At 39.7% G+C, this 57,671-nt stretch carries 51 protein-coding genes, 1 tRNA gene and 2 pseudogenes (1 of these 54 running past the window's edge); 6 read left to right on the plus strand and 48 right to left on the minus strand.

From position 1 onward, the window contains the following. Positions 1–620: 620 nt before the first annotated feature. Together DW019_RS09980 and DW019_RS09985 are read right to left on the minus strand one after the other, a co-directional pair. Positions 621–1,736, minus strand: a complete 1,116-nt coding sequence (locus tag DW019_RS09980) for a 5-methyltetrahydropteroyltriglutamate--homocysteine S-methyltransferase (RefSeq protein ID WP_118443260.1) — start codon at positions 1,734–1,736, stop codon at positions 621–623. Between the two features lie 90 nt (positions 1,737–1,826). After that, the gene (locus tag DW019_RS09985; RefSeq protein WP_118443303.1) at positions 1,827–2,732 is read right to left on the minus strand and encodes a LysR family transcriptional regulator; all 906 of its coding nucleotides are present in this window, start codon (positions 2,730–2,732) and stop codon (positions 1,827–1,829) included. 200 nt (positions 2,733–2,932) lie between these two features. On the opposite strand from DW019_RS09985, the gene DW019_RS09990 reads away from it, so the two are divergent. Together DW019_RS09990 and DW019_RS09995 are read left to right on the plus strand one after the other, a co-directional pair. Continuing rightward, positions 2,933–3,637, plus strand: coding sequence for a TetR/AcrR family transcriptional regulator (locus tag DW019_RS09990; RefSeq protein ID WP_118443261.1), 705 nt, complete (start codon positions 2,933–2,935; stop codon positions 3,635–3,637). Positions 3,638–3,645: 8 nt separating this feature from the next. Then, on the plus strand, positions 3,646–6,432 hold the full coding sequence (locus DW019_RS09995) for an Ig-like domain-containing protein (RefSeq protein WP_182431093.1): 2,787 nt from the start codon (positions 3,646–3,648) through the stop codon (positions 6,430–6,432). A 30-nt stretch (positions 6,433–6,462) separates the two neighbouring features. Here the strand turns inward: DW019_RS09995 and DW019_RS10000 are convergent, their stop codons facing one another. From DW019_RS10000 to DW019_RS10150, 34 genes and pseudogenes are all read right to left on the minus strand, one after another. After that, the gene (locus DW019_RS10000) at positions 6,463–7,599 is read right to left on the minus strand and encodes a type II toxin-antitoxin system HipA family toxin (RefSeq protein WP_118443263.1); all 1,137 of its coding nucleotides are present in this window, start codon (positions 7,597–7,599) and stop codon (positions 6,463–6,465) included. Next, the gene (locus DW019_RS10005) at positions 7,586–7,864 is read right to left on the minus strand and encodes a helix-turn-helix domain-containing protein (protein WP_117479994.1); all 279 of its coding nucleotides are present in this window, start codon (positions 7,862–7,864) and stop codon (positions 7,586–7,588) included. Before DW019_RS10005 ends, DW019_RS10000 begins: the two co-directional genes overlap by 14 nt. Before the next feature lie 379 nt (positions 7,865–8,243). Then, positions 8,244–10,601: an endo-1,4-beta-xylanase gene (locus DW019_RS10010; RefSeq protein WP_118443264.1), complete on the minus strand. Its 2,358-nt coding sequence runs from the start codon at positions 10,599–10,601 to the stop codon at positions 8,244–8,246. 139 nt (positions 10,602–10,740) lie between these two features. Continuing rightward, positions 10,741–12,057 (minus strand): GNAT family N-acetyltransferase, encoded by a 1,317-nt coding sequence (locus DW019_RS15750; RefSeq protein ID WP_118443265.1) that lies wholly within the window; start codon positions 12,055–12,057, stop codon positions 10,741–10,743. A gap of 13 nt (positions 12,058–12,070) precedes the next feature. Next, positions 12,071–12,523 carry an 8-oxo-dGTP diphosphatase gene (locus DW019_RS10020; protein WP_118443266.1) on the minus strand — a complete coding sequence of 151 codons (453 nt, stop codon included), beginning with the start codon at positions 12,521–12,523 and terminating at the stop codon, positions 12,071–12,073. A 24-nt stretch (positions 12,524–12,547) separates the two neighbouring features. Beyond that, entirely contained in the window at positions 12,548–13,186 is a 639-nt protein-coding gene (locus DW019_RS10025) for a hypothetical protein (RefSeq protein WP_118443267.1), read from the minus strand. 121 nt (positions 13,187–13,307) lie between these two features. Beyond that, on the minus strand, positions 13,308–14,072 hold the full coding sequence (locus DW019_RS10030; RefSeq protein WP_118443304.1) for an NERD domain-containing protein: 765 nt from the start codon (positions 14,070–14,072) through the stop codon (positions 13,308–13,310). A gap of 25 nt (positions 14,073–14,097) precedes the next feature. After that, positions 14,098–14,448, minus strand: coding sequence for an arsenate reductase family protein (locus DW019_RS10035; RefSeq protein WP_118443268.1), 351 nt, complete (start codon positions 14,446–14,448; stop codon positions 14,098–14,100). 240 nt (positions 14,449–14,688) lie between these two features. Further along, on the minus strand, positions 14,689–15,990 hold the full coding sequence (gene eno / locus DW019_RS10040; protein WP_118443269.1) for a phosphopyruvate hydratase: 1,302 nt from the start codon (positions 15,988–15,990) through the stop codon (positions 14,689–14,691). A gap of 341 nt (positions 15,991–16,331) precedes the next feature. After that, positions 16,332–16,466, minus strand: a complete 135-nt coding sequence (locus DW019_RS15665) for a hypothetical protein (RefSeq protein ID WP_279217647.1) — start codon at positions 16,464–16,466, stop codon at positions 16,332–16,334. 39 nt (positions 16,467–16,505) lie between these two features. After that, a complete protein-coding gene (locus tag DW019_RS10045) occupies positions 16,506–16,895 on the minus strand; it encodes a PDDEXK nuclease domain-containing protein (RefSeq protein WP_207663927.1) in 390 nt (129 codons plus the stop codon). Next, on the minus strand, positions 16,892–17,116 hold the full coding sequence (locus tag DW019_RS15075) for a hypothetical protein (protein WP_207663928.1): 225 nt from the start codon (positions 17,114–17,116) through the stop codon (positions 16,892–16,894). The genes DW019_RS10045 and DW019_RS15075 overlap by 4 nt, the downstream gene beginning before the upstream one ends. Positions 17,117–17,147: 31 nt before the next feature. Further along, on the minus strand, positions 17,148–18,224 hold the full coding sequence (locus DW019_RS10050; protein WP_118443270.1) for a HigA family addiction module antitoxin: 1,077 nt from the start codon (positions 18,222–18,224) through the stop codon (positions 17,148–17,150). Then, positions 18,217–18,588 carry a type II toxin-antitoxin system RelE/ParE family toxin gene (locus DW019_RS10055; protein ID WP_117478438.1) on the minus strand — a complete coding sequence of 124 codons (372 nt, stop codon included), beginning with the start codon at positions 18,586–18,588 and terminating at the stop codon, positions 18,217–18,219. Before DW019_RS10055 ends, DW019_RS10050 begins: the two co-directional genes overlap by 8 nt. 169 nt (positions 18,589–18,757) lie before the next feature. Continuing rightward, positions 18,758–21,727 (minus strand): DEAD/DEAH box helicase family protein, encoded by a 2,970-nt coding sequence (locus DW019_RS10060; protein WP_118443305.1) that lies wholly within the window; start codon positions 21,725–21,727, stop codon positions 18,758–18,760. 39 nt (positions 21,728–21,766) lie between these two features. After that, positions 21,767–22,081 carry a multidrug transporter gene (locus DW019_RS10065; protein ID WP_118443271.1) on the minus strand — a complete coding sequence of 105 codons (315 nt, stop codon included), beginning with the start codon at positions 22,079–22,081 and terminating at the stop codon, positions 21,767–21,769. Between the two features lie 101 nt (positions 22,082–22,182). Next, positions 22,183–22,542 (minus strand): annotated as a pseudogene (rhuM, locus tag DW019_RS10070) (RhuM family protein); the annotation flags it as partial. 80 nt (positions 22,543–22,622) lie between these two features. Continuing rightward, the gene (locus DW019_RS10075; RefSeq protein WP_117478436.1) at positions 22,623–22,910 is read right to left on the minus strand and encodes a helix-turn-helix transcriptional regulator; all 288 of its coding nucleotides are present in this window, start codon (positions 22,908–22,910) and stop codon (positions 22,623–22,625) included. After that, entirely contained in the window at positions 22,897–23,262 is a 366-nt protein-coding gene (locus DW019_RS10080; protein WP_118443272.1) for a type II toxin-antitoxin system RelE/ParE family toxin, read from the minus strand. The genes DW019_RS10075 and DW019_RS10080 overlap by 14 nt, the downstream gene beginning before the upstream one ends. 96 nt (positions 23,263–23,358) lie before the next feature. Continuing rightward, a pseudogene (gene rhuM, locus DW019_RS10085) lies at positions 23,359–23,640 on the minus strand (RhuM family protein); the annotation flags it as partial. After that, positions 23,641–23,769, minus strand: coding sequence for a hypothetical protein (locus DW019_RS15670; RefSeq protein WP_279217648.1), 129 nt, complete (start codon positions 23,767–23,769; stop codon positions 23,641–23,643). Positions 23,770–23,840: 71 nt separating this feature from the next. Continuing rightward, positions 23,841–23,999, minus strand: a complete 159-nt coding sequence (locus DW019_RS15290; protein WP_207663929.1) for a hypothetical protein — start codon at positions 23,997–23,999, stop codon at positions 23,841–23,843. 3 nt (positions 24,000–24,002) lie between these two features. Further along, entirely contained in the window at positions 24,003–24,185 is a 183-nt protein-coding gene (locus DW019_RS15295) for a hypothetical protein (protein ID WP_118443273.1), read from the minus strand. After that, the gene (locus DW019_RS10100; protein ID WP_118443274.1) at positions 24,166–24,648 is read right to left on the minus strand and encodes a hypothetical protein; all 483 of its coding nucleotides are present in this window, start codon (positions 24,646–24,648) and stop codon (positions 24,166–24,168) included. The genes DW019_RS15295 and DW019_RS10100 overlap by 20 nt, the downstream gene beginning before the upstream one ends. 787 nt (positions 24,649–25,435) lie before the next feature. Continuing rightward, positions 25,436–28,957: a hypothetical protein gene (locus DW019_RS10110; RefSeq protein ID WP_118443275.1), complete on the minus strand. Its 3,522-nt coding sequence runs from the start codon at positions 28,955–28,957 to the stop codon at positions 25,436–25,438. Between the two features lie 575 nt (positions 28,958–29,532). Beyond that, positions 29,533–29,958 (minus strand): hypothetical protein, encoded by a 426-nt coding sequence (locus tag DW019_RS10115; protein ID WP_118443276.1) that lies wholly within the window; start codon positions 29,956–29,958, stop codon positions 29,533–29,535. Positions 29,959–30,009: 51 nt separating this feature from the next. Next, positions 30,010–32,787 (minus strand): N-6 DNA methylase, encoded by a 2,778-nt coding sequence (locus tag DW019_RS10120; protein WP_118443277.1) that lies wholly within the window; start codon positions 32,785–32,787, stop codon positions 30,010–30,012. A gap of 414 nt (positions 32,788–33,201) precedes the next feature. Then, positions 33,202–34,884 carry a DUF2971 domain-containing protein gene (locus DW019_RS10125; RefSeq protein WP_118443278.1) on the minus strand — a complete coding sequence of 561 codons (1,683 nt, stop codon included), beginning with the start codon at positions 34,882–34,884 and terminating at the stop codon, positions 33,202–33,204. Between the two features lie 190 nt (positions 34,885–35,074). Continuing rightward, positions 35,075–35,806, minus strand: a complete 732-nt coding sequence (locus tag DW019_RS10130) for a class I SAM-dependent methyltransferase (RefSeq protein WP_118443279.1) — start codon at positions 35,804–35,806, stop codon at positions 35,075–35,077. Positions 35,807–35,962: 156 nt separating this feature from the next. Beyond that, positions 35,963–37,396, minus strand: coding sequence for a 23S rRNA (uracil(1939)-C(5))-methyltransferase RlmD (rlmD, locus tag DW019_RS10135; RefSeq protein ID WP_243024144.1), 1,434 nt, complete (start codon positions 37,394–37,396; stop codon positions 35,963–35,965). Positions 37,397–37,401: 5 nt separating this feature from the next. Further along, complete coding sequence (locus DW019_RS10140; RefSeq protein WP_118443280.1) at positions 37,402–38,346, minus strand: HD domain-containing protein; 945 nt, start codon at positions 38,344–38,346, stop codon at positions 37,402–37,404. 20 nt (positions 38,347–38,366) lie between these two features. Next, positions 38,367–39,089 (minus strand): hypothetical protein, encoded by a 723-nt coding sequence (locus DW019_RS10145; protein ID WP_118443281.1) that lies wholly within the window; start codon positions 39,087–39,089, stop codon positions 38,367–38,369. A 138-nt stretch (positions 39,090–39,227) separates the two neighbouring features. Next, positions 39,228–39,377 carry a hypothetical protein gene (locus tag DW019_RS15080; protein ID WP_181974953.1) on the minus strand — a complete coding sequence of 50 codons (150 nt, stop codon included), beginning with the start codon at positions 39,375–39,377 and terminating at the stop codon, positions 39,228–39,230. A 119-nt stretch (positions 39,378–39,496) separates the two neighbouring features. Further along, the gene (locus DW019_RS10150) at positions 39,497–39,886 is read right to left on the minus strand and encodes a hypothetical protein (RefSeq protein WP_118443282.1); all 390 of its coding nucleotides are present in this window, start codon (positions 39,884–39,886) and stop codon (positions 39,497–39,499) included. An 843-nt stretch (positions 39,887–40,729) separates the two neighbouring features. Here DW019_RS10150 and DW019_RS10155 point away from each other — a divergent pair. Genes DW019_RS10155 through DW019_RS10165 form a run of 3 tightly spaced genes read left to right on the plus strand, consistent with a single transcriptional unit; the run spans position 40,730 to position 45,266 of the window. Next, entirely contained in the window at positions 40,730–43,093 is a 2,364-nt protein-coding gene (locus tag DW019_RS10155; RefSeq protein ID WP_118443283.1) for an endonuclease MutS2, read from the plus strand. A 42-nt stretch (positions 43,094–43,135) separates the two neighbouring features. Continuing rightward, positions 43,136–43,846, plus strand: coding sequence for a response regulator transcription factor (locus DW019_RS10160; protein WP_118443284.1), 711 nt, complete (start codon positions 43,136–43,138; stop codon positions 43,844–43,846). Between the two features lie 10 nt (positions 43,847–43,856). Continuing rightward, positions 43,857–45,266: a HAMP domain-containing sensor histidine kinase gene (locus tag DW019_RS10165; protein ID WP_117478465.1), complete on the plus strand. Its 1,410-nt coding sequence runs from the start codon at positions 43,857–43,859 to the stop codon at positions 45,264–45,266. Positions 45,267–45,276: 10 nt separating this feature from the next. On the opposite strand, the gene DW019_RS10170 is transcribed toward DW019_RS10165, so the two are convergent. From DW019_RS10170 to DW019_RS10205, 8 genes are all read right to left on the minus strand, one after another. After that, positions 45,277–46,947 carry a hypothetical protein gene (locus DW019_RS10170; protein ID WP_118443285.1) on the minus strand — a complete coding sequence of 557 codons (1,671 nt, stop codon included), beginning with the start codon at positions 46,945–46,947 and terminating at the stop codon, positions 45,277–45,279. Further along, entirely contained in the window at positions 46,931–47,458 is a 528-nt protein-coding gene (locus DW019_RS10175) for a sigma-70 family RNA polymerase sigma factor (protein ID WP_117478467.1), read from the minus strand. Before DW019_RS10175 ends, DW019_RS10170 begins: the two co-directional genes overlap by 17 nt. Positions 47,459–47,550: 92 nt before the next feature. Further along, positions 47,551–48,057, minus strand: a complete 507-nt coding sequence (locus DW019_RS10180) for a tRNA (cytidine(34)-2'-O)-methyltransferase (RefSeq protein WP_118443286.1) — start codon at positions 48,055–48,057, stop codon at positions 47,551–47,553. Position 48,058: 1 nt separating this feature from the next. Further along, positions 48,059–48,535 carry a chemotaxis protein CheX gene (locus DW019_RS10185; protein ID WP_022377000.1) on the minus strand — a complete coding sequence of 159 codons (477 nt, stop codon included), beginning with the start codon at positions 48,533–48,535 and terminating at the stop codon, positions 48,059–48,061. Between the two features lie 42 nt (positions 48,536–48,577). Beyond that, a complete protein-coding gene (locus DW019_RS10190) occupies positions 48,578–49,735 on the minus strand; it encodes an aminotransferase class I/II-fold pyridoxal phosphate-dependent enzyme (protein ID WP_118443287.1) in 1,158 nt (385 codons plus the stop codon). Next, complete coding sequence (locus tag DW019_RS10195; protein WP_118443307.1) at positions 49,732–50,220, minus strand: Lrp/AsnC family transcriptional regulator; 489 nt, start codon at positions 50,218–50,220, stop codon at positions 49,732–49,734. Before DW019_RS10195 ends, DW019_RS10190 begins: the two co-directional genes overlap by 4 nt. A 32-nt stretch (positions 50,221–50,252) precedes the next feature. Beyond that, positions 50,253–51,236: an AIR synthase family protein gene (locus DW019_RS10200; RefSeq protein WP_118443288.1), complete on the minus strand. Its 984-nt coding sequence runs from the start codon at positions 51,234–51,236 to the stop codon at positions 50,253–50,255. Positions 51,237–51,265: 29 nt separating this feature from the next. Beyond that, on the minus strand, positions 51,266–52,783 hold the full coding sequence (locus DW019_RS10205; RefSeq protein WP_118443289.1) for a VanW family protein: 1,518 nt from the start codon (positions 52,781–52,783) through the stop codon (positions 51,266–51,268). Between the two features lie 195 nt (positions 52,784–52,978). On the opposite strand from DW019_RS10205, the gene DW019_RS10210 reads away from it, so the two are divergent. Next, positions 52,979–53,599, plus strand: coding sequence for a hypothetical protein (locus DW019_RS10210; RefSeq protein WP_118443290.1), 621 nt, complete (start codon positions 52,979–52,981; stop codon positions 53,597–53,599). Here DW019_RS10210 and DW019_RS10215 read toward each other — a convergent pair. From DW019_RS10215 to DW019_RS10230, 4 genes are all read right to left on the minus strand, one after another. Then, positions 53,583–55,346, minus strand: a complete 1,764-nt coding sequence (locus DW019_RS10215; protein ID WP_118443291.1) for a B12-binding domain-containing radical SAM protein — start codon at positions 55,344–55,346, stop codon at positions 53,583–53,585. The genes DW019_RS10210 and DW019_RS10215 overlap by 17 nt on opposite strands. Positions 55,347–55,415: 69 nt before the next feature. Beyond that, positions 55,416–55,486, minus strand: a tRNA-Gly gene (locus DW019_RS10220). Positions 55,487–55,820: 334 nt separating this feature from the next. Then, positions 55,821–56,687: a cation diffusion facilitator family transporter gene (locus tag DW019_RS10225; protein WP_118443292.1), complete on the minus strand. Its 867-nt coding sequence runs from the start codon at positions 56,685–56,687 to the stop codon at positions 55,821–55,823. 11 nt (positions 56,688–56,698) lie between these two features. Further along, on the minus strand, positions 56,699–57,671 hold the final stretch of the coding sequence (locus DW019_RS10230) for a glycoside hydrolase family 13 protein (protein WP_118443293.1). Its footprint extends 1,079 nt past the window's final position; 973 of the gene's 2,052 nt are visible here — the last part of the coding sequence; its start codon lies off the right edge, out of view; it ends in the stop codon at positions 56,699–56,701.

Below are 57,671 nucleotides of genomic sequence, written 5' to 3' on the forward strand. Positions count from 1 at the left end.
CCTTCTTCCCTTTTTAATTACTTATTTTTGCCAATGAAAATTATACACTAACTATCATGTAAATTACACATCTTCTTTCCTTTGTTCGCTAACTTTTATTATACAACGAATAGAGGGAGAGGACAAGAATTGGGAATGGAGAATTTATTTCAAGTAGGGGAGACACCGTTTTTAGTTTCCGCAGTTACAAGCCTCCCTTAGTGGTTCGTGCACCGCTGCCGCTTGACAAACCTCTGCGAGGTTTGTAGTGCCCTCACCACTAAGGGAGTCTTGTAGCTGCTGGAAAGCTGAAAAGTTGTGTCGCCACTTTTATCGCAAATGCTGGACAATGGATTTTAGGGATGGCAACTTGCATAATGCAACGTTATTTTGCTCCAACGCCCAAAAGAGTTGCAACATAACGAAATCATTCTTGCTTCAATGCAACGCTCTATGGCAAATTGTGCCTTAAACGTTGTTTTTTCAATGTGATTTGTCGCGAAACGACTTGTTGAAAGCGGAAAACGAGGAAAAATTACAACTCTTTATGTCAATTCCCTAAAATAGCGTTGCATTGCTTCCCCTCCTTTCGCCACCATCGCAAAATAAAACCATTTTTTCCAATGGTTTTATTTTATATTTTATCCCCACACTTCTTCTGCAATCTCTTTTACGAGTTTCAATTTTGCCCACTGCTGCTCCTCAGTCAATTTATTACCGATTTCACAGGAAGCAAATCCACACTGTGGACTTAAGCACAAGCGTTCAAGTGGAATATATTTCGCTGCTTCATGAATTCTTTCAATAACTTCTTTTTTATCTTCAAGCTCCGGTGTTTTGGTTGTAATCAGTCCAAGTACTACTTTTTTGTCCGGTGAAACTTTAGCAAGTGGTGCAAAACCGCCGGAACGCTCGTCGTCATACTCTAAGAACAAAGCGTCTACATTTTCTTTGGCAAATACATAATCAGCCACACTGTCATAAGGACCGCTGGTAAAATATGTCGAATGATAATTGCCGCGGCAGATATGTGAAGTAATTACCATATCCTCCGGCTTTCCTTCCAATGCCAGATTATTCACAGCCAGCAAACTCTGTTTCACTTCTTCTAAGTCAATACCAAGGCTTTTGTAACGCTGTTTTGCGGCATCACCCACAACGGCACCCCATGTACAGTCATCCAACTGCAAATTGCGGCAGCCTGCCTCATAAAACTGGCGGATAACATCCTGATATGCCACTCCAATATCATGAATCAGTTCTTCATCTGTCGCATAAAATTTTCTTGTTGATTCCACATTCTGCGGAACAATAAACTGCTGGAACATCTGTGCCGGTGCTGGAATTGTATATTTTGCAACTGTATTTTCATCTTCCAAAGTTTTCAAAAACTTAAAGTATTCAACAAATGGATGTGCTTTCGCTTTAATTTTTCCAACTACATAAGTATCTTCCAGAGAAGCGAGCTCGCCTGCAAACTGTACGCCGCCTCCGGTTACCTCATGTGCTACTCCCTCAAATCCCCACATAAAATCCAAATGCCAGTAAGTTCTACGGAACTCACCATCAGTAATCACATGGAATCCCAAGTCCTTCTGTTTGGCAACAACTTCACGAATTGCCTCATTGATTGTCTCGTCTAATTCTTCTTTTTCAATTTTCCCATCCTCATACAGCGCCTTCGCCTTCTTTACCTTTTCCGGGCGTAAAAAACTTCCTACATAATCATATCGAAATGGTTCCTGCAATGCTGTCATCTTCAAATCCTCCGTTTTTCTTTGATGAGGATAGTGTAGCATTGTTTATTTCTTTTGTGAAATACATATAACCATGCCTTCACTATAGCTTCAAACTATAGACAGATAATTTTTTATTGCTTCCTGATAATATAAAGCGTAGCGGCTTAACATCGTATTTTTCTTACGAATCATGCCGATCCGCATATCACAATCCGACACAAGGGGCTTTGCAATAATATTTTCACCATTTAACTTCTGGTCGATGACACCGGAGCAAACCGTAAATCCATTTAACCCAATCACAAGGTTAAACAGCGTTGCACGGTCGCGCACCTGAATATTTTTCGGAAAATCCAGCATACTCAAAAACTCCTCAGCAAAATAAAAAGAGTTCCGTTCTCCCTGCTCATATACCAGATACGGATATGGCTGCAAATCATCCAGTGTAATTTCTTTCTTATTTGCCAGCGGGTGCTCACGGCAGATAAACACGTGCGGTTCTGCCACAAACAATTCTTCAAATACAAGTCCGTTTTTCTTCATAAGTTTCGTCAGAACTTCCTCGTTGTGCGCCGACAAATATAAAATTCCAACCTCACTTTTCCCCTGCGCCACGTCATCAATAATCTCTCCGGTCTGTGTCTCGCGCAAAATGAAATTGTACTGGCTGGCATCGTACTGTTTCACCAAATCCACAAACGCATTGACCGCAAAAGAATAATGCTGGCACGACACTGAAAATTTCGGCGTCCGGTTTTTATCCTTGCCAAAATGCTCCTGCATAATGTCCGCCTGTTCCAAAAGCATCCGTGAATAAGCAAGCAGCTCCTCACCTTCTCTTGTTATCACAACGCCCTTGCTGGAGCGTGAAAAAGCAGTCACGCCCATTTCCTTTTCCAAATTTTGAATTGCCGCACTAAGACTTGGCTGCGAAATAAAAAGTTTCTGTGCTGCCTCCGAAATGCTCCCACACTCCGCAACTGTCACCAAATATTTTAACTGTTGTAATGTCATACCTTTTCCCCTTATTGTATATAAATCCCTTTCATTATAGGATTTCCGGCAAATTCTGTCCATAGACAATTCTTTCATTGACACAATAATTTCCCTCATGTTATAATTGGGTTGCAACTCAAACAGCAATTCATTTCTGTTTCGAGACACACGAAGGGATTTTACATAAAATAAAAAAAGGAAGGAGGAATGCAAAGTACATGGCAAGAAAATACGACAGTGAAGAAACGAAGCAGAAAATTCTGTCATCCAGTGTCCGCTTGTTTATAGAAAAGGGATATCACGAGACAACGATGACGGAAATTCTTCATGATGCAGGCGTATCCGGCAGCAGTTTTCACTCCATTTTTCACACAAAAGATGGCGTTCTTGCAGAACTGACAGAATTCATGTTTGAAAATCAGTTTGGTGTAGCAGAAAATATTATCGGAACCGGGAAAAATCCGGTGCTTCTCTACGCCGTTGAAACCTGTATTCAGTTGACGCTTACCGAGATGAATGAACATCTGCGCGATATTTACATGGAAGCCTACACGCAGCCGGCATTGATGGATTATATTCACAAGCATACAGCAAAAAAAATCGCGATGATTTTCAGGCAGTATAATAAAGACTTTCAGGAAAGTGATTTTTACGAAATGGAAATTGGGACAGCCGGATGTATGCGTGCCTATATTTCAAAAAAATGTGATATGTATTTTACTTTGGAAAAGAAACTTGAGCGGTTTCTAAGAGTAACGCTTGGCGCATATCATGTACCGGATGACATACAGCGTGAAACCATCGCTTATATTGGAAAATTAAAAATCCGGGAAATCACCGGTCAGGTCATGAATAAATTGTTTATGGCTCTGGCAATGAAATATGATTTTACATTTCATGAGGCAAACACAAAAAAGAAATGAGGGATATTATGACAAGGAAAGAATTTCACAAGAGACTTTTGATTACGTCTCTTCTTCTGGGGCTGGTACTCCCCTTGGCAAATGTACCGGTAACATCATCATTAAACCAGACCAAAAAAGCGGCGGCAGCAGAGCCGGCCGTAATGACTTTTGCCGAGGGCGAGGGTACCGGAGAAGAATTTAAGGAAGAATCCTGGGTGATGGACTCTAATGCGGCTGGAGAGCCACACAAAGGTTCACTGGCTATTGAAAGCTACCAACCCAGCTCAGACACTTATGGTATTAAAAAAAATCCATATTCAAAAAAGGAAACCCCGGAAAAAGTAATCCGGCTGTTTGACGTGGCAAAACCGTATTCTGCACCCGAATCCGCCGCCGAGGAAGATCCGAATAAAAGTACCTCTGATTACCGTTCCACAATAATCACACTAAATCAACTGGTTCCGCTAAATAGCAGATCACAGTTTTCCACAAAATTTACCTTTTCACTCCCGGACGCCTGCGTCAACACCAAACAGGCAGGAGGGAAAGAATTCGCCAGAGAAGTCGGCGGCGACGGCCTTGCCTTTTTCATGGAAGATTACATATCCGATCCGGAAGATTTAGCGTATACGTATTCCGGTGGTGACACCTATACATTCGGCATGCAATGTGACGAAAAAAGACTCATGGTCGAAATGGATTCCCAATATAATGGTGCCTATTGTAACATGAATAGAACGGGCGACGTATATCCATATGATGAAAATCGCCCATTTTCCTATGAAAGCTGGGATTATGATAACCAATTATACTTTCACAAAGACCAAACCTATACCGGGAAAAATGACTACGAAAAAAACTTTAATCCTTATGAGGGCACGGACGGCAGAGAGTACGCCGCTTACCGCAATTACAAGTATGCCGAGCGCTTTGACCATATCGGCATCACGCTAAACAGCGACCATGCCCGTCACGACGCCATTTATTACCTAAACGGTCTTGACCCAACCAAAACGGTTGAAAAAACAAAAGATGGAAAAAACTATACGGCGTACGAAAATCTTGCTTATTTTGATGCCTGTGCAGGTGGCGTTCTGGATGACACAGATAAGTTAGAGGCTGCCTATCAGGACACCTCGAAAAAGAGCAACAAGGTCAGTGATTCTTCCACCTGTGCCACCCGTTTTGCAGACGCAGGGGTAAATGACAGACTTTTTACCGTATGGATTGACTACGATGGCGAAAAAATGTATGTCCGCTATGCCAATGGCGATTTTGCCAATGCGAAAAGACCATCCAAACCGCAGATTGAAAAAGAAATTGACCTTCACTCCCGTTTTGACAACAAAAAGGCTTTGATTGGTTTTTCTTCATCAATCAATGCCTCCAAGGCGAATACAACTTTGCACGCCTTCCAGTTTACCAATAAGTATAAACCAATTGACGAAGAGGCATCATATCAAATCAATTACTGGAAGTTAAATCCGAACACAGAATATTATGTAAAGGCAGAATCTTCCGAGGTTATGACAGGTGCCGTTGGCGACACTGTCACTGTGGCTGAAGCAGATCCCAGCTATGCGACAAAATATAGTAATGATTACTATCACATAAGCACAATCACACCGCAGGATTCCTCTGTCACACTCGAAAACGCGGATACACATTACCAAATGAATTTGTATTATGAACCGGAGAAAACAACCTATAAGGTACTCTACTATCAGGAAACAGAAGATGGTAACTATAAACTGCTGAACGAATACGTAAGCCCCCCAACCTACATTGGGAAGACCGTTTATGCAGAAATTAAGGAGCCCGATGGATATATGCAGGGTGGAGATGATACTACTACATTTGGAATTGTTAAGCCAAACAATGCCACGATACTTAAGGTTTATTACGATAAATACATACCCCTGCCGGAACCAACTGAGGTGGGACAGACACCATCACCATCACCAAGCCCGACTCCAACTGCTACACCGACTGCTACACCAACCACTACGCCGACTGCTACACCAACCACTACGCCGACTGTCACACCAACCACTACGCCGACTGTCACTCCAACGCAGCGGGCAACAGCGACTCCGACGATGGCACCAACCATAGCACCGACTACTGTTCCAACTCAGGTTCCAACCGTTGCACCAACCGTTGCACCAACCGTTGCACCAACCGTTGCACCAACCGCTGCACCGACAAAAAAAACAGTCAAAGTTTCCGTAAGCAAAAAGCTGATTCAACCGGTAAAAGCGAGCAAAAACGCTAACCAACTTTTCTGGAATCCGGTAAAAAATGCGGACGGATATTTCATTTACGCCTCTGCCTGCAATGAAAACGGAAAAGAGCGTAAAGTAAAGAAAATTGCCGACATTAAAAACCGAACAACCACTTCTTACACCCACAAAAACTGTGAAAAAGATACGTGGTATAAATACCGTATTACGGCTTACCGCATTATCGGGAAGAAAAAAACTGCAATCAGTAAATCACTGGAATTACATTCGCTGACGAAAGGAAGTAAAACTTACGAAAATCCTTCGCGCGTAAAAATCCGCAGTGGTAAAAAACTTTCTTTAAAGGCCGGAAGCACTAAGAAAATACGAGCACAAGTAATTGTACCAAAAGGGAAAAAAACCTGCTGGCACATTCAAAAAATCCGCTACCTTGTGAGCGATTCCTCTGTACTGACCGTATCAAAAAAAGGTAAAATCAGAGCAAAAAAAGCAGGGCATGCGACAATTTATGCCGTTGCCCAAAATGGTGTAACCGCTAAAATTAAAGTCAGCGTAATAGCTGCAAAATGATAAAGAAAAAAGTGCCGGAAATTCGCATTTTTATGGATTCAAATATTCTGAAAGCATATCAGAAACACAATTTTTGATTTCCACTGCGATGCTCCGGCACTTTTCTTTTGATAAGCCGGCCTGTGTTCCTACAAAAATTAATTCTTTGCTTCCCGGATTTTTCCCATTCCCAGCCACAGTTGTCGTGTGCTCTCCATAATATGTCGTACTATATGTCAAATCATACGCCGGACTCAGCCGCCAGCACTTTTTCTCCTCTTCATAAAGAAAAGAGAAGTTTTTTGCATGGTCGTCTCGATTGTGAGCATACACATTAAAACACATACGGCGGTACATATTCTCCAAATCCTCCGGTGAATTATTGGTTATTATTTTCGTAAGTTTCATCAAATCCTGATAATCAAGAACAGGCTGCTCAAAATCCAACTCCAAAAGTGCCGCCACTGTCAACATATGCACTCTTTCCATTTCTCCATGCTGATTTTTCCGGTCAAAGCGTTTCGTACCAAAATAGCCGCTGCATTTACCTGACGGAAACAAATTACATTCACTCATCGTAATTCCACACTGCTCGGCACACAGATAATAATCGTATTCCATTTTTCCAATATCCGCACGGTCCACATGCGCCGGAAATTTAATAATCCATGGCTCCCCATCTATTTCCATCATAACTTTAGGTCTGGCTCCGCCACTGGTTCCGCCCAAACGATACAATTCATCCAGTTTTTCTGTCTCCTCTGTATTCAAAATGCGCTGACATTCTTCTGCCAGTTCATCCAGATTATCCACGTCCTGACCATAGGACAGATTTCTTTCGGGTCGATAAATAAGTGCTCCCATCCCTTGAGTTCCTACTACTGCCAAACGGTCAATAATTGAAAATTCATCTCTATTTATCCCATGTTTTTTTAACATTCTATCTAACAATAACTGCCCCCACGCATCCGGCAGGCTGTCTGCAAACACGCCGAATAAACCTCGAAAATAATCTTTTGTGGGAACAAAAACCCGTTTTTCCAATGGAAGTGAAAAAGGGCTGATAGAAAAACCGTCCGCCAGCCATTCATCAGCATATTCAAATGCTGCTTTTTTTGATTCCGTAAGTGCCATCGTCCCTACAAGCCGCTCCCCGTAATAAACATGCAACACTTTATTTTCCCTCATTGATAACCTCCTGAATACTTCGATACGGAACATCCGTAAATAAATTCCGTATCTCATCCACCTCATTCAGAGCAAATGCCAGCTTCGTTAAAGAGAGTAGTGAAATCTGCCCTGTCGTCTCGAAACGCTTAATTGAGCCGTAACTTACACCGCTCATTTCCGATAATTTTTTCTGGGAAATCGAACGCCTTTTGCGAATCCCTCGTATTCTGCCCGCCAGCTTCATATCGATTTCCTCTGCTGTCTCCCATATTAATTTCTCCATTTTATGTCACCTTTATGTGTTGTTTTTACAGATAATATATTATCTAATTTGTGGTATTTTTATGTGTTTTGTATAATATATTATCTATTTATATATTATCATAAGGGTATTGAAAACACAAGAAAAAATCGGTGTTTTATATTTTTCATAAACCACAAGGGCATCTTTTCGTTTTCCGTAATTCAACAGAAAAGCTTTGTGCCTCGTGGGTTTTGAGTACGTCGGTATGCGGCACTGGTGGTATCAGTGCCCATACCGCTACGTACTCAACAAACGGGAGTGCCCACGAGTCGCAAAGCTTTTCTGCTGAATTACTCGAATACCAAATACACTGGCATCAACTATTCTTCACAAACTGTACTAAGATTTCGTTTATATTTTACTCTGCCGCCAATACCTCATAAACTTCCTTAAAGGATTGTTTCGGCTGATACAATTCCGTAAACAGACCACAGTATGGTCCGTTCATTTTGTAGCTGTAATCTGCCGTTGACAGATATGGTGCGTCAAACAAGCCCCAAATGGAAAGGCTCGTAATCGGTCCGGTCTTTCCTGCTGCCTGTGCCGCTTTGTTAATATCCACATATGTCTGCACGAGTTTCTTGTAAAAGGCTGCATGCTCCGGCTCTGCATCATTATCGTAATTGCGGACGGCAAGTTCTGTTACGTGAACTTCAACATTATTTTCTGCAAATTTCTCAATCGCATTTTTCACTAAGGTAATGTCATTGTCGTTCATACATCCACTCTGCTGTCCATAGCCACCGATGTAACTCTGCATACCAATGCCATCGCAGAGCTTCAGGTAACCGCCATTTCCATCGGATGCAAAACTGTTGACGCTCTTTACCAGTTGAATAATGGCATCTCTCTTATTTGCGCCGTAGGTTGCAAACGTGTTGTAATCATTGTAGAACAGTTTAATGTTTGTCTTACTGTTTGCCGCCTGTAATTTTGCTCTTGACTCATATGCATACCGGAACGCAAGTTCCACATAATCACTGCCAATATAATCGTAGAAAAGATTCGTCTTGCCACCACGAACCTGTCGTACATGACGCACATCATCATCCGCAAATTCACCCGCATTGTCGGCAACCGCTTCATTAACAACATCCCAGCAGTAAATCGCGCCCGGATATTTTTCTTCAAAATGCGTCATTACTTCATCAATATACATCTTCAGACGATTTTTCATGACGTCTGCGCTGACATAAGCACCATCCGTCTTATAGCCTTCGCGGAAAAACCAATCGCACATATCGGCATCCCAGGTCAGCACATGACCGCGAATGGATAATCCGTTTTCAACCGCATACGCAACCATCGAATCTGCCTTTGTAAAGTTCATAACTGCCGGTGAATTTTCATCCACATATGCATTTTGTGAAGCAGACTGGCTCAAAAGCGAATACGCCTTCATTTCATTACTGAACGTCGTACTGTTAAAATGATACTTAATGAGTTTGGTAAGCTCAGTATTTTTCAGTGCCGCCTCATTGATATTTGTTCCAAATTTGAAACCATATTTCTCACCGAGAGACGCAAGCGATTGATACGATCCAATTGCCTCCGTCGCATCTTTTTTCCCTTTGTTCTCCATAACAACAGATGTAATCTGAATGTATTTCACTGCCTCTGTAGAATTCTGAACAACCAAATAAAGTGCCGTCTGTCCGCTCGGGTAAGCATCTAACTGTAAGCCCTGCTCCTTACCGCTCTGCATACCATTGGCATCAACAAAACCAGCCCAGTCGCTGTTTTTAACTGACAACTTAATCGATGCGCCACCTGTATTTTCAATAATATTTTTGTTAGCATCCAAAAGGTTGATTGTAACATTTACCTGTGTAAAATCCGATACTTTGTGTCCGGATGCCGTAATCAGTGGAAGCAGGTTATAAACCGTTCCATTCCACACACTCGAATACGCAGAAGAATTAATAAACGTATTGTCAATTGCAAGCGTCACTTTCTCCGTCGCCGGCTTCTGGGTCGGTGCAGCCGTTGGTGTCTGAGTCGGTACCGTTGTTGGTGCCGTAGTCGGGGTCGCAGTCGGCTTCTGCGTTGGCACCGCAGTCGGGGTCGCAGTCGGCTTCTGCGTTGGTGCCGTAGTCGGAGTTGCCGTTGGGTTCTTTGTCGGCTCTGTAGTCGGAGTCGCTGTCGGCTTCTGCGTTGGCACCGCAGTCGGGGTCGCTGTCGGCTTTTGCGTTGGCACCGCAGTCGGGGTCGCCGTTGGACTTGCAGTTGCTGTCACTGCCGGCTTCCTTGTTGGCTCTTCTGTCGGCTCTTTCACAGGCTCCGCAGTTTTTACCACAGAGGAAGAATCCCCCGGATTTACTACCGCAGGTTCTTGTGTATTCACCGGTGGAACAACGGTAGTTCCTGTCTTTTTCTTAACCGTAACTTTGCACGAAAGTTTATACATTTTCCATCCTGCTTTTACCTTCGCTGTCACCGTAGCTTTCCCCGCTTTTTTGGCAACTAACTGAACTGACTTTTTCGTCTTTTTCTTCAGGATAACAACCGATTTTTTGCTACTTTTCCACACCACTTTTTTTACTGCTTTTGCATTTTTAATCGTTACTTTTTTCTTAGTCCCAGCCCACATGGTAATACGCTTCTTGCTTAACTTTGGTTTCGCTGATTTAGCACTTGCAGGCATTGTAAAAACACTCGAAATACTAAGTGCTGTTACCGTGAGAAGTGCCATCGCCTTTTGACTTTTTCTCTTCATAGAATGACTCCTTTCATTCCTCTCAAAACTCTCTAACTTCATTCTAATACTTTGTGGGAATTATACAACGAACATTCTATAAAATTACTATTAGTTTTTAGTATCTTTTGTGTGTTATTTTTTATGTGATTCCTTCTAATCAATGCGTATTGTCTGCATACCACTCAATATGATTGACAATTTGCAAAATCTTTTTAGCGCTCTCAATTGATTTTGTAATACGCTCTACATCATTTTTGTGAATCAAGCCCTTTTTCGCAGAGTCCGGCACAGACTCCGTCAATTCCTGCAGCGATTGATTTACGCGTTCCACCATCTGACTTACATCTTCAATCAACTTCTCTACCTGTTTTGGAAGTGAAACTCTCTGCGCTTCTCTCTGCATTCTATTACACAACTGATTCATGGAAATTTTCAAAAAATAAGTATCTGTCAGCTGGTCAGCAACAACCGAAAGAATCTCCTCAATAATTCCGGCGTCCACATTTCCCATCGAAATCATAACTTGAAAGCGTTCACAACACTCATCAATTTTCTCCTGACTATAACAAATTCGCTCAACAAGCCGAATCAGCAAATCTACTTCTTCCTCGTCATTAATTTTAAAATCCGCATCCTTTAACTGCACTCTTTCCTGTTCTGCCTGCGGTATCAATTGATAACAATCAATTTGCTTTTCTTTGCAAAGATTCCAGAGCACTCGCTTGCAAACAGCATCCGTTTTTCCACCAAAGGTAAGCGACTTCACACATGGAAATCCGGCATACGCAGACTGCAAATCATATTCCACACAAATACCATCAAATGTATTTTTTGCAGACGTTATCTGAAAAGGCAGGTTTCCCTGTCGAAGATTTTCAATTTGTTCAATCGCCATTTTTTCTTTTTGACATGGAAAATACTGATAAAGAGGCGCCCCTTTTTCCTGCCTCATTTTATACTTTTCAAGCCATGTTTTTTTCGAGAGGGCAAACACTATCGTTTTTTCTTTTTCCGCATCCACAAATTCATCAACCCGTTGACATCCATACGCCTGCGCCGTCTGCATCGATGGGAGATTTGTGCTTTTCATATAAGAATAAATCGTCTGAAACGGTGTATGTGTAAAAGCCCAGTCTCTTACGGCAATTGCTGCTTCTTTCGCATATCCTTTTCTCTGATATGTTTTTTGAATATGGTAACCAATTTCCGGCTTAATCGTATTTCCAATTGGTTGCAGTGTGAGCCCGCAGTCACCAATCATTTTTCCATTTTCTTTTAGGCACACAGCCCACAATCCGAAACCAAAAATCTGGTACCGTTCCTGATTTTTTTCAATCCATCCACGGACTCTTTTTTCATCAAAAGTATACGGATAATGCTGCATAATATCCGAATCCGCAAGCACACAATATAAGTCATCAAAATCTTCTTCGTTCATCTCACGAAGAATTAAACGCTCCGTCTCAATTTGCATAATACACCCTCCATTATTTCAGCGCATATTTCCAGACACCATCTTCTCTGCGGTAATGAAATTCATTGATATCTTCTTCCAAAAATACGCGAAGCATATCGTCCATTCCGTTTGCAAGCTTTCCCTTTTTCATCTCTTCTAACGGCATCCACTTTACTTCCCCTTCATGCGAGGATTTGAGTTCACCGCTGAATTGATTCGTCTTATAAAAAACAACAAGATACCTTGAGCCGTCATCCCGCAGCCAGTCTTTTGTACCACAGATTCTCGGCTTTTCTATCGTGAGTCCGGTCTCTTCATATACCTCACGAATAACTGAATCTACAAAAGATTCGCCCTTCTCAATATGTCCGCCCGGAAATGTAAGTCCTGACCACTTTTTATCCACTTTGTCCTGAACCAAAACATTTCCCGCATCATCGTAAACCATACACATATTCGTTAATGTTACTGTCTCCGTCCTCATCACTTTCTCCTCTCCTTTATTGTGCTAATCGTAAAATCCATTTCTATGGCAGACTTCATGAATTGTTTCCGCAAATATCGATCTAGATTTCTTGTTACTGTCCGTATTATAATTCTTCTTATCCAAATATATCTCTCTAACTTCCTGCCATAATTGATTATCTTTACAAAATTTTATCTTTTCAGGGAGGCAATAAAATCCTTTTGTTTGTTCTTCCCACGTATAATTTTTTCTTTTCTTATTGTAACGTATGTACTCCTGCTGATTGTTACCATAATCATTCACAATTGCAAAATCACAACTATAACGAATCCTAGAATTTTTTCTATCTTTCACTTTAATTGTAAAAACTCTAGTACTATCCTCGCAGGAATCATATCCGTACTTTCTAGCATACTTGTTGAATGCACACATAAGTATGTTTTTAGTTTTTTCTGCATCGAAATCACCGTCACAGTCATTTACAATGATATTTACATCAAAATCAAAACCGGCATTACTCTTTACATCCCACGTTACCATATTTCTTTGTACACTCCCAACAAATTTATACTGAAAAGTAAAACTATCTCGAACTTCATCCTGCACCTTGTGTATTAGTTCCATAAGCTGTTTTTTTACCGGCTTAAGCTCTTTTTTTGCTACATACTGAAAATGATACATATTTTTTCCTCCTTTTATCCCCATGCCTTCCCATTTAACATCTTTGCTAAATCGTTATAACATATCAGAAAGATTTTTGTTTGTCAAGTCCTCTTTGTTTTATCTAGCTTTGAAAAGCATCTTATTTTACCGGTGCCGTATATCTACATTTCGGATAATTACTGCATCCATAAAACTTGCCATATTTGCCCTTGCGTAAAACTAACGCGCCCCCACATTTCGGGCACATTCCTGATTTCTCTTTCTGCTTCTTAACATATTTTGCTTCTTTTATTTCATTCACATGTTTACACGTATCTGTCCTGGTACTCATATAATTTGTAAGTATTGCCAGAATCTTATCCATATCCTCTCTCGAAAGAACCGATTGGACAGAAAGTTTTTTGACCGTCTTTGTAACTGCTCCCCACTTCACAACCTGCGATTTTGTTGTCTTTATTTTTAGCACAGCATCCCCGGGAAAAGTCACAATTGAGAAAACCGGAATATTTTCATAACCATGACTTTGAAGCAAGGCATTTAACGCCTTTACATGCGCATAATTCTGATATATGGGATTCATAAATGAATATTTGTGACCGTAAATGTTCTGTGTCCACTTTGCCGAAGACTCCGAACCATAAATCTGTCCTTTATAATTCTTGGTTTCAATTGAAAATATACCGTAAATTGAAACAACCACATGATCAATCTGCGTTGTACGTGTATTTCCACCCTCTGCACTCAACAAAACATCATTAACTACCTGATACTTATTTTTGTCCAACTTTTTCAACAACATACTTACCGTTGCTTCACCCATTTTTCCTTTTATCCTCGGCTTAATAATGGTTACTAACGCAGAAAGCACCATTAATGCAATTATCCATATATATATTTTCTCCATATACTATTCCCCCTCACTTATATTTTCATTCCAATTTTTCACTCCACTCATTATCCTTAAAACCAACAAGAATTGCTTCATCCCCAATAACCAGCGGACGTTTGACAAGCATTCCATTGGTTGCCAGCAATTGAAGCTGCTCGTCTTCGCTCATTGTCGGAAGTTTATCCTTCAACTTCATCTCCTTGTACAACAATCCGCTTGTGTTAAAGAATTTTTTTAGAGGAAGCCCACTTTTAGAAACCCATTCTTTTAATTCATCATACGATGGTTTTTCCTCTACAATATGACGCTCCGTGTAATTTAAATGATGCTCGTCCAACCACTTTTTTGCCTTTTTGCAGGTTGAGCATTTGGGATAACATATGAATAACATAGATTCACCTTCCTTGTATTATTTTGTCCGTACCCTTATATCTAGCACTTTAACAGCGCTTAGCCAACATTTTATCACAACACTGCAATAATCATATCACCAAAATATGGTTTTCGCAATATCCCGCGTCGAGCTTCGCACCAAAACCATCCACCCTTCTTTTCAATTTTAACGTACAAAAATTTCCGGCACATATATTCATGTACCGGAAATCTTTTTCATCGTCTGTTTTTAATTCTATTATTTACCTACATGAAATGCATCCATACCAGGGTACACTGCACTGGCACCTAATTCTTCCTCAATGCGGAGAAGCTGGTTGTATTTTGCTACACGCTCGGATCTCGAAGGAGCACCTGTCTTAATCTGACATGTATTCAGCGCTACCGCAAGGTCTGCAATAGTTGTGTCCGCTGTCTCACCGGAACGGTGGGAAGAAATGGCTGTATATCCTGCATTGTGCGCCATCTTAATAGCCTCCAATGTTTCTGACACCGAACCAATCTGGTTTAATTTGATCAAAATGGAGTTACCTGCTCCCATTTTAATACCCTTGGAAAGTCTCTCTGTATTTGTAACAAAAAGGTCATCGCCTACAAGCTGAACCTTATGACCAATCTTCTCAGTCATCTTCTTCCAGCCTTCCCAATCTTCCTCATCCAAACCATCTTCAATAGAAATAATCGGATACTTGTCAATGAGAGATTCCCAATGTGCAATCAGCTCATCCGAAGTAAATTCTTTGCCGGATTTTGGCTGCTTATAATAACCAATTCCTTTTTCCGATTTCCATTCGGAAGAAGCTGCATCCATAGCAATCATAAAATCTTTTCCCTGTTCAAATCCGGCAGCCTTAACAGCCTCCAGAATTTTCTCAATAGCTTCTTCATCGGAAGTAAGTTTGTTTGGTGCAAATCCACCTTCATCACCAACCGCTGTTACATCTCCCATATCTTTAATCAGAGATTTCAACTTATGGAAAACCTCTGCACACCAGCGAAGCGCTTCTTTAAACGATGGTGCGCCAACCGGCATAATCATAAATTCCTGCGTATCAACAGCTGAATCTGCGTGAGCACCACCATTTAAAATATTCATCATAGGTACCGGAAGACGGTTGCCTGAAATGCCACCCAAAAAGCGGTACAACGGAATATCTAACGCAATAGATGCCGCTCTTGCTGTTGCAATTGACACCGCCAAAATCGCATTGGCACCAAGCTTTGATTTATCTTTCGTACCATCTGCATCAATCATTGCCTTGTCAATGGCATAAATATCAGACGCATCTAAACCGGCAAGAACCTCATTAATCACAGTATTGATGTTGTTGACAGCTTTTTCAACACCCTTGCCAAGATAACGGTCCTTGTCTCCGTCTCTCAGTTCCAGTGCCTCAAACTCACCTGTAGACGCACCACTTGGAGCAGTACCTCTTCCCACGGTTCCATCTACCAAAGTTACCTCTGCTTCTACCGTCGGATTGCCTCTCGAATCCAAAATCTCACGTCCAACTACCTTTTCAATTTCCAAAAAATTCATCGTAACACTATCTCCTTTTCCTCAAAATAATAGTACTCCCCGCAAGAATTACATTCAATTCTGCATAGGATGCGTTCAGGATTCACAACCTAATACGAGGAGTCCACATGATTTATTCACATTTTGGTTAGTCTTGTCTAACCTCTTTTATATTACTGAATTTCGGGGTAAAAATCAATAGGTGAAGGTGAGAGTTTTTCTCAAGTTTGTGGGGGGGGTGATATTAAAAATAATCTCTTTAGAATCATGTTTCGCAGTATATTGGTGCGATTTATCGCATTAAAAAAAGAGCCACTTAGCGACATTAGTGACTCCTTTATAACGATGCCGTTGTATCTAATCTACTTAAACTTTTCCTGTAATTTCAGCAGATATTCCTCTTCTGCCTGTTCCAGGCGTTTCTGAATAGCTTCCTCCGATGGCAGCTGAGACTTAATCTCATTCATCCGAATGTTATCATAAGTTGCAACTCCCATAGGAGTTTCAATTCCCTGAAACGCCCATTGTACCTCCGTTTAATCCTTATCCTTGCATATAAGCAATCCTATCGTCGGATTGTCATCATCCGTTTTCATTAACTGATTTACTGCATTCACATAAAAATTCAGTTTTCCGGCAAATTCCGGTTCAAACGATACCGCTTTTAACTCAACGACAACATAGCATCGAAGTTTTATATGATAAAAAAGCATATCAATCTTTCTGGTTTTTCCTGCTACAATAATCTCTTTCTGACGTCCTATAAAGGCAAAACCAGAGCCAAGTTCCAGCAAAAATCTTGTTATGTTCTGTTCCAAAGCATCCTCTAATTCTTTTTCATCATATCCTGCCGGTAATGAAACAAACCCAAAAACAGAAGGAAATTCCATTTCTGCACCAAGTTGGTGCAGTTTTAGGCTTTTCATATCGAGACTTTCCTCCATACGATATGTAAGTTCTGAAAAACTTTCATTTTCGGAATAGAATAGATACCATTTTTCATATTCCAAAGATTTCTTGCTGAAAATCCTTTCGCTTTGGGAAATTCATTCTGCAGATCAAGACTAAGCTGCTCTGTATTTACTTTGACCGCTGATTTTATCTGTGCAGACACATAACGCTGCTTCACATCATGAACCCAACTCACATAATCGGTTCTTCAATGTTTTACTATGATATTACGCCATTTTAACCCTATACTTATGTCTTATTGGCTTCATTGTCCAATCATCAAATCCGACCAAACCATCATTCTGCAATCTTCCTAATACAATGCCAGGATCTCTGTTAATCGATTCTGCAAAACAAATAATATCTTTTAATCCGAATCTTTCTCTTGCCACAAAATCATTATACTGTTCTCTTGGAATAAGACTATCCTCCGCAAACAAGTCAGCAGCATGCTCTTGTTCCCCAGATTCTTTCTCAAACGATATTCCATAATCACCATTAATAATATGACCAATCTCATGGAACAATGTAAACCAAAATGAGTCTGAATAAAGTCTTCTATCATTAACCATCAACATTATATTATCACCAATTTTTTTGGTAGCTCCATTAATCTTTGAGCCGACAATATTAGGAAGTATTACAAAGATAACACCAGCCTCCTCGAAAGCTTTTCGAATCAATGGATAAAATTCGCTATGATTTTTAGTCAATGTCAGCGCATACTGTACCGCAGCTTCAAATTTCTTTTTATTAAATTTTGGTGCATCTACAGCCAATGCCTTATTAGTTGCGATCTGAACCATAGTATTCGCCTTAACTGTACTAGCTTCTTCTAATGCTTCTGTTGAACTTCTAAAGTTTACTGCCATATCTCTCTTGGTAAACACTGTTAATGTTGCAACCTTCAGAAATTCACGAACCGCTTTAATCTGTTCATCCTTTTTTCTAGGCAAATCCGGAAGCCCATAATTCTCTCTAAAATATTTGTAGTCATATAATTCAAATACTTTTCTTTCTTCCAGCAATTCTTCTTGTGATTTAAATTCTGCAATCAAAGCATCATAAGAATTCTGCAAATTAAGCCAATAATTTACGCTAGTACCAAGCATTCTAGAAAGCTTCATTGCAATATCAATAGATAAGCTCTGCTCCCCACGAATCAACAAACTTAAATTCTTCGGCGTAGTATCTAATCTCTTTGCAAAATCTTCCTGAGTCAATCCACTTTCTTCCACAATTTCTTTAATATAATATCCTGGGTGAAATGCAATCGTATCATTATACTCAATGTAATTACTCATAATGTTTGCTCACCTCCGTTATCTCAACAATCCTCACATTTTGTGATATCTCATTAATATTACACGGAACATATGGTTCCTTATTTTCATTTAGTGGTTCTATTATTATACGCCACTGATCCTTTCTTGATTTCACATCAATTGCAAAATATCCATCCAAATTTCTTCCACCTTTATTTTCAAGTTTATGAAAGTGAAAGGTTGGTTGGACTATAATATCTTTAATAGTTTCTGCCTGCTTCAAAGCATTTATTCTTGCAAAAAGGCTATTTGCAAGTGCAGCATTTCCACCAAACAACTTTCTTGCTACCTTTAAACTCGTACATTGTTTCTCAGTTTTTGCATCTGTATAAACTAATTCCAAGTCCTCCCTCCTTTCGCCACATTACCTATCAGGTAATTAGATTATAGTTGCTACATGTATTTTTGTCAAGAACACGAAAAAATATTTTCGAAAACTCAACGCCAAAATCCTGTATTATATAATACGTCTGCTGCATTCACCCGAACCGAGATAATTTGAATAACAATTATTAGCCTCCTCTAAATTCTCTTGTGGTACCAAGCGAAATTTCTAACAATTCTGCCGCTACTTGATGATTTTTAATTCGCATTAAATTATCCCATATATCTACCTTGCCAAGCAGATTCATTCCGCCATGCCATACCAACTCATCATCTATAACGGCAAATCTTTCTCCGACTTCTGTTTTAGCCACTACATTTATGCCCACTTGTTTCATCAACTTAATCAAGTGATAACATACATCCGCACTACCATAAATCACTTCTTCTGGGTCTGTTGTAATAACCGTCACATTTACCCCTTGTTCCTGACGATCTTTGACCAGTAATAACAGTCTGTCAATCTCGACCTGTCGTATGTCCGGACTGGAAATTACAATTGATTTCTCTGCTTCCACAATATCCTGCTCAAATTTTTCTTTATAATTACCAGAATCATATATTGCATTAATTATCTGCTTAGACCGTACATCGCCCGTCCATATGGAAAATCCGGTACGCTTGTAAGTTTTCAACCTTTTGCCATACATTTTATTAAAGAATCTCACATGGGCATCAATATAATCATATACATAAACAGAATCTTTACCCTCATAGTCACGATTCAATCTTCCTACATACTGTTCCAGACGCCCCTCAAAAGATACCGGTGCAGCAAGCATCAATACGTCAAGTCTTGGAAAGTCAAATCCTTCTCCTATTTTTTGTCCGGTTGCAACCAAAATAAGACTTTCATTTTTAGGAATCTGCTTCAACTTAACACGTATCTCTGCATTTTCCTTATCTGAATTATCCCCATATAAAAGAAATACATGGTCAGCTTCATTTTTCAACGCATCATACAAAAGTTTTGCATGTTCTTTAAATCTGGTTAATATAACCGGTGTTTGTTTCTGCGCAACACTCTTCTTTACGTCATCTATAATCATTTCATTACGAACCCTGCTAGTACTAATCAGACTATACGCTTTGTTAATATCATCTTTGCTGTCAACTGTGTCTACTACCCTTGTATACCTTGGCACAAAGTAATGTCCTATTCCCTGCTCCTGTGCTCTCTCCAATGCTGTAAATCTATGACGAAGCGGTCCAAGCAGCATATAGATAATTTTATCTAAACTATCCCCACGCTTCGGCGTCGCAGAAACACCATATACATATTTTGCATTAATTCTCTGTAACAGTTCCATAGAGGTATTGGATGCTGCATGATGACATTCATCCATAATTACCATTCCGTAAGAATTAATTAAGTCATTGAACTTACCTTTACTATACATAGAACCAACCATAGCAACATCTACAATACCTGTCAAAGCTTTTTTATTACCATGCAAAATACCTATAACACTATCTCTCTTTTTCTTCCTGCCAGTTTTTGTTTCATATTCTGGCGGCTCTTCCCTAATATCCAGGAATTTGTTCAGCTCATCCACCCACTGATTCAGCAAATCCTTGCTCTGTAACAAAATAAGAGTATTTACTTTGCGTTCCGCAATCAGGTAACTACAAACAACTGTTTTTCCAAATGCAGTTGCTGCACTTAATACACCATCCGAATATGCCAATAACTTCTCTGCTGCCAACTCTTGCTGCATCCTCAAATCTCCTTTAAAAGAAACTCTGATTGGACGACCTTTTTCTTTCTGGTCAGATATATCTACAACTATTTCAGCTTTATTACATTCCTCGATAATCCGTTCTTTTAACCCTCTCGGAACCTGTATGTACCCATCAACGTCTTTGCCCAAATATACGGCACTAAAATTATAGTAATTGGAATATCCCAATCTTTTATTTTTGTAAAATTCCGGATTATCAAAAGCAGCCAGACTACGAATCTGATTTTGAATTCTCGGCATAAGATTTAGTGTGTCGATATAGACACCATTGCTAAGTACCATATGTAGCTTGCCTACAACATCCGCCTTAAAAAACTTACATTTTTTCTTCCATGGTTTTGGTCTGCAATTCATATCTGTACCGGCAAACATTCCCCTGCTTTCTGCCAACTCTGCCTGCCATCTCGACATATATTTTTCGATATCCTCCATACCCAGTTTTTCTGTTTTATTTAGCAAAACATCCCACTGATTTGGATAGGCATTCCAATTTTCATCCACAAATGCACTGTTACCATGTTTAAGCGCCTGTCCCTGCAATGGCAATGCAATCAGATTACCAATACTACTTGCTACGTCCTGAGATGGGTACATTCTGTCATAGTAATGAAATGATTTTAAGTTAATAGATGCCGAACCCTTATCCAATAACATAAACCCAAAATTTCTTGCCATCGATGCCGGTATTGCTTTCTTAAAGAAAATCCATACATGAGCACCTTTACCCGAACGAGAACGCTCAACCAACGGCTTAATACCATTTAGCTCACATATTTTTCTAAGAGCTTCTACTTCCTTATACCATTCATTATCCGTATTGGCAAAATCTGTCACCTCTGCGCCTTTTTCATGATTATCAAAATCAAATACAATAAATCTGCACATCCCATTTGTCAACAGCGGATATACTCCTATTACATCCGAGCCATCTTCCTTGTGCCCTAATAGATGTGAAATAATTTTCTTAGCATCCAGCCGCGTCCATTTAGTGTTTTCACATTCATCACAGAATATCTTCTCACCCCGCTGTTTTGGACACAGTCTGTTATCCCATCTGTTATCACATTGCGGAAAATAGCCGCCATTCTTGCCACGCTTTGCATAAACATCCTCGCGTCCCCAAAACATAGAAAAGAAGTGTGTTGCCATTTTCTCTGTTATAAACGATGGGTTGACAATACGCCCACCCTGGTCAGGGTCATACTCTTCTACGCTATCAATTGTCTCTTCGAAAGGATTGACCTCGTCATATGGAATATTTTCTTTTTTTAGCTTGTCTTTCAATATCCTATTTTCATATTCAAGAGTTCGGACAAGCTTTCGTAAAGACTCTGCATCATATGCTTCTATATTCACAAAAATCACCTGCAATTCTTATGTGCTTAATACCCTCCGTTATCTATGCAAAAGGTAATTCACATATTCTTTTAATTCATCACTAAAATCCTTCAAATCAACAACCGTAATTACATCTCTATTAATCAGTGCCACAATATCAAAAATCATATTTTCTTTACTTAGTTCAAGCATTACTCCCGGATGTTTCTTATCCTTTTTTATTCGCTCTTCCAGCTCCCAAAACTTATCAGAAGCGTTCTCATCTCCACTTAACAAATCTATATATTCTTTAGTCAAACGCTCCATATATGCTTCCTGCCATTCGCCAATACAAGCCCTGAATAATTTCCAATCTTTCTTTGAAACTTCCATATATACATCCTCCAATCCATGTCGCAACTTACATATAATTTATTGACATAACAAAATTACGCACCTAAACGAACCAATATGGACCTTGACAAAAAATATTGCTACTTCTTTGCATTCTCTTCCAATTCTAGCATATATTTATCAAAGTCAGATACAAACAATCTATCCTGAATGACGCGGTATTTTTCAAATTCAGTCTCTGCTTTTGCCTTTGCAATCTCTGCTGTAATTTTGCCTGCATCCTGAAGGACTTCTCTGTCATCTGCCATCAGAAATAAATCCAGACGCTTTGACCAGTCCTCCATCGTCATTGGGATATGACGCTCTGCACGATCCTCTGCCAAATCCAAATAAGCTGATACAATACGTTCTAATGACCGCATTTCCTGTTCTGAAAGATAATTTTTCTCTATATTTACATCACTTTTTACTACTTTGCCTTCCGGAGCTGCTGCCCAAGTTTAATGCTTCTAATACGTTTCACACTTAACTCAAAACTTATAAAAACATCACCAGCCAACAAACTAGTGATGTCATATAATTACACTTTCTGTTTTGGCACAAACTCAATCTTGAGAACCATCCCCATACCATCTGCTAATCTTTTAAGCAAATTAACAGAAGGATTCCTTGTTCCATTCTCAAGTTTGCTGATATCTGCTTGATTAATACCAGTACGCTCTGCCAACTCCTTCTGCGTCATATTCTGAGAAGTACGAGCATCTACGATAGCCCTTATAACATCCATCTCTGGCTGGATTGCATCATATTCTTTTTTAAATTCTTCATCCTGTAACTGCTTAGAAAGCATATCATCAAATGTTCTCATCTTTCATCACCCTTTCCATGAAATCCTTTCTTCTATCCTTTGCAGTCTGTATCTCTTCTTTTGGAGTTTTCCGTGTCTTTTTAACAAAACCATTCGTCAGTATTATTTTTCCCTCATAATAGAAAAAATATAAGACTCTGGTGATATCACTTCCAAATTTACAACGCAATTCAAATATTCCATCATCTAAGTGCTTACTGTACGGTTCTCTAAGCATGTTCCCCTTCTCTTGAAGAATCCCCAATAATCCAAATATCTTAGCTCGCATCTTAGGACTAACAGAATCAAGAAATTGCTCTACTGGAACTTCACCATTTTCCTTTTCATATGCTATTAACTTAAATTCCGTCATATAATCTCCTTTGTATATATTATATGGCATATATGCCATAATGTCAATTATACATTTAAAGTATTCTTTTTTTAATTCCTCAATACGTCCTTAATATACTCCACCTTTTTTCAGACGCTTATCATCCATAGCCCAGCCTTTGATTGTGTAGTCCTTCACGATACCATTGTCTCACTTGCGAAATTGCACTGCACGCTCATTATTCACTTTAAAGCCGACTGCGATAATCATTTGAAGATAGGAATGTGTAACCTCTCGGCTCACTTGACGTGAACCTTCCTTTTGAACTATTAAGAATTTCTTAATAGTTCAATCGGGCTCCAATTCTGAATCGTCATAAACCTTCTTTATATGTTGATTAATCGCAGCCACACTTACTTACATCAAAAAGCAGCCTGCCAGCCCTACGGAATTCGATGAGTCTTTGGTAAAACGCTGGCTTAAGCAAATCACCGTCTGGGAAGACCACTTCACAGTGGAACTCAAGTCCGGACTAAAAATTGACATTGAAGGTTAATACCCATAGACGCAAAAGGCTCCTCACCACTGGTTTGATTCCGATAATGGGAAGCCTTTACTTATGCTAATTCTTTTATTGCATATATTGCGACAACAGATAATGGAATCGACATTATTGCAAAAGCAGCTGGCCATCCTGATAGGGATACAGATACACTACTTCTCTTTGCTAATTCTGATGCTACGTATGCCAAATTACCTACGTATGTATTATCCATATTTTACCTCACTCTCGTATAATAACCATTTTTCAATATAATCGTACCACCATTTACTGCTCCGCCTAGAGAACCTGCAGCCTTTTTTGTTGGATAACTTTGATTAGAATATAGCGAAATCAATGCAGTATACGCGTTAGCTATACTCAATGTACTACCAACCCTCTTAAATACTCGTAATATCATTTTGGTTAACCTCCTTTATTATCATCAATATTTTACTAATCGCATCTATGGCTTCTTCATCAGATCTTTCAAGCAATTTTGCGAACTTTGAAACAGCCTCCAGTCTATCTTCCATACGGAATTTATTTTCAGACGCATCAGGTGCTGCAATTTCTGCATATCTCAATAAGCGTTTTCCTACAAGACAATCATCATATCTACCATTACATTGTTTAAGTAAATATGTAGCAACACCTTTTAAATGAGGGCCTATTGCAAATGTGCTCACAATTTCTTCTGGAATTTTGACTTCTACTACCACCTTATCGTCACCATAAACCATTGGAGTCTGTATCTGCACACCGTATCTCGAATAAAGATTCAATGATGCACTCCTGACACCTTCTCTTATATCATGAATGGCATCAATGGCTTTTATTGTTAAATTAGCAAATTCAATTTGTATATTCTTGGAAATAAGCATATTATCACCTCTTTTCAGTACCCTTTATTATCGGTTCCTGTAATAATATTATAATATTGTATAATGGCTCAGTTGTCAAGACAAAAATTTGATATTTTTATAATGAACTGATATGTTGACGGGTTACATGGAAAAATGTGGTGTAGCATCTCCCAGATTTTTATGCCATGCGGCTGCTCTGGTTGCATCTAAAAGCATTACCGGATAATATACCTCAGCGGGAGGACGTTTGTTTCCAATGGACTGATGGCATCTTTCAAAATTATAGGTGTAGATATATCTTCCGATGACTTCTCTCGCTTCCTTGAGATTAGCATACTCCGTGAGGTATGCTTCCTCATACTTGAAACTGCGAAATCAGCGTTCAATCATGATATTATCTGCCTAGCGGCTTTTGCCATCCATGCTTTGCCGAATTCCATTGTCTCGAATAAATTCGATGTATTTGTCACTGGTAAACTGGCTGCCCTGATCCGAGTTGATGATTAACGGCTTGGCTACTTTAAGGGCTTTTTTACAGGCATTGATGACCATGGTGGTATCCAGAATATCATCAAGGTTGAATTATGCTCCTTTCTCCCAATATCTTGGTTTTATTAAATACTCCATTATAATACTCACCGCACGGTGTATCAGCCTCTATATTTCTACAGCTTTGACTGTTCCAAGGTGGCACAAACCACAGCTTTTCGTCTATTTCTGGTAATTGGTTTTGTCACCAACCAACTAACAAAATAACTAAACAGCATATTCACAACTTAGGAATAAAAAACATCACTACTTATTATCATGACAATTCTTTCCGTGCCTCATTATATTTTCTTGTATATGTCCCCTTCAGCCCTGGATCAATAAGTTTTCCGTGACAATTATTATAAATTGACGACTGTACCAGTAATTTTTTATTAGCCTGTTGCCAATTTACAAAAAATTTTGCGCTTTCTCTTCCATCAAATCCACTAATTTTTGAAAGATATTCTATAATTTGATCTATTGTCAAATCATTCATAATATATTCTAACAACTTGGTCGACTGTCTTGTTGCCGCATAATTCTGAATCCTTTCACCGGCATCTTTATATGCATCTACTTGAACTAACCATTGCATTAACTCTTTATTATCTTTCATATAGTTTTGCATATCTTCATAATCTTCCTGATTAAATATCTTTATATATACATTTTGTAACTGCTCTATCTTATTTTTTTCAAAAATAAATTCGTGGTTTCTCAATGTCTTAGAAATAACATATATTTCATATTCTTTTTTCTGATATAACTCTTCATTTATTATATCACTATACGAATATTTTTTATCTATAGCAATTATATTTTTTAATGTTTCATGACTTATCCTATCAAAATCATTAATTAATAAAACATATTTATCACAAAGAGAACTATCTTTTTTCAGACTACTATATAATTCTTTCTCCATTATAGGAACTGCTATATTCACAAAACGCATAAACTCCACAGCCTCACTCGGATATTCTTGTATTTGAAACAGATCATAAAATCTTTTATTCAATTCACTTTGACGTGCTTTTGCCATTCTCATATATGAGAACTTTTCTGGATTTAATAAATAGAAAAGGGTCTTTGCCATAGGCATTTCTAATGAACTTATATACATCATTATCTTATATGTCTCTGTTTGGTTTCTATATACATTACTAAAAAAATCTGCTATCATTTGCAGACTTTCTTCTTGAATATCCTGTAACGAAAATAAAAATATTGCATCTTGATAGTCTGCTATAAGAGCCAATTCCTCCTCATTAATAAATAAAAATGGGGACTTAAAAAGAAAACTATACTCTCTAATCCATTTCTTGTTTTCTAGAATCACTTTGCGTATTTTCATAAAGTTTTCATTTGCATTCTCTTCAATCCATCGGACGCTTTCTTGTATACCCTCTTTAATTACTAACTCCGAAAAATCAATCTGTGTAGGATCCACTATTATCTGATTGCAAACATAATCAACATAATATCTCGCATCATATAATTTTAGGCATAGTTTCTGTGATAGACCTTGAACCCAATTGATATCACTCAAAAGATTTATTTCTTCTGAAGTATGTGTTGAAATAGCTTCTAATAAATCCACATAAGATGAGCGTTCTATAAGTTCTCTCTTAATTGCATACCGGAATCTATCCAAAAATACTGTTGGTATATTATCACAATTTTTACAAAATGAACTCATATTATCAAACCATATTTCAATTCCCTGCCGTTTTTCCACTTCAAGATAAAATTTCACCACATCTTGATTTGTAAGATTTTCTTTTATAATTAACTCATGAATCGAAAAACAAATCTCTACATCAGCTGAAAGAGTGTCATAATTAATCAATTGCAATATAATAGTAGCATCATTAATTGCATCAACTTCCTCTTTTGAAAAAAAAGGATTATCGTTATCATATAGTTCAGAAAACATTAACACATCATTACTTATTTCAGTGCATAAACTCTCCCTTATATCACGCAAAATCGTTTTATCACTAATATTTTCGCATAACACTATTGAGAGTTTGTGGAGTAATGATTGTCGATTATTTACACCTTTACGATATGCAAAACACTTTCCTACATAGTAATTATATCTTTTAATATTATTTGAATCCCATGGTAAGCTTTCAATAATCTGAAATAATTTATTCTCAAACTCATTTGCCATTACTGCAAAACTCTCATCATATTCTATAGCAAACACAGGAAATTTCAAATCTAACATATTTAATTTTGTAAAAGCTTCTTTAATAGTCCGTTCATCTATTTGCTGTATAATTATTTTGTACTTTTCTTTATCCTTCGGGGGGTCGTTATAATATAATGAATTAAATACCAACATTTCATTCAAATCATAAAGATAGCTATCCTTTGGATAATTAAAAAAATATGTTCTATAATTTACATCAATTAACTTATTATCAATTAATGAAACTATTTCTTTCCAAAAATAAGTACTCACATTTTTCCATTCTTCTATCGGAATATCATTTTGGGTCAATTTTCCCTGGGTGTAATGGTTTATCAAACTCTCTATCATATTAGGAGTTAATTTATAAAAATCCTTTTGATATTCTGTCATCAAATAACTAATCACTGCACACTTTTCAAATGAAATTCCTTTTCCAGAAAATTTCGTAATCAAGCTTTCATATAAGGTTAATGCTAGATTCAGCCGATTCTTAACGGTCCTAATATCAATTTCCTTTCCTCGAATTAACCACTGCATTCCTTTGATACCTGCAATTGACACATTATCAGCATCTTCTAACATTACTAGTCCTAAATCAATTAATTTGTCTTTCAGTTCATATAACAAACCATTCAATATAGCATCATAATTGTCTATACTTACAACAGGCAAATTTAATATATAATCAAAAAATTTGTGATACAGTCCACTTTGCACTGTATCATTTAACATCGCTTCTGGCTTTATGCAAACTATAAATGTCACTTTATTCCGATGCAGACGTTTTTTTCTATTATAATCTGTCAAATAATATTTTCTTAATTCTTTCAGAAAATCAGTTACCACTTGTGGATTATCAGTTCTATCCAAATCCTCAATTACAAAGACATAGTGACGCCTATATCCCCTGTATAAAACCTCTTTTGCATAATAATCAATAATTATATTTTCATCATTCTCTCTTTTCCCCTCCGATTTGGCAGATGAAAAAATAAAATCCGATTTCCACAATACAATTCCCATAGTAATTATTCCAATACAATACGACACATATTCAATTACCTTGCAAAAGAGCATAGAACGGTTTAACACCTTTGGTAAATAAATACTAAATCTTCGAAAACCTTCCCCTATAACAAGAGCAATTATTGCAAATAAAGCCATAAAAGTTCGTATCGAACTACTACTTTGTATTGAAAACAAGCCATAATTTTTGCTTAATCGCTTGCTTAAATAACTTCCTTTATTGGCATTAATCTGATTGACCATATGATAAAGAAACACTTGGTGTATATCCTTAACCGTCTTTCTGCTTGAACTCTCACCATCTTCACCTTCTTGATTTAATACCTCCCACATATTAATTGTATATAAAAATTTTTTAGCTCTCCTTTTAATTTTTGCACGATATAACGACAAAAGACTGGACTTTCCTGTTCCAAAATCCGAAGTAACACCCACAATCTCAGCACCTTGTTTTATTGCCGTTTCTAAATTATTAACGTAGGTAGATACACCTATCCAATCATTCTGCATACTCTGAATAGGTTGATTTAAAATTACCTTCTTATATGTATCATTTCTTCTTTTTTTCATATGCATACCTCCAATTTACTGCTACCTTAAACTTATTTCTAAGACAAATAATCAAACAAACACTTAAAATAATTGGTATATTATCTATAAAATCTTATTTCTCAATTTCACTGTTTGAACTCATTATCACAATACTATTTATTATTTCAAGCTCTAATGAGCATTTTTCTTTGGTTGAATTCGCAAAAATCAGCAACATATCGTCCAACACACGGCCATTTGCATAAACAATCTAAAAGTTTTGGATAATTCACCTCTGTCCAAGATATAAATGCATGCAGTCAGTCCATCCTTGATATGCCGAATTAGTTGCCCAAACATTCACATCATAAATATGACCATCATTTATGCATCAGCCATATAGTCTCTCCTTTGCGTATGCAATCCTTCATATTCATGCAAAATTTATCTATACAAAATATCACTTTTCCCAACAAATGTTTCATAAATATACTCCACATCTACTTCTAGACCAGCTACTACATTTCATAGTAAAACACAGCGGCCTCCAATTTACTAGAACTGTATTTTTTAGCATATATGATTATTTAGCCACTATATATGTATAATATTTTTTACAAAATCTCCATATATAACACATCTATTTTTTCTTTAATCATTGAAATGTCCGTTTCACTTTGGTAATTATCATGTGCCATCTTGCTTAAATCGGAAATAGCTTTATGTAACTTATTTGACGCATTATATTTTGGAATCTTAACTCTCGGTCTAATTGGGAATGATCTCGAATCGGATGAATTCATCATATATTTATATACATAGTTTGAATTCAGTATTCCGCATATATAATGAGCCTCATCAAAAGTAATGAAATTTCCCTCCTCATCTTCACAAATCGAAACCGCATGGTTCTGAAAAAGAGGTCTTTTGACCCCACCCCACTTAGTGCTTACCTCTGAAACAACAGCAGCAGCCCATTTTGTATTATCTCTATAAACAACATAATTCGTTGCATAACTATACTCTCCAACTCTTGCCAATGCATAAAAATCAGCATTTCTATTTCCAATTATTTTTTCATTATACTCAGTTTAAGCCAAAATCTTTTTTTTATGTTTATTATAGTATTCTGCCAATTTAGGTGCAAGCACAGATAACCGGTTCATTTCTATTGGTACTCTAGGATTTTTTGCTTCATAAGGAAAAGGAACAATATACTTATTCCATTCAACATGAAATGGTGTAATATCTTTTCCTTTTATCATTGGATGGAGATACTTAGTTTCCAATAAAGTGTCCGTAACGGGTACTTTATATTTTGATTTCTCATTCTGCATATTTCGCAGGCAAGTACACTCACTAGTTCCTGGTAAAGAAGACAATTCAAACACCATTAATTCTTGAGGATAAAATTCTATACCCTCTCTTCCAATATAGGTAGCTTTTCCTGCTATTTTTAAGAATATTCTTGCATCTTCTCTTCTTTCAATAGTAGTAAAAAAATTCTTATTTTTATTACATGTTGCTAAATATTTTCGCTCCTTATCATAATACTTATTTACATCTAATTCCTCCAATCCATCAATACTTTTTCCCCTCTTTTTTATATACCAGTCACTAGGCACCCCCTCTATATAGTTTACTTCCTTAGAAGAAAGATAAAACGATAAAAACTTTTGTGTTACAGGCTTAAAGGGGTGTCCTGCCTTAGTCCAATTTGTAAATTTACAAAAATAAAGTCTACTTCCATCGTTTAAATAAAAATTCCTAAATCCTTCATATGACGGTTGAAAAACTAAGGGTTCTGGCATAAGGAATCCTAATACCCCTTCGTTCTTTAGCCAATTTTCTGCCGAAACATTAGCAATTAATGCACAAATATTCAAATTAATACCACCAGTCAACTTGTCCCCTGAAAATAAATGCCTTGAAATACATAACTTTTTTATTCTATCTCTATAACCGGAAGGTAAACTTTTCCAATCCACCCATGGTGGATTCCCAACAATTATGTCGAATTTTCCCAAATTAGCTGTTGACAAATAATTTGCTAATATTCTAGCCCAAATCCCATTCCAATTATTTCTTTCTAAATCAACTAAGTTTTCAGCTAAATCAAATATTTTTTCTTCTGTTTTTTCAGTTAATTCAGAGCTTTTTATTAACTTTCTAAACGTATCAAACACTCTATCAACATTTAAATTTTTTACCTGTCTTTCAACAACAATCATTTCTTGAGCTAATTTTGATGTATCATCAACTATACTCTTTGGAACTGTAATTTCAATATTCTTTTTTGTTGTTGTAATAACATAGTCCAAACATTTTATTCCATCATATTCAATTATATCTGGAACATATGAAGAATCCCCCAAATATACCGGAATATCAATTGGCTCATTGTCTTCTAACAAATGTGATATATTCAAAAAGTAGTTAACCCTTGCTGTTAAAACTGTAATAGGATTTAAGTCAACACCTTTTACTCGAGATAAAACTTCCTTCAGTTGCATTCTCTTCGGCAAATTTTTGACCTCTGATAAAATTTTATCTATCATCACATTCAAAAATGTACCACTTCCACAACAAGGATCCAGTCCCTTCCAGTTTTCTGTATTAGTTAACGACATAGCCTCCTCAACAACATTTTCAGCCAACCACTTGCGAGTATAATATTCACCAAGAGAATGTCTTACAGCCGCAGGAACCATAGCCTCATATAATCGCTTAAAGAAGTCTTGCGACTTATGAGTATTGTTCAGTACTGCTTTATCAGAATATCTGCTCAATATCTCAAATATCTTTTTGATACATTCAGATATTGATTCATTCCATTGGTTTTCAACACAATACCAAGAGAAAAAATCTCCTTCCAGTAAATTCGTGATTCCATATTCCCTAAAAACTGCGCCTTCTTCCAACCTCGAAAATTGTACTCTCAAAGCCTCTGAATCTTGATTAATTGACTCTCCAAAAGAGATTAATGACTTGTTAAATCTAACCTGACTAACAACTTTAAATGCTATTGATTTCACTATAATTGCATATGCCGTTTGAAGTGCATATAAAGATAAATACTCATCATCTTTATCTGAAAATTTATAGCCTAACAAATTTTCTAAAGATTTTTTTCTATCAATTATTGCTTGCTGCTTTGAGATATCATCATGCGCCAAATTAAACAACTGTTTCCATTCTATAAACAACATCTTTGTCTTTGGTTTAATATTGTCAATTAAAACAGTATACAAACACTTCACGAGTTCATAAGCAACTCCATCATTTATAGGTGGGTTACAAAAACTATCTACTAAATTACTTGCGTTAAAAGCAATAAGCTTTAATGCAAGTATATTCTGAATAATTCTATCCAAGGCAAACTCATTAATTTCGAGAAAATCTTCCTTTTGTATTTCGCCATTAATAAGTGTTACAAAACAACCTTCTACACCATTTGTAACATATCCCTCAATAATTTCATTATCCTCATCACTTAGTCCCAAAAGATACTCGCTAATCTGATTAATAGCTTTAGCTTTGTTCTGTGGATTAGATAGCGTTGTAGGCTGTTTAAATTCAATTACAAGACTGGCAATTGCAGTATCCGCTCTTCCTTTAGATTTCCCCCTAGATACATGTCTTTCTGTATTAGTATTAATTGATTTTTCCTTTATCGGATTATATATAAATCCCAATGGTTCAAACATTTCTTTGAAAAAAGCAAAAAGTTCACAATCAAATCTGCTCTCAATTGTTGCCTCATTTGGAGCAACTCTTGAAGCATTTTTTATATCCTGTGCCATCTTTTTTAGTTTTCTCCTGTATTCATCAGATTTAATAATTGCTATATAATCCATTCTATTTACCATCAGTTACTCCTTCTTCTTTTTCAACTACTAATTTTCACTCATCCCCAAATATTAAACAAGTCTACTTGCACCTACTACACACTCTTCAATCGCAATCAAAATCATCCTATCCTTTAAGGTACAATATTCCATTAAAGTATTTCACCTCACTAAATTTTTAAAACGTATAATAAATATGTTAATTATACCCCTCCTATGAAAATAACACAAGAAAAATGTTTCTATAGTTTTTCTACATTGTTTGGCATATGGCATTAGATTCACCACCCTACACCCCCAGCAAAATCAGCAATTTACTTGTCCAAGCTCATCATTGTAGGAATTTTCTTAATATATCTATAATATGTACTCTTACTCATGCCAAGCTGTTTCATCAATTCAAATGGACATATTACACCTAACACCACTTCTAAATTACTCTAACATTTTTGTCAACTCGTCTACTGCGGAACACTCAGTATCATTATATACTACATCCCCTGATATTTTGTTGATACAAAAAGGATTCCACTCTATATTCTCAAACTTTCCAACTAATTCGTGTATATCTCCCAATTGCTTTTTTATTGCTGAGTACTCATTTCCTTTAATCAAACCTTTAAGAAAAAAATTAGGAACATTTTCTTTTAATGCAACATACATCTCTTTCACTTGCGAAACAAAAGTATTTACTACAGAAACAATTTCCAGCATCTCTTTCGGCATTCCATTTAAGGAAATATCTTCCATCTCATGATCACATATGCGATTAAAAGATTTTTTCAAATAATATGAATTTGACATCGTATCAATAATATCTGCAAGCATTGGGCTAACATTGGAAAAATTTTTATTATCAATTTCATTCTCGATATTTTCTCCCATTTTACCTATACGCTCAAAAGTAGTCGAAATCTGTTGCATCAAAATATTAATATAATCAACCTCCATATCTAGATTATAGGTAAAATCATTTTCTGTAAGCCGTCTTCTTCCTAGTTCATAATTCTCTGTTCCAATTTCTATTTCATAGCATTCTATTTCCTTTTCTTTACATACATCCCATAATAATTGCTTACAAATAGGATCTATATTCATACCAAAAGTAATAGACTTAACAAATGGCAAATCAATAAATAACGGTGTATTTTCTTCACCTACATTGATTATTCTCCATTCTTTTTCATAATTCCAACAAACATTTTTTGCTAGTAAATATGACAAGATTGCTCCCATATTAGGTTCACATGATTTAACACTTGCTTTTGAACCTAAACTAAAACCTTTCACTCCTAAATCTTGCAATGATAACGTAGGTCTTTCTGTAGTATATTCAGCCGGATATATAAAACCTATAGCATCTTTAATTTGATTGAAATCATACTCTATACATATTCCAGCATAGGAATTCGCATAATGTGACCACATTAACTGATTATTCCATCCGCTCACACTAAAACAAGAAACAGTCAATTTTGCCAAAAAACTTCTTAAAACTGGTATATATATGTTATCTTTAATTTCTATCGCTTTCTTATATAATTCATCCAAAATCTTGTCTAATTTAAGCATGTCCGACAAGTTTTCTTCTGTAATTTCTACCTTTTTCATTTTGCTTACAATCAATAAAAATGCTGCAAATATCTCTTTCGACAAAGTATTTTTTATATCTTCCGGACTCTTTGCATATAAAGTATTTAGATTTTGTTGAATAAAGATAATAATTGGTATTTTAGTTTGATGCATAATTACTCGCCTTGAAAAAAGATACTTTTTCATAGCATTAAGCATACATATAAATTCTGCCAATTTCCCTATAGACTTATATTTTAGCAACTGAGAAATAATTATTTTAAGATTATCATCTTTAATATCCAGTTGCTCAACAAGCATAGAAATACAATTTTCATACATCTTTTCAGATGAATATCCTATCATAGAGTCGAATGGATCATTCATGTTCAATGGTGTCTGAGCATATACAACTCCATGTCTAATATTTTCTATGTCGTATATTGTTGCAACATCTCTTCTACATGGACGATATTGATAAAATAGTCCACCAGCTTTAGCTATTCCTTGCTTCATATCCTCAAATTTGGGTTCTGTATTTTCCAAATCGAAACCTCCTTCAAAATCTTATATGTACCATTGTATTGGTAATCTTAACGTGTAATTGAAATCTTCTTTATCATACAAAACACACTGTTATTTCAATTTTCTATGCTTATAGGCAACAGTTTGTATGCAAAATGTTGCATTTCAAAACGGAAGGAATGGTTTTATTTCCTGTTGTCCCTTCCTACTTTTAAAATTTCATCAAAATAGATATCAGATTCACATCTACGATTTTTTCCATATTGACATTGCCATTCGCAATCAATACACGTCCACCACCAGAAACAGAATCCGCCTGCAAATTATCAAATTCCAATTTTGAAAAACTGAACTCTGTACCTAAGACACGATAATACCAACAGTTAGATTCAGTGATAATTTCACACGAACGCTCAATTATATGCATCGGCACATTTCTCATAGTTGCAATCTTACATGCATTCCACAAAATCAATTCTCCATATGATGACTCTACATTTTTCTTAATCTGATCTATATTTAATCCGTATTGAAGCATATATGGCAAGTAGAACTGTACATTTTCCTTGTCCCAATAACTTCCTACATTCCAACAGATAACTACATCAAATTGAATATTCTTTAACACTCCTAAGTAGAATTCTTTAGTAACAACATCCGTTTCGATAAAACATACATCCGCATCCGGCATCCTTCCTACCGAATAGCCTTTTTGCTGTATTAATTCTGTTGCTTTTTTAATACATTCATTATTCTTCTCAAGTGCAATTACCTTGTGACCGTTTTCTAATAATACCAACGTGCTATATCCAGTGCCAGAACCAACTTCCAAAATAATGTTATAATTTTCTATCTTCTTCTGCATCCAGTTATAATATTTTTTGTCATAAAAATATTTTGAACTTACTTCCCACTGCTCAGCATACTCCCTTTTTTTATCCATATTTTCCCTTCTTTCTCTTTTACCCATAAGTATCCTTGTGCCCAAATGTATAACTCCCATTCCCCAAAAGCCTATCCCCTAGGGTAAATCTCCACTTATATCATCGCTCTTCGGAAATAGACCCCCCTCCATTTTCTCCAAAAATTGCTGTATCCTTTACCCCTTTCCCTTCTGCAAACAAGTCACACTCTCCACGTGCCCCCCCTGCGGAAACATATCGCAAGCCCGAACCTTCTTCAACTCATACCCCTTCTCCCCCAGTACCTTCACATCGCGGGCGAGTGTCGCCGGGTCGCAGCTGACATAAACAATCTTTTCGGGGTTCATCGTGACAATGGTATCCAAAAGTTTCGCATCGCACCCTTTACGCGGCGGGTCGACGACAACGACGTCGGCGAGCGCGCCATTTGTGTCTTCTTTTGACGGCGTGCGGCGCTTAGCGACCATATCCGTTACGACGTCTTCTGCTGCGCCACAGTAAAATGACGTATTGGAGATACCGTTCAATGCTGCGTTTTTCTTGGCATTTTCGATGGCTTCCGGAACGATTTCAACGCCGGTTACCTGACCGTTTGGTACTGCTTTTGCGAGAAAAAGAGAAATGGTTCCGATGCCGCAGTAGAGGTCCCAGACACGCTCATCCCCCTGCAAATCAGTGAAATCGAGTGCTGTCTGATACAGTTTTTCGGTTTGAACCGGATTGACCTGATAAAAGGACTGTGGCGAAATCTGGTAGCGGATGCCGCCGATTTTGTCCTCGATGGCAGGGCTGCCCCACAAAAGTTTTGTGGAAGGACCGAGAATTACATTTGTTTTCTTTGTGTTGAGGTTGAGGCAGATACTTGTCATTCCCTCAATCGTTCGAAGACGTGTAATGAATTCTGCGGCGTGCGGCAGCTCATTTCCATTTATAACAAGACACACCATAATCTGTCCGGTGTGGTAGCCGCGGCGCACGTAAATATGGCGCACGAGTCCCTTGTGGCTTTCCTCACGGTAGGCAGAAATACCATACGCACGCAGAAAATCCATTACGGTTTCGACAACTTCATTGATTACCGGGTGCTGAATGGCACATGACGAAGCAGGGATTAAGCGGTGGCTCCGTCCGGCAAAAAAGCCAGTCTGCGGGATTCCATTTTCATCTTCACGAACCGGAAACTGCGCTTTGTTGCGGTAATGCCACGGAGATTCATTTTCGCCCGTCATTCCTAAAATCGGAAGCCATGTGACAGAAGATAAATCCACACCGCCGAGTCTTTCCAGACAATCTTTTACTTTCTTTTCCTTGAAGGCAAGCTGGCCTTCGTAGGAAAAATGCTGCAGCGTACAGCCGCCACACAAAGATGCAGAAGGGCACGACGGCGTCATACGCTCCTTTGACGGCTCTAAAATTTCAACCAAGCGCGCAAAGCCATAATTTTTATTTAATTTCATCAGGTGCACCAAAACCTTTTCGCCCGGAAGCACACCCTTTACAAAAAGGGCATAGCCATCTACATGACCGATACCCTCTCCGTCTTTTCCTAAATCTTCAATCGTAATGACAATTTCATCATTTTTCTTAAACTGCAATTTCTTCTTTTCCAAGTCCATTACTCCTCTGAAGTTTTTCTCAAATTGCTCTCAAACATGCGGTTGAAACCAAGCCATCCCATGTTGTCGCCTGCCTGAGTAAATACTTCCGTCAAAGTCTGCAATTTCGCGTCGGCGTTATCCGCCATATGTAACGCCATTGCCTCCATAATCGCCGGTACTTTCGGCGAACCAAATTCCATCTTGCCATGATGCGCAAGAATACAATGAACGAGTTCATTTTTCAATTTTGGCGGGAAATTAGGAATCTGTGCTGCCGCATTTTCCATGCAGCGTGCGCCAATGTAAATGTGACCGAGAAGCTGGCCGTCATCCGTGTAGTCATTCATTGGAAAATCCGAAATTTCCTGAATTTTTCCCATGTCGTGGAACAACGCCGCTGTGATGAGCAAATCTCTGTGAATCATTGGATAATGCTCCGCAAAATACTGGCACATGTCCGTGACACTGAGCGTATGCTCCAAAAGTCCGCCCATGAAGCCATGATGAACACTCTTCGCTGCCGAATGTTTCTTAAATGCATCGACAAACTCTTTATTTTCCACAAAATACATTTCCAAAATTTTTCGCAGATATTTGTTCTGCACACTTGCGACATATTTCAAAATGCGGCTAAACATTTCTCCAACATCTTTTTTCGTGCAAGGCACATAATCCGTCGGGTCATATTCGCCCTCGTCGCTGATGCGGACGCGGGAAATGTTCATCTGCAAATTTCCCTGAAAACTCGTTACCATTCCTTCGCAGTGAATGTAATCCATCGCCTCAAAATTGGCAATACCATTGTTCAGCTCCCAGATTTTTCCGTCTGCGGTTCCCGTTTTATCCTGTAAGGTCAGGGAATAATACGTTTTTCCTGCCTTTGTTTTCAAAATCTGTTTCTGTTTGCACAAATACGTGCCAACAAACTTTTCACCTTCGCGGTAATCCTTCAAATAATTCATTTTTTTATCTCCATTTCATATTAGTATCTTTTTTTCACAGCCGTAAATGGTCCGTAGATTTTTTTGCCATTTATCTTTTTATAAGCACGCACCATAAAGCCGTATTTCATGCCGTGAACAAGCATGCCGCGCTTGTAGCTGCGCCCTTTTTGCGTTTTCGCTCTGCTGTACTTTGTCTTAATACCTTTTACAAACACTTTCGTATAAACCTGATAACCGGAAACACTTTTTGTTTTCTTCCAGGTTACCACAATTTTTCTTCCTCTTTTTTTCGCCTTAAGCCCTTTAATTTTCCCCGGCACCAATTTTACCGATGCCGTTTTTGCCTCTGTCTGCACCTGTGTCGTACCATCCGCACGTGTACGGAACACGCAGACCTGATAAATGTAAGTTTTTCCTGCTTTCACCGACTTGTCCACATACGTTTTATTTCCCGGCGTACCATCCGAAATCCGCGCAATTTCTGCAAAATCACTTTTCTCGCTTTTTCTAAAAATGACGGCACCCTGTGCCTCTCCGCTCTGCGTCCATGTAATTGTAACCTGTTTTAACGAAGACGCTTTTTTCGTCGCCATGATGATCGCCGCACCAAGCGGAGTTTCTGCCGGTGTTTCAATTGTCACGCCAGAACCCGAAGCCGCCGTTGGCTCGTCGGCGGACACGTTTACATTTGGTCCTATTATCATTCCAAAAATTCCTGCCACTAAAAAAGGCACCCCCACAAATTGCATCCATTTTTTCAAAAATGTTCCCTCCTTAACTTCAGCTCTTTTGACTCTAAGAACATATAACTTATGTTATCCGGATTGCTAACTTTTCGACCCTGATACCATAATAATAGAAAAGGAGGGAACAAGCAAGGTGTTTTTCACCAAGTTCAGTTAATCAAACAATGAAATTCCAAAACGGATTCGTCTGAAAAACTTGTAAAACAGGACAGCAATCAGCGACAATACCATGTATAAACAACTAAGTACACCACAAGCGCCTCCGATAAAAATAACTACATTCAAAAAAATTGTTCCCAACATAATCATTTTCCTCCATATTTAATTTTCGACATAACAAGCCCGTCCTTTTGCCAAAAATCAAAGACATGACATGACAAAATAGCAGATTTACAGCAAAAGAACAAACCATCTTTATTCAATTATCCAATATGGAAGGTGCGTTTTTTTCCGTCCGTCCGAAAGAGCCATCGTAAAATGCGCAGGCGGCTGCCTGTGTCGTGTCCTTTCGCATAGAGATGTAATAAGAGTGCTGTTAATACAGCGAGAAATATAAGAGAACCAAAACCGGTTAAAACAAGCGGTGTTCTCGATAAATATCCGGTATTTCTTGCAGTGCTGCGAAGCAGACAGACAATTGGCGTCTGCTCTGAAAAACGCTCGCCGCGGATGGCATATTTAATCCCGGAGCCATCAATCCGCGCATCCGAAGAAATCGTATTCGAACAACCCTGCGAAATGACTGTGCGGTCAGGCACATGATCAAAAAGGACGCCGCATACGAGAATGACAAATATGAAACTTGCAATCATTTTTCTTCGTGTTTGTGTATTCATGACTCTATTGTAAAACAACTGGTGGAATTATTCAAGATGGAGTTTTGGGGGTTATTTGGGTTCCGTGATTTAGGAGAAAAGCTTTGCGTCTCGTGGGCACTCTCGTTAATTGAGTGCGTAGCAGTATGGGCACTGAAACTACCAGTGCCACATACCGACGCACTCAAAACCCACTCGTCACAAAGTTTTTCTCCTAAATTACTGCAATCCAAATGAAATCCGCAGCAAACACTTAACCCAAGTCACTGCCCCTCCCCCCATAAACAACCGTTTCCCTCGAAAAGCACAAAAAGAGTTGCATGCTTTTTCAGCAAAAACAACCATTAAGGCAAAAATTTGCGGAAAACGTTGCATTTACCTCGTAATTTTCCTTGATAAGGTCGAATTTCAGGGCAAAAACGCATCAAAATGCAACCCTATAACGCTAATCACAGAAAAAGAGTTGCCTAGCCCCCATAAAGCCACGTCGCCTCGCCCAAACGCACACACCGCAAACCAATCCCCAAAACAAACTCCCCTTCATCCATCAGAACCGTTGCCAAGTTTTTAGGATTCCAGTAAATTACCAGAAAAAGTGGTGGCTCTAGTGGGTTTTGAGTGCGTCGGTATGAGATGCCTGTACATGCGTTAGCATAGGCATCCATACCGCTACGCACTCAACGAGTGAAAACGCCCACTAGAGCCACCACTTTTCCTAGTAATTTACGGAACTAAAAACGCAACGCTCCCTTTACAAACAGAAACCAAATATTGTACAATAGCAATGCAGGAAAGCAAACCACACAGCCCCTGCTTCACTACACGAAGGGAGTTTTTATTGTGAATAAAAAAGTATTACAAACACTTGAATATTATAAAATTATTGACATGCTTCTTGAGGAGGCAGACACACCGCTTGCCAAGGAAAGCATACGCCACCTTCTGCCTTCTTCAAAGCGGGAGGAAATCATTAGCTGGCAGACTGAAACTTCGCACGCACTCATGCGTCTTTTAAAACAGGGACGGCTGCCATTTCACGGGCTAACGGATATTCGTCCAAGTCTGGTGCCGCTGGAAAAAGGCGGCGTGCTCGGCATGGGTGAACTTCTTGACATCGCCCGGTGTTTGGAGATTGCCAAAGATGCCATCGCTTATGATGCCAAGTTTGAAGATTTGAAAGATGCACTTTCCGGACGCTTTTGTGCACTTATGGATTTGCCGGATTTGCGTCTGGAAATCAACCGCTGCATTTTGAGCCCGGAAGAAATGGCAGATGATGCGAGTTCCGAATTGAGACGAATTCGCCGTGCCATGAAAACCACGAACGATAAAGTGCGCGAGCAATTGACGGCAACTATGAATCTATCCGGCTCCATGCTGCGTGACAACATCGTAACCATGCGAAACGGCAGGTATTGTCTGCCGGTTAAGCAGGAATATAAATCTACTTTTCCGGGTATGATTCATGACCAGAGTTCGACCGGCTCGACCTTTTTCATTGAGCCGATGGCAATTGTGCAGTTAAACAATGAGTTGGCGGAACTGGGTATGAAAGAGCAGGAAGAAATTGAAAAAATACTGGCGTTGTTAAGCGCTCTTGCAGCGCCTTACGCCGAAGATTTACAGCGAAATGTGTTGCTGCTTGCGGAACTTGACTTTATCTTTGCAAAGGCAAAACTTTCTAAAAAAATGCAGGGAAGCGAACCACTTTTTGACCAGGATTACATCCATATTAAAAAGGGACGTCACCCGCTGATTCCAAAAGATAAAGTCGTACCGATTGATGTCACACTCGGAAAAACTTATGATTTACTGATTATCACCGGACCAAATACCGGTGGTAAAACAGTATCGTTAAAAACGGTTGGATTATTTACTCTGATGGGACAGGCCGGTCTGCATATTCCGGCATATGACCACTCGCATCTGCGCGTATACGAAGAAGTTTACGCCGATATCGGCGATGAGCAGAGTATTGAGCAGAGTCTGAGTACATTCTCCTCCCACATGGTAAACACCGTTTATATTTTGAAACGCGCAAACAAAAAGACACTGGCACTCTTTGATGAGCTTGGCGCCGGAACCGACCCAACGGAAGGTGCCGCACTCGCGATTGCGATTTTAGATAATCTGCATAACCGAAATGTAACCGCTATGGCTACGACGCACTACAGCGAATTAAAAATTTATGCCCTGTCCACCGATGGTGTTGAAAACGCCTCATGTGAATTTGACGTAGAATCTTTGCAGCCGACTTACCGGCTGTTAGTCGGCGTTCCGGGAAAAAGTAATGCGTTTGCAATATCTGGAAAATTAGGACTTCCAAAAGAAATTATTGATGAAGCAGGCAAACTTGTCGACTCCGACAGCCGCAGTTTTGAAGATGTTGTCACAGGTCTTGAGGATGCCAGAACCGCCGCTGAAAAAGAGCGTGAGAAAGCGAAAAAAATCCGCGAAGAAGCAGAGCATTTCCGTGATAAAATGAAAGCGAAAAACGAGCGGATTGATGCCGCCAAGGATAAAATTTTACGCCGCGCAAACGAAGAGGCCCACGAGATTATCCAGAAGGCAAAGGACACTGCCGACGAATCCATCCGCAAGTACAACAAGTGGATGAAAGGTTCCGGCATGACAAAAGAAATGGAAAAAGAGCGTGCAAACCTGCGCAAAGCGCTCAACGAAACTGAAAGCGAACTGACGATAGAGGGAACCAAAAAGGCACCAAAGAAAGCACCGGACAAATTGCAGATTGGTGACATTGTTATGGTTCATTCGATGGGTATTAAAGGAACCGTGAGCACGCTTCCAAACAGCAAAGGAAAATGTTTTGTCCAAATGGGCATTTTGCGCTCGGAAGTTTCCGTAAGCGACCTAGAACTTTTGGAGCAGGAAACCAAAGCTGCCAAAAAAGAAGCATCCATTACCCATGCAAGAAACATGAAAATGGCAAAGGCTATGACTATTTCACCGGAAATCAATTTAATCGGAAAAACGGTGGACGAAGCCCTTTTTCTGCTTGACAAATATTTAGATGACGCCTACCTTGCCAAACTCCATCAGGTAACCATCATCCACGGAGTCGGCACCGGTGCCCTGCGAAACGCTGTCCAAAACCACTGCAAAAAAAGCAAGTACGTCAAAAGTTACCGCATGGGAGAATACGGGGAAGGCGGATATGGTGTAACCGTAGTTGAATTTAAGTGATAAAAGACACATAAATCCAAACAGAAGAAAGAGGAATCATTTATGGAAAAAAGAAAAATTTTAATCGTCGATGACGATGCCAATATTGCAGAGTTAATCGCACTGTATTTAACAAAAGAATGTTTTCAATGTGAAATTGCAGAAGATGGCGAAACCGCTTTGGAAAAGCACCAAAGTTTTCAGCCGGACTTAATTTTACTCGACATCATGCTGCCCGGTATTGACGGCTATGACGTACTGCGCGAGATTCGCAAGCAGTATACGACACCGGTTATTATGCTGTCTGCTAAGGGAGAAACTTTCGATAAAGTATTAGGACTTGAGCTTGGCGCGGATGACTACATCATCAAACCGTTTGAACCAAAAGAAGTTGTAGCTCGCGTGAAGGCCGTTTTACGCCGGTTCGACAACCAGCAGGCAAGAGTGGCTTCCGCTGCCAAAGATACCCCAAAAGATGTCGTAACTTACGATGGCCTTGTTATCAGCCTTGCAAACTATTCCGTAACAGACCACGAAAAAACAATCGAAATGCCGCCAAAAGAACTGGAACTGTTATACTTCCTTGCTTCTCACCCGAATCAAGTATTTACAAGAGAGCAACTTTTAGACCAAATCTGGGGGTATGAATACATTGGCGAAACCCGAACCGTGGATGTTCATATCAAACGAATCCGCGAGAAATTAACCGAGAACCCGGCATGGTCTCTTACAACTGTATGGGGCATTGGCTACAAATTTGAAGTAAACGCATAGGAGACTTCGTATGAAAAAATACTTAAAGACGACCCTCGGTCGAAAGTTATTAGCATTTTATCTCGTCCTGTTTGCCATCACTTTTTACCTGATAACAACCGTTGGACGCGACTATATTTCGGAGCGTGTTGAGTCCGAAAGCATTAGTAATCTCCGCAGTGTCGGAATCACGCTGCTTGGCTCGCACATCAATGAACAGCGCTATACAAAAACGACCATTTTATCGTTACGGGACCAGTTGAAAATGGCGTCCGAAGCCGCTGAAGCAGAAATCTTAATTGTGTGCAGCGATGGCGATGTAATTCTCAACACAGACACCGAGAAAACGTATAATATCTATCAGGGAAGTTCCTCTTTCCTTCATGAAGACGTGATTAAAGACACGACACTCAGCGGTCTCTTGTCCGAGAATTCAACCTGTGTCATTCTGCCAATGGAACAGAGTGCCTACTTAAACGGCTACCTTGTTCTCGCACAGCCGAACCAGTTTATCAACAATCGTGCCATATATTACACCAATATATTAACAACCTTTTTCTATCTGATTATGGCAATTGTCGGTTTTGTGTTCCTGCTCATTTACGTTTTCAATGTACGCCCTTTGCACAAACTGCGTAAAGGTGCCAGCCAATTCTCGATTAACCACGAAAATCCGCCGATTCTCATTAAATCTCAAGACGAATACGGCGAATTGGCAAAAACACTGAATGTTATCGGAGCAGAACTCAGTAAATTTGATGAGTACCAGCGAAAATTTATTTCCAACATTTCGCACGATTTCCGCTCCCCTTTAACAAGTATTCAGGGTTATGTTCAGGCGATGAAAGATGGCGTGATTCCGGCGGATAATCAGGAAAAATATTTAGATATTATTTTGTATGAAACCGAACGGCTGACAAAATTAACGTCAAATTTAATTGATATGAACAACTACGACCGCGACAATATTATGCTTGAGCAGGAATCATTCGACATTCACAAAGCAGTCAAAATGACCTGCGAAAGCCTGGAAGGAACAGCTTCCAATAAGCAAATCACCTTCACTTACAATCTCTGTGAGCCGGAAGAACTTCTCGTTTACGCCGATAAGCAAAAGATTTTACAGGTTCTTAGAAATCTCTGTGATAACGCAATTAAGTTCAGCCACGAAGAATCGGAAATCTGCCTGCATACCTTTACTAAAGGGGAAAAAGTTTTTATTTCGATAAAGGATTCCGGCATCGGGATTCCGCGTGAGGACCTAAATCTGATTTGGGACCGTTTTTACAAAACCGATTTATCCCGTGGCAAAGACAAATTAGGCTCCGGACTGGGGCTTGCCATCTGCCGGGAAATCATAAACGCCCACAAGCAGACAATTGACGTTGTCAGCACTGTAGGCGTTGGTTCTGAATTTGTATTTACTTTACCAAAAGCATAATAAAAGGGGATTATTCCTCGGATGGGGAGTCAGTCGGCTCAGTATCCGGCTGCACCTCATCACTGTTTACATGAAGCTCCGTTATTACAACGGAGTCATTTTTTATCTGGCACACAAGTTTGCGGCTGCCATCTCCCATTGTAAAGGATTTTGTACTGCTCTTAATCTTACCGGTATCATACGATACTACCGCATCTACCCATTCACCGGTGAAAATCTTTGACGAATCCAATGCCTGAAACTCTTTTGCACTGGAAACCGTCACACCAAGTCCTTTAATACTTAATGGGAAGCGGATATAGGAAGAAAGTTTTTTCAAACTTCCGTCTGCCACCGCATACTGAATATCCTGCGCTGCCTGACGATATGCCTCTACACTTTCATTGTTGCTTGTGTTGTCAGCATTGTCGGTTGGCTCTGCGTCATTATTATCTGTATTCTTGTCGCTATTATTTTCCGAATCCGAGCTACTATTATCTCCCTTGTCATCATGGGCAGCATCCAGGGAAATACGGATTACACTAATGAGTCCGCTGAGCATATTTTCCGTATTTTCACCGGACCAGTCTTTAATCAAAAGGGATATGGCAACCTTGCGTTTCACAAAGTAGAATAAGGATTCATCCTTCTTATTCTGATACCACGTTATGGTTAATCCATTCACTTCAATGTCCTGCATTTTTTCAAAGCCATCGAGTACACCGGATGGACAGCCATCAACTCCGGCATATCCGACAATCCGCTGATTTTCCAACTCCGAAAGTTCATCATAATGGAAACTAAATGATTCAAAATCATCCACTACCTTGTAAATCACTTTTCTTGCCGGATCCTCAACAGTCACGCGGAATCCGTACATATCATAAATCTTGCGGAGCACACGTCTGCGCTCCTTATCATCGGACTCGCTTTCCTTACCACTCCAGCCAACCGCATTGCTTGCGATATGCTTTTCATCCTTTTTCACCTTAGCATCGGTATCTTTGTCCGGTTTGTTTTCCTCTTTGGTTCCCGAAACAATTTTCTTTGCTTTATCGGTACTGCACGCCGTACTCATCTTCACAGCAAATGTGCAGGATTCCTTCTGCCATGTCATAGCATCACATTTTTCATCACCATACATGGTTACTTCCGAATCATCCACCGTCTCCTTCTTCAGTTCATTTTTCTCCGTAAACTGACTAATTACATCCGGTGCATTTTCTTCCTCTTTGTACTCAAAGAGAATCTTGTCTTTTTTCTTTTTATTCCGATACGTTATTTTTACGTGCTTTGCTTTTTTCTTGACTTCAACCTTTTTTACACGATATGATTTGGAAACATTACCAAGTTTATACGTGCGGCAGTCCGTCTCTTTAGCAATTGCCTCAATGGAATCTAATTCCTGCCACTCTTCTTCATCACTGCTTGCTACAATTTCACCCTGCTTTGGCTGTTTCTTTAATTTGCCTCCAAAAAATCCTTTTGATACAACGGCAGTAATGGCAACAACAAGTACCGCAACGGCAGCCGCCATTCCTTTTTGACGAGCGGAGAAACGTGGTCTTTTCTTAAATTCGTCCATCGAAATCACTTTTTCTTCCGACTCTTCACAGGCTTTTTTCACATTGGCAAGTATTCGCTTTTTATCGCTGTCACTAAGGGAAATTTTTTCCATTGCTTCTTTATATTCCTGCTGCATGACCATCATCTCCTTTCATCTGCTGAGGAAGCATCCTCGCTAGTTTCTCCCGCCCGCGTTTCAAAAGAGACCGTATCGTAGTCTCTTTCTTCTCTAATATCTCTGCAATTTCCTTAACGGAGTACTCTTCGTAATAATACAAATGGATGGCACTCCGGTACTTTTCGGGCAATTGTGATATGATTTGCAAAATATCGCTTTCTTCTTTTTGCTCCTGCTTCTCATCTGCCACATCGTACCCTTCCGGTATTGCCACCTCCCTCTGTCTGGACGCCGATTTTAACTTGTCCTTGCACAAATTCGACGCTACCTTTAGAAGCCACGCTTTTTCATGACTCTCATCTTCAAATACTCCTGCTGACTGCATAAGGCGAATCAGCACCTCCTGAACAATATCTTCCGCATCCTCCCTGCTTTTCATGTAGGAATAGGCTAACCGCAATATATCATTGCCAAATAAGTCCAGGGCTTTTTCCACCGCGTCCGATGGATTGGCTGCCACATCTATCATTGTTTTTTCCCCTTTCTACCTACATAACGATTCAACATTTGAAAAAGTTGCAAAAAAAGAGAACTTTTTCAAAAAGTTCCCTTTGCAGTTTCCTATACCGTGCCATCTTTCCAATGAGAATGATGAAGATGCCCCATCGGATTGAGTTCCGGAAAGCCCTGCTGCCTGAGTGCTTCGTACAAAACAATTGCAACAGAATTACCAAGATTGAGTGAACGAATCTCGCCATACATCGGAATCCGAATTGTCGTTTCCTCATTCTCCACCAGAATCTCCTCCGGGATTCCGGCACTTTCTTTGCCAAACATAATATAGCAGTCTTCTTCAAATGAAACATCGCTGTAAATATGCTTTGCTTTTGTCGTTGCCATGTAAATTTTGGCGCCCGGATTTTTCTCTAAAAAATCCGGATAACTGTCATAAATTGTGTAATCCAATTTATCCCAGTAATCAAGTCCTGCTCTTTTGACCTGCTTTTCATTAATCTGAAAGCCCATCGGCTCAATCAGATGAAGTCTGGCACCGGCTGCCACGCAGGTTCTTCCTATATTCCCGGTATTCGCAGGGATTTCCGGTTCCAATAATACAATATTTAACATATTAATCTTCCTGTCTGAGTGCAAGGAACAAATCAATACTTCCACTGCCGTCTGCAAATACCATCGGCACGCACAAAGTCTTAGCAAAATTATTCGTAAAACTTACTTCACCGTGAGATAATGTCGGCGGTGTAATATCAATTCCAACACCGTTTGATGAGAATACGATTGCCGCATTTCCCATAATCATGTTTCCCAACTCACCAATTGCACTGGACGCGAAATCATCAATCGTCTTTACTTCCATCATACACATCTTAGAAGCAATCGCACATGCAGTTTCTTCTGTCATTCCAATCAGTACCTGTCCACGCATTTCCCCGGTTACGCCGATAATAATGACCCAATTATCATGGTCAAATTTTGCTTCCTTCAGTATCGGCTTTTGTATTGCAACATCGACAAAGCACATGTCCTGCAATACCTTTTTCGCCGCCATCAAAAAAGGATTGATATGTTCCGCATTTAAAGTAGCCATATTCTCTCTCCTCTGCACAATCTTATCTCAATAATAGCATAATTACGAAATAGTGTCTATAAAATTCTGAATTTTAACCAGTGCCTTCTTTAAGTCTTCAATGGAATATGCATAGGAAATTCGCAGAAAACCTTCCCCGCATGTGCCAAATGCAGACCCCGGCACTACCGCAACGTGTTCTTTTTCGAGAAGTGTTTTAGCAAACTCCTCGCTCGTCATGCCAAAACGGCTGATGTTTGGGAATACATAAAATGCGCCCATCGGCTCAAAACACGGCATGCCCATTTCACGCAGTTCTTTCACTAAAAAGCGGCGTCTTTCATCGTAACTCTCACGCATTTTCGCCACATCTTCATCGCCATTTCTCAATGCTTCAATCGCTGCATACTGACTCGTTGTCGGTGCACTCATAATAAGATATTGATGTACCTTTATCATCTGTTTTATAATTTCTTTTGGTCCGACCGCATAACCAAGACGCCACCCGGTCATCGCATAGGATTTCGAAAATCCGTTAATTACAACACTTCTTTCCTTCATCCCAGGAATTGCCGCAATCGACACATGGTTGCCCTGATAGCTTAATTCCGAATAAATTTCATCGGACAGAACAAACAAATCGTGTTCCTTAATTACATCCGCAACAATCTGTAATTCCTCGTGCGTCATAATCGCACCGGTCGGGTTGTTTGGAAATGGCAGAACAACCATCTTTGTTTTATCCGTTATCGCTGACAACAATTTCTGTTTTGTCAGTTTAAATTCATCCTTTTCTTCTAATGCAAGTCTTACCGGCACGCCCCCTGCCATCGTAATACATGGCACATAAGACACAAAACAAGGCTCCGGAACGATAACCTCGTCCCCCGGATCAAGCATCGTGCGGAAAGCAATATCAATTGCCTCACTGCCGCCGACCGTAATAATCACCTCATCCGAATCATATGAAAGTGCGAAACGGCGTTTCAAATAAGTGCATACTTCTTTGCGCAGAGGCAAAAGCCCTGCATTGGATGTATAAAACGTGCGCCCCTTTTCCAGCGAGTAAATACCCTCCTCGCGAATATGCCACGGTGTATCAAAATCCGGCTCTCCTACGCCAAGCGATATGACATTATCCATCGTGCTTGCCACATCAAAAAACCGGCGGATTCCGGATGGTTCCATCTCCGTTACCATTTTAGACAATGGGTTTCTCATGGAGTAATCAACTGCCTTTCATCACCTCGTTCCTCTGCTACGAGAGAAAGTCCGTGTTCTTTATATTTTTTCAAAACAAAATGTGTTGCCGTACTCATAACCGATTCCATCGGTGCCAGCTTCGTCGCGACAAACCACGCAACCTCTTTCATTGTTTTTCCAACGATAATAACGGTCAAATCAAATCCGCTTCCACTCATCAGATATAGGCTTTCTACCTCATCAAACTGGTAAATGCGCTCCGCGACCTTATCAAATCCGCGGCCGCGCTCCGGTGCAACCGTAACTTCAATCAGCGCTGTCACATGCTCACAGCTGGTCTTGTCCCAGTTAATCAAAGTCGGATAGCCGCAGATAATTCCCTGCTCTTCCATCGCATTCATTTCTTTTTCAATTTCTTCCGGAGATGCCGCTAACATAGCTGCTAAATCTTCCGTCGAAAGTTTTCCGTTTTTCGCAATGTTTCGTAAGATTTTTTCCTGCATTTCTTCCTGCATCATATCCTCCAATTCTGCGGTCAATCAAACGCGCGGTATAATTCATCCGCCTTAGGCGGCTCTAAAAAACGTTTTTCACCATCATTGAAAATAACACGGTCATTTCCCTCTACTGCCTTGCCAATGACCGCCGCATGAATACCTTCTTTCGCAAGAGCATCCACAAGCTGGCTTCCGTGGTCGGTGCCAATAAGCATCGAGCCGCTGGAAATCAACTGATACGGATTCAAATTAAAAAATTCACAAATTTCAATTGTCTCCTGACGAATCGGTATTTTCTTCAAATCGACACACAGGCCCACACCGGATGCTTCTGCCATCTCCCAAAGGGCCCCAAAAATTCCACCCTCCGTCACATCGTGCATGGCTGAAACACCAACCTGCATCGCAACACGACTGTCCTTTACGACACTTAAAAGCGAAGCGAATTTTTGAGATTCATCCACAATCGAAACCGGTAGACGTTTTTTCAATTCTTTCTCAAATTCTGTCGCAATAATGGAAGTTCCCTCTAATCCAATCCATTTGGTGACAACTAAATCCTGTCCCGGTTTTAATCCTTTGGTCGTAACTAGTTTATCCTTTGCAATTCGCCCAATGCCGGTAACCGACACAAGTGTCTGGTTTACAACTGCCGACACCTCAGTGTGTCCACCTAGAATTTCCACATCATATTCTGCAGTTAATTGACTCACATCGTCCATAATCTGCTTTAATTCGCCTTCTTCACTATTTGGCGGCATAATAATTGTAAGTAAAATACCTACCAATTCCGCACCGGAACTTGCAATGTCATTTGCCGTAATATGAAATGCAATTGTGCCAATCTCTTTTGCTGACGCCGTAATCGGATCCGTCGACAATACAAGCGCATTCTCCGTTGGTGCCAATACCGCACAGTCCTCACCGACACCGGCATGAACTAAAACTTCCGGTCTTTTCACCGTCAATTTTTTGAATACTGAACGCTTTAATACGTTTTCTGGTACTTTTCCTATTTCCATTGTTCTCTCCTATCCCCACAAGAAAAGCCCTACTGTGCCTCCGTGGTCGGTTCTGCGGCTGCCGGCACCGCTGTTTCCTGCGGTTTTACCGTTGCCTTTGGTTTCGCTGTCTTCTTTGGTTTTGCCGTTGCCTTCGGCTCTTTCGTTGCTTTCTTTGTTGTCTGTGGTTTTGCCGATGCTGCAGGTGTACCCTCTGCTGCCCCTTTGGTTACATAGCGCGGCACCGCCTGATAGGTACTGGAATTTATCTGTGTCTTTTTCGTTTTACCATTTTCCTTGACAATCTTCCAAAGCACCGCCTTATACCCAACATGCGCCTCCTGTGTCACTTTCGTATAGGAAGCAGGTTTCGTCTTATCATATGTGATTTTATCAGCCCCCGGCTGCATCGTCTGGGTCGTCTCGGACTCAAATGTTACCTCTCTGTCATCACTTCGGGTTTCTTCCCCGTAAATATTAAAATAAATGGTTCCCGAATACACACCGCCTTCAATATAAATCGGCACCTCCGTGTCGTTACGAAATTTGAAATCTTTGTAGTCACCGGCAATCGCCGCATCCATCGATGGTTTTACATAGCTGACTACCATCGAATGAGGGCTTCTCTCAACGACTTCCAATTCAGCCTTTAACACCGCGTTATAAAGTGTTGTTGACACCTGACATACACCGCCGCCAATGGAATCTACCACTTCACCATTACTGTAAGATGGTGCCGCATAATATCCATTTTCCTCGGTCAATGGAGAAATCGTATCATGCACGGAAAATGTTTCTCCCGGGTAAATAACATGGTCGTTAATCAATCTTGCCGCATTGGAAAGATTTTTCGAACGGCTTACATTTCCGGCATTAAAATTCGTCTGAAAAGAACCGATTTTGTCTTTACAGCGTGACGCCAAATCTTTCGTCACCGTCGGTTCCTGAATCGTAACATCTGCTTTGACACGTATGGCATCGCCGCTTTTTGCCTGTTCCACTGCCTTCTTAATCTGGGCCGCCGTACTGTCAACATCGATGGTAGAACCCTCTTTTGCATCGGTGTAAACAAACGTACCGTTTTCCCGTTTTACTTTGGCATTTTTTGCTTTCGCACATTTCTTTTTGCACTTCTTATTAACAAAGGTGCGGATTTTTTTCTCTTTTGCATCATATTTCAGTTTATATACAAGTGGAGTTGTAGCAATCTCCCGGATTTTTGCATAATTGGTAAACGGATTCCCGTCCTTGCCAACCTGCATTGCTTTCGCAATCACATCACCAACTTCACAGTTGTAGCCTAACTGTTCAAGCGTTGCCGAGACCGTCTTTCCATTCACATCCACCTCCACGGTGCGCTGCAAATATTCATCCCGGTACTGCGCAACAGCTGTTCTTGCCTCATCTTCCGACATACCGCCCACATTCACGGTTTCCACGAATACACCATTGCAAATGAGACCTCGCGCCGGCTTTACCGTCTGATAAGCCGCATAAATATACGCCACAATCAATAGCAGCATCAAAAAAATAACTAAAAAGGCAGGACCTTTTCTTGCTTTATTCATGTTGTCTCTCCTCACCTAAAATTTTAACAATACTTGCGATTTTTTTTTACTTGTATTACACTGTAATCATCACATGCCGGCTAATAATCCAATTAACATGGCAAATATGATGATACCGCAGATAATACCTGCAACAAGACGCTGTTTTTTACGATTTAACATATATATCCCCCTTTCTGAAAGGAACTAATGATTATGAATTTTATACCTGTTTTCTTAATATGTTTTGTCATTTTTGTGCTTTGGATGTTCTATGAACAGCGCAAAAGCCAAAACAAAGATAAAGAAGCTTCGGACGCATTCTGGGAACGGGAGCGCATGGCTAACCAGACAAGGAAAAAAGATATTTCCCATCTTCCCATTCTCCATGTGGAAGAATCGGAACTTCCTGTGTTTACCACAGAAAATGAGTCCGTACTATATTATATCGACCATATCCGGAAAATAATCAAGAGTCCTATGCTCGATTTATCCGAATATTCGAATACAGATTTAAAATTAGCATATGGCGTAGGAAATTTCAAGGTTTTATGCGAATATGATGAAAATTTTAATCATTTTCTCCTCGCATTGACCAATCTGGCACGTGCCTGCACCGAAGCCGATCTTTATTCGGAGGCGGAGCAGACGTTTTTGCTTGCCTTCCACTACGGCTCACAAAAAATGACCGATTACACCAGTCTTGCCGACATATATCTGCATTTGGAAGAACCGGAAAAAATCAGTGCACTCATCCGCAATGTCGAGGATGGCTCCCTGCCACATAAAGAGGCACTGATTCAGGCATTGGAGCAGAAACTCATGGCGTACCGGTAAATTCATCCATTGTTAAAATCCGTTCGGCTGCTGCATAGTTGAGCGGATTTCGGTTTTTATAGTCAAAGAGAATATAATAAGGTTCCTTTTTCTGCAGGGTACCATCTTTTAAAAGTCTCTGAATATCTACCGTATATTCTCCTAAATAAACCATATGATATAACTGTCTGGTTACATATCCCTCATAACCGGGCAGATAACGGTGTGTTTCGCACTCCCTGTCAAAGAAGGCGCGAATCTCTCGTTTTTGCGTTTCTGAATCCGGCTTTACAAAAGTCGGTTTTTCTTTTGCAAAATCTCTGCGGTACCAGTCGTAGGTAATGATCTCCTGCCAGTTTCCGGCGTCTGTTTCCGGCACATGTTTCTTTCCAAAGGCATACAGCACTTCATATCGCTCTCTCCGGTTGATTTTACGCTCAAACAAATGCTTTTCTTCGTACTCCTTCGCCAACTCCTCATACAGACAGTATGCGTCCTTAAAAAGGCGTTCCAAATAAATCATCGATGCAGTAAACTGGAAACTGTTGTAATACACCTCTACCATTTCTTCTACGCCTTTTAAAGAAAGAACATCCTCATAGGAAAGCCATTTGGTCGAAAAGATTTCATACGGCGGCAGGCTGCTCGCCTGAATCTCGTAATCGTTACGCTTTTCATTCATAAAGGAACCATCTAAGACTTTCAAAAATCCTAATTGGAACTGGTCCGGTTTCATCGCATATACATCGCAGAACGATTTCTTAAAAGTATTGAAATCCTCATACGGCAGTCCCGCAATTAAATCAAGATGCTGGTGGATGTTTCCGCGCGCATGAATTCTTGCTACATTTTTTTGCAGCAAATCCCAGTCAGCGGTACGTCTGATTGCCTTTAAGGTATCCGGATTTGTCGACTGCACGCCAATCTCAAACTGCACAAGTCCCGGACGGAATGTATCAAAGAGCAGAAAATCTTCTTCATGCAGCAAATCGCCCCCGATTTCAAAATGAAAATTTGTCACACCATTATCATGCTCACCAATATACTTCCATATGCGGTAGGCATACGCGTGGTTGCAGTTAAAGGTGCGGTCCACAAATTTCACCTGCGGCACCTTGTTTTCAAGAAAGAAATCAAGCTCTCTCTCTGTCTTTTCCGGGCTTTTTATCCGCACAGATTTCTCAATGGAGGATAAACAATAACTGCACGAAAACGGACATCCTCTCATGCTTTCATAGTAAATAATGCGGTTTTTCAGTGTTTCCATGTCATCATAAGGATACACTAAATCATCCATATCTAATCCCTGTCTTGGTTTAGTACGGTGCAATCCACCGATACCTCGGTATACTATCCCGTCTATGGATGAAATTTCTCTGTCACCATCCACCAAGTATGCCATAAATTCCTGAAAGGTCCGCTCGCCCTCGCCAACCATAACAAGGTCTGCGTATTCGTATTTTGCAAGCACTTCCTCCGGATGATAACTTACTTCCGGTCCGCCAAAGAATAAAAACAGATTTGGCAGCACTTTTTTCAAATCTCCGGCTAACCCCATCACATATTCAATGTTCCAAAGATAACAAGAAAATCCAACCGCCTCCGGTTTCCTGCGGTAAATGTCCTGAAAAATTTCCTCTCTTCTGTGATTGATTGTGTACTCCGCAATTTCTACATCCTTCCGGTACTTCCCTGCATTTGCCTGCAGTGAGCGGACCGCCAGCGTCGTGTGGATGTATTTTGCATTGATTCCAACTAATAAAACCATATTTTACAGCCTCCTGACTTCTCCTATATAAAAAAAAGCGAGTGAATCCTCGCAAAATGTAAAAAAAGAAGCGGGTGATGGGAATCGAACCCACGTATCTAGCTTGGAAGGCTAGTGTTCTACCATTGAACTACACCCGCATCTGTTGCTATGAAGTTTTCAACGTGATTTATATTAGCAGATATTTGGGGATGTGTCAAGTGAGTTTTTTTCAGTTTTCCGTAATCTACAAGAAAAAATTCACTGGCAGTGGGCGCTCCCGCTCAGACAAATGCGCAGGGGTATGGGCATGCAAAATACGCATGCCTCATACCCGCGCATCTGTACCCACTCCCAGCGAATTTTTTCTTGATAGATTACTGGAATTCTGAAAAAGACCATCCCTAATTAACATGCTGAAAACTTTCGTATCAAATGCCAAATATTCAAAACTTTGGATTTCTCGTTTACATCTTGCCGGACCTCCTTGTCATTCTAGCACGGGTTCACATGAACCATAATATGTTTTACCTTTGAAAACTCTGTTTCCACCGAGTCATGCACGGATTCCGCAATCGCATGCGCCTCCCACAAAGTTAAATTACCATCCACACGAATTTCAATATCAACATATATTTTATTGCCAAATGTCCGCGTCCTAAGCAAATCCACACCGTGTACATTTTCATTTTTCATGACACACTCATACATTTCGTGTTCCGTCTCGTCGTCACACGCTTTATCTACCATTTTATTTATCGCATCCTTGAAAATGTCAATTGCCGCTTTTTCGATAAAAATACAGATAACAAGGCTCGCAATTGCATCCAAAATCGGATAACCCATTCTGGCTCCTGCAATACCAACAAGTGCGCCAATCGACGACAACGCATCCGAGCGGTGGTGCCATGCATCCGCCATAAGTGCCCCGGAATCAATCTTTTTTGCCCCTGCTCTTGTGTACCAGAACATCGCCTCTTTTACGGCAATCGAAACAACCGCCGCAACAAGGGCAAGTATACCGGGAACCGCAAGTGCAGAATCATCCTGTACCGTGATTTTTTCTACCGCTGACCAGCCGATAAAAAGACCGGTAGCTGCAAGAATCGTTGCCAAAAGAATCGCCGCCACGCACTCCATGCGTTCATGTCCATATGGGTGCTCTTTGTCCGACTCTTTTCCTGATAGCCGAATTCCAATAATCACAACAATTGTACTAAACACATCCGATGCTGAATGAATCGCATCACTAATCATTGCACCCGAATTCGCCACAATTCCTGCCAACGCCTTAAACAGTGACAGTAAAATATTGCCCACAATACTAACCATCGATATTTTCATTGCTGTTTTCTGTTCCATTTCAAATCCCCCTACATAGAGAGCGTTTTCCACAACACCGCTCCATTTTTACCAATCTCAACTTTTACCTTTCCATTTTCAACACGGCACATTCTCGCTGCCATGTCAAAACCTTCTTCACAGGTATACATCATGCACGCCATCCGGCTGCCATTCGCCACACCAAGACGCCATACATCTACTTCCACTTCGCATTCTTCGCCTTCCACCTGAACAAGAACAAAAGCTTGTTCCTTTTCACTGAATCTTCCGTATCCAATGAGATTATTCTCTGCATGAAGATACAACAAACTTCCGGTAGAAAACACTTCGTAATCTTTATGAATTCGAATCATCTCCTTGTGGAAACGAATCAACTCATGATCTTCTTTGCCCCACGGATAAGAACGTCTGTTATCCGGGTCTGTCCAGCCGCACACACCAGCCTCATCACCGTAGTAAATCGTCGGAGCACCGACCCATGTCATCTGCATCAGTACCGCCTGGCGCATAACCGCCAGATTTACGCCGTAGTTCGCTGCCTGAGGACCGGTAAACGCGGTTCTTCCAACCACATGATTCGTACGGGTTAAAAAGCGGGAATGGTCGTGATTCGACAGCTCATTCATCGCTACCAAAGCACTTGGCGTCGTAAATCTTGCCCCATAATCAGTCATCGAGCCAAAGAAAGCCGCCGCATTCCCACGCAAATCACTGCGACGCGCATCGCTGTGTTTCTCCATACCGGTCAAAAACCAACTGATTGGCTCCATAAAAGCATCATAGTTCATCACCGTATCCCACTGGGTTCCATCTAACCATGCAGAAGGGTCTCCATAATGCTCCGCAAGAATAATTGCCTCCGGATTTTCTCTCTTCACCGCCTCACGGAATCCTTTCCAGAATTTGTGGTTGTACTCCGGTGTGTGTCCCAAATCAGCCGCCACATCCAGACGCCATCCATCAATGCAATACGGTGCAGCCACCCATTTTCTCGCAACTCCG

The organism is Clostridium sp. AF37-5 (genome assembly GCF_003477605.1).
In the GTDB taxonomy this organism is placed as follows: Bacteria; Bacillota; Clostridia; order Lachnospirales; family Lachnospiraceae; genus Eubacterium_F.

Excerpts from the sequence above, each read along its gene's own strand:
- DW019_RS15290 (WP_207663929.1), bottom strand. The coding sequence starts at position 23,999 with ATGGATAATACATACGTAGGTAATTTGGCATACGTAGCATCAGAATTA.
- DW019_RS15295 (WP_118443273.1), bottom strand. The coding sequence starts at position 24,185 with ATGATATTACGAGTATTTAAGAGGGTTGGTAGTACATTGAGTATAGCT.
- DW019_RS10065 (WP_118443271.1), bottom strand. The coding sequence starts at position 22,081 with ATGGAAGTTTCAAAGAAAGATTGGAAATTATTCAGGGCTTGTATTGGC.
- DW019_RS10045 (WP_207663927.1), bottom strand. The coding sequence starts at position 16,895 with ATGAAAAGCCTAAAACTGCACCAACTTGGTGCAGAAATGGAATTTCCT.
- DW019_RS09980 (WP_118443260.1), bottom strand. The coding sequence starts at position 1,736 with ATGACAGCATTGCAGGAACCATTTCGATATGATTATGTAGGAAGTTTT.
- DW019_RS10120 (WP_118443277.1), bottom strand. The coding sequence starts at position 32,787 with ATGGTAAATAGAATGGATTATATAGCAATTATTAAATCTGATGAATAC.
- DW019_RS10025 (WP_118443267.1), bottom strand. The coding sequence starts at position 13,186 with ATGTATCATTTTCAGTATGTAGCAAAAAAAGAGCTTAAGCCGGTAAAA.
- DW019_RS10080 (WP_118443272.1), bottom strand. The coding sequence starts at position 23,262 with ATGACGGAATTTAAGTTAATAGCATATGAAAAGGAAAATGGTGAAGTT.
- DW019_RS10140 (WP_118443280.1), bottom strand. The coding sequence starts at position 38,346 with ATGAATTATTTGAAGGATTACCGCGAAGGTGAAAAGTTTGTTGGCACG.
- eno (WP_118443269.1), bottom strand. The coding sequence starts at position 15,990 with ATGAATTTTTTGGAAATTGAAAAGGTAGTTGGACGTGAGATTTTGGAT.
- DW019_RS10215 (WP_118443291.1), bottom strand. The coding sequence starts at position 55,346 with ATGGTTTTATTAGTTGGAATCAATGCAAAATACATCCACACGACGCTG.
- DW019_RS10000 (WP_118443263.1), bottom strand. The coding sequence starts at position 7,599 with ATGAGGGAAAATAAAGTGTTGCATGTTTATTACGGGGAGCGGCTTGTA.
- DW019_RS15080 (WP_181974953.1), bottom strand. The coding sequence starts at position 39,377 with ATGTTGGGAACAATTTTTTTGAATGTAGTTATTTTTATCGGAGGCGCT.
- DW019_RS15665 (WP_279217647.1), bottom strand. The coding sequence starts at position 16,466 with ATGGGAGTTGCAACTTATGATAACATTCGGATGAATGAGATTAAGTCT.
- DW019_RS15750 (WP_118443265.1), bottom strand. The coding sequence starts at position 12,057 with ATGCAAATTGAGACGGAGCGTTTAATTCTTCGTGAGATGAACGAAGAA.
- DW019_RS10050 (WP_118443270.1), bottom strand. The coding sequence starts at position 18,224 with ATGAGTAATTACATTGAGTATAATGATACGATTGCATTTCACCCAGGA.
- DW019_RS10110 (WP_118443275.1), bottom strand. The coding sequence starts at position 28,957 with ATGAAAAAAAGAAGAAATGATACATATAAGAAGGTAATTTTAAATCAA.
- DW019_RS10035 (WP_118443268.1), bottom strand. The coding sequence starts at position 14,448 with ATGTTATTCATATGTTATCCCAAATGCTCAACCTGCAAAAAGGCAAAA.
- DW019_RS10160 (WP_118443284.1), top strand. The coding sequence starts at position 43,136 with ATGGAAAAAAGAAAAATTTTAATCGTCGATGACGATGCCAATATTGCA.
- DW019_RS09995 (WP_182431093.1), top strand. The coding sequence starts at position 3,646 with ATGACAAGGAAAGAATTTCACAAGAGACTTTTGATTACGTCTCTTCTT.
- DW019_RS10190 (WP_118443287.1), bottom strand. The coding sequence starts at position 49,735 with ATGAGAAACCCATTGTCTAAAATGGTAACGGAGATGGAACCATCCGGA.
- DW019_RS10185 (WP_022377000.1), bottom strand. The coding sequence starts at position 48,535 with ATGGCTACTTTAAATGCGGAACATATCAATCCTTTTTTGATGGCGGCG.
- DW019_RS10170 (WP_118443285.1), bottom strand. The coding sequence starts at position 46,947 with ATGCAGCAGGAATATAAAGAAGCAATGGAAAAAATTTCCCTTAGTGAC.
- DW019_RS10075 (WP_117478436.1), bottom strand. The coding sequence starts at position 22,910 with ATGAGAACATTTGATGATATGCTTTCTAAGCAGTTACAGGATGAAGAA.
- DW019_RS10005 (WP_117479994.1), bottom strand. The coding sequence starts at position 7,864 with ATGGAGAAATTAATATGGGAGACAGCAGAGGAAATCGATATGAAGCTG.
- DW019_RS10175 (WP_117478467.1), bottom strand. The coding sequence starts at position 47,458 with ATGATAGATGTGGCAGCCAATCCATCGGACGCGGTGGAAAAAGCCCTG.
- DW019_RS10150 (WP_118443282.1), bottom strand. The coding sequence starts at position 39,886 with ATGATTGCAAGTTTCATATTTGTCATTCTCGTATGCGGCGTCCTTTTT.
- DW019_RS10030 (WP_118443304.1), bottom strand. The coding sequence starts at position 14,072 with ATGGAGAAAATATATATATGGATAATTGCATTAATGGTGCTTTCTGCG.
- DW019_RS15670 (WP_279217648.1), bottom strand. The coding sequence starts at position 23,769 with ATGTCAATTTTTAGTCCGGACTTGAGTTCCACTGTGAAGTGGTCTTCC.
- DW019_RS10020 (WP_118443266.1), bottom strand. The coding sequence starts at position 12,523 with ATGAGGACGGAGACAGTAACATTAACGAATATGTGTATGGTTTACGAT.
- DW019_RS10130 (WP_118443279.1), bottom strand. The coding sequence starts at position 35,806 with ATGGATAAAAAAAGGGAGTATGCTGAGCAGTGGGAAGTAAGTTCAAAA.
- DW019_RS10225 (WP_118443292.1), bottom strand. The coding sequence starts at position 56,687 with ATGGAACAGAAAACAGCAATGAAAATATCGATGGTTAGTATTGTGGGC.
- DW019_RS10010 (WP_118443264.1), bottom strand. The coding sequence starts at position 10,601 with ATGAAGAGAAAAAGTCAAAAGGCGATGGCACTTCTCACGGTAACAGCA.
- DW019_RS10100 (WP_118443274.1), bottom strand. The coding sequence starts at position 24,648 with ATGCTTATTTCCAAGAATATACAAATTGAATTTGCTAATTTAACAATA.
- DW019_RS09985 (WP_118443303.1), bottom strand. The coding sequence starts at position 2,732 with ATGACATTACAACAGTTAAAATATTTGGTGACAGTTGCGGAGTGTGGG.
- DW019_RS09990 (WP_118443261.1), top strand. The coding sequence starts at position 2,933 with ATGGCAAGAAAATACGACAGTGAAGAAACGAAGCAGAAAATTCTGTCA.
- DW019_RS10180 (WP_118443286.1), bottom strand. The coding sequence starts at position 48,057 with ATGTTAAATATTGTATTATTGGAACCGGAAATCCCTGCGAATACCGGG.
- DW019_RS10165 (WP_117478465.1), top strand. The coding sequence starts at position 43,857 with ATGAAAAAATACTTAAAGACGACCCTCGGTCGAAAGTTATTAGCATTT.
- DW019_RS10205 (WP_118443289.1), bottom strand. The coding sequence starts at position 52,783 with ATGAATAAAGCAAGAAAAGGTCCTGCCTTTTTAGTTATTTTTTTGATG.
- DW019_RS10200 (WP_118443288.1), bottom strand. The coding sequence starts at position 51,236 with ATGGAAATAGGAAAAGTACCAGAAAACGTATTAAAGCGTTCAGTATTC.
- DW019_RS10210 (WP_118443290.1), top strand. The coding sequence starts at position 52,979 with ATGAATTTTATACCTGTTTTCTTAATATGTTTTGTCATTTTTGTGCTT.
- DW019_RS10195 (WP_118443307.1), bottom strand. The coding sequence starts at position 50,220 with ATGCAGGAAAAAATCTTACGAAACATTGCGAAAAACGGAAAACTTTCG.